The sequence below is a fragment of the Lactobacillus sp. S2-2 genome, from assembly GCF_021698855.1.
In the GTDB taxonomy this organism is placed as follows: Bacteria; Bacillota; Bacilli; order Lactobacillales; family Lactobacillaceae; genus Fructilactobacillus.
On sequence record NZ_WWFA01000009.1, the window covers coordinates 1 to 41235 of the forward strand.

The following is a 41235-nucleotide window of genomic DNA, read 5'->3' on the forward strand; positions in this document are numbered from 1 at the left end:
AAAAAAGAGCAACCGATTGGCTACTCTCGTTTATTTAATTTTTATTTGGCTAATTTAAACCAGTTATTTTTACTGTTGTTAACATTATAAATTACTTTGTTAGTAGTTTTATATTTGCCACCTTTTAGAACCCATGGGAATGAAACATCAGCCATTTTTCTCATTTTATTTGAAACATAAACTTTCGTACCTTTTTTGATTGTTCCAATTTTTACTGATTTAGATTTATATGCTGGATCAGCTAATGTATATTTATAAACTGGAGTATTTTTAGTTACTTGAACTTTACTATATTTGTTCCAATATTTTGATGATGCACTTGGTAAAGAAGTTTTTGTTGAATGAGTTACAGCTTTTGTACTAGCATTAACATTACTATTCACTAAACCTAATCCACCTGCGAATAATGCGGTGCTTAAACCTATTAACATTAAACGATTAATTTTTAAACTTTTCATAATATTATACCTCCATTAATATATAAGTAATGTTACAGTAACTTTTGTAACATTAACGTAACTTAAATATATATATTAAGATTATTATAGTCAATGATTTTATACTTTATTTAAATTATAAAATTAATCTTTGTCTAGCTTATCTTTTGCTTTATCCTTAACGTCTTTAGCCTTACTTGAAGCATTATCAATAGCTTCATCAGCTTTATCTGAATTAGTAAATGAATCTTTTGCCTTTTGTGCTGCATCCTTAGTTTTATCTGTAAAATCACTTACTGCATCTTTTGCTTTATCCATAAAACTTTTATCTTCACTCATAGTAAAACCTCCTATTATTTTATAATTACACGTTAATTTTAACTCTATAATAATTTTTAATATAGTAATTAGACTCCAAACAAAAAGAGCAGCTAGATTTTAGCTACTCTTTATTTATTAGAAATTTATAACTTTTTATTAATATAAACCATTATTAATATTGAAATTATACCAAATACTATAATAAATATTCCCGCAAGTATTATATCTGATGGTGTTATAAATTTCATAATATTTACTCCTTAATTTGTACTTTTATTTCTTTATCAATTTCTTTTATATAATGTTTATAGTAAGCTTCAAATTCATTATAATCGTTAAACTTTGATTTCATTAAAGTTAATGCGCTAGTTTTGTACCCAGTTAAATCAAATTTTAAACTTGATATTATACTAACAATAAATACTGATTGTTTTATTTCTTTATGAGTAATACCATCTAATAAAATTTCATTATCTAAATCTTTATCTTTTGAAGTTTTGAAAATATAATTTTGATATAGCGCTAACAATGCAGTTGTTTTATCAGAACCATAAATTAAAGTATCATGAATTAATTCTTTTACATCAATATTTTTGTTCTCGTCCATATGAGTAAAAGCTCTCATCCACTGATCAAAAATCTTGAATTGATTTTCCCCATTTAGTTCTCTAAAATAAGATTCTATTTGTATTTGCCTGCTATTTTTCATTTCATGATTATTTATACTTTTCTTTTGTAACATAGTAATAAATATATATAAAATGAATAATATTGCAATTACTAAAAATATAATAATTAGAGTTGATAGACCTATCGATTTATAATTTTTAGCTAAATATTCCAATGTACTTGCTGCTGTATCCAAAATAAGAAAGCTCCTTTTTTTAAATATAGATTAATTATAAAATATATTACCTTAAAGAGAAACTTTATTAAATATTTACTAAGAATAAAATTTGACTTATTTAACACTTAGTGATTGTGAAAATAAAAAGCCGTCTAACTCGTTGATATAACTAAGTTCAAACGACTTTATTATTCTACTTGACATAATACACATTAAACGAAGTTAACCCACAAACATTGATTTAACAAATGGAACAACTATTCACAATTTGTCAAACCAAAATTTCACTAAGACTTTGTGAAATATCGACTTTGTGAACGATTTAGCAAGTAGATTTTAGTAGTTAAATTATTAAAAAAATATTAAGAAAAGTCTTCCCACTCATTTTTATTTTTTCTATTAATTATTTCTCTATATAAAACAGCATCTCTTTTTCGATTAAGAAAATTGAAATACATCTTCAAAATAATGCCTAATACTATTAAAATTATGCCAGAAAAAATCATTATCCATACTTCTTCAGAATACTTTTTTTCTAATTCAGTTAAAGACTGTTCACTATATTTAAAGTGAATAGAAAGATTAGAAACAGAACTAAATAAAATTCCACCGAAACTCGTTATAACTGTAACTAATAAAAGTCCCCATCCTACAATTGAGTTAATTATATTTCCTTTACTTAAAAAATCTCTCAAAGCCTGAATATCTTCGTTTTCTTTATTTTTCAAATGATATTCTAAACAAAATTTAATTGGAATAAACCAACATATAAACCTATATAAATAATTAACTGTACTTTTAAAATCTTTACTAGAAAAATACATTATGATAATAAATACAACTATTGCAACAAAAGATATAATAACTAGCACTCCTTATAAATTATTTCATTTACTATTATACAGAGTTCTTTCTTTTGCGAACTATCGATTTTTTATTAATATATAATTTGTTTCCTTTTGTAAAAATAAAAAAGCAACTTCCCAATCAGAAAGCTACTCTCGCTTGAATTTGAAAGAAATTAACCTTTATCAGAAAATCTCTATATTAGCATAATAACACGTTTTTTAAGGGTATTTTTAAGCGATTTTTCACTTTATTTTCAACCTTTTTTCAACCTAAATTTAAATACTTTTGAGCTAGGTCTATAAATTGATTTCTTTTCTTGTAAATCGTTGTATGAGTCAAATGTAATTCACTTTCTAAGTCATAAATTGACTTGGATTTTTTATTTAGTAACAAATCATTTACGATTTTAAAAGTTAAATCATCAATATTGTTTAATAACCTATCAATTGTTTTCTTATGAAATTCTAACTTTTTAATTGCTGGGTCATTGCTAACCGAAATTGCTTGTCTAGCAACAACCTCGGTATTACCAAAATCAGACTTACCTCCACCCACATTTTCGTCTTTATCAAATTTATAAGGATACATAATTTCTAATCTTCTTTGCTCAATTAAAATATCAATATTTTTGTGTTCTTCGATAATTTTTAAAACTGCTCTACGCTTTCTATCGATATGATCCACCTCCTTAATATTTTAAAATCCGACCATACAGTGTTAATCCATCAAAATGATTAACCGCATATTGTAACTTATAATAATTTAATGCAGCTGACTTATAATCTTCAAAATGTACTCGCATTTTCAAAGATAAATCTCTATAACTCGAAGCTTTTAAAATTGTGTTACCTTCAAAATCAACTAACCGATATGCTGACTTTGTATATAATTCTGCCTTAGTTTCATAATTCATTAATTCACGGATTTCTTTTAATTCATGATCTGGTAATAAATTAATTGTTGGAACATTATATTTACGTTGTTTTTTATGAATTAATTCTAATCCTCGATAATATTCTTTCGTTGCTATATTAATCACTTCCTAACTTATTTAATCTCTTTCTTTATCAATTTCAGTTACATAAATCTCAAATCGCTCGCCTTTGCTATCTGCAAAACGTTTCTTAATTGCTATATCAGTGATTTGATTATCATCTTGCCAAAATACTCCTGTGAGTGCGTCAGAGATACTTTTGTAGTAATTGTCCGTATCTGGCTTTTTCGTTGGCAAAATACAGTTCATCTGCTTTAATTCCGTTCTCTTTTTAGATTCTGATTGCTGCACTTTACGATAGATTACTAATTCAACTTTTAATGGATTTTCAGACAATGGTTTGCCTTTATATTCAGCCATGGCTTGATATTTAACGCTGCTTTTAAAATTTCTAGAATTTACTGGATCATATGCAAAGCCGTTCTTGTTAAACCTAGGTCGACCTTGAGGTACAACTTTGCCAAAATAAGTAAATGAAATTGATTGGTTAGTCATCTGCATTAGCTCGTCTCCTTGCTAGTTGTTCTTCCAACTTACTCATATCGACTTCTTTTTTAGGCTGCTTAGGTGATCCGTAATTATCGTTATTAATCCACTCAGGAACTGATTCTCTAACGTTGCCGTTAGGCTGCATGTCTAGTTCATCTTCCCAACTTCTTTGATTAAAGTAAGTCGAGCCTTGCTTAATATACTGACTTTCAGTGTTTTTGATTTTTAGATGTTTAATATAGTTTTGAATACCGTTTTGAATCTCTTTATTAGTCACACCATCATTGATTGCTTTAGTATAAGCACGGAGTGCGATAGTCTTACCCTGCTTTTTTGGATATAACTGCCATAACTTTTCAAAATCTTCTTGTACTTGTTTATTATCTTTAATTTTATTTACTTTACTTTTATTTACTTTACTTTGTGTATTAATGTCTACATTAACTTCACTTTTTTCTTTTTTAATAGAGTTATTGTCTACATTAACTACATTAGATTGATTATCTAACCAATATTCTGTTGGTATTTCACTTTTACGTCTTTTAGTTGCATCTAAAAAGGTGTCTTGGATTCTTTGGCTCGTTAATACCTTAGCCGAATTGAACAGTTCTTCATTAAAAGTTCCATAAGCAATCAAGCGGTTAACGATTTGATTAGTTAATTCCGGATTTAATCCATCAATCCGATTAGCTAACTGCATTTGTTTTAACTTATCCCACTTTAAGAAGTATCCATTTTTGTAAACCGCAGAAAGCAGGTAAGCCATAAACAAAACACCTTTTGCTCCAAATTCGCCCATTATAGCTTCAGTTTTTTCGTTAGTTGAAAAGTCAACATCTAAAGGAAAATAATCTAAACCTAACTTAATAGGTCTGGCCATAATAATTCCTCCATTTATTTACTATCAGGCTTCTCACCCTATCTGAGTAATTAGGTTACTGTCCTTTTAGTTCATTTAAAATGGTAAGTCATCATCTTGGATATCTACTTGATCATTACTTTTTCCAAATGAATTGCTTGTATGATTATTATTGTTTGCTTGATTATTTTCGTTATTGTTGCGTGATTCTAATAAAGTAAAGTTTTCAATTACTACTTCTGTGACATAAACTTTTTGCCCTTGTTTATTATCATAATTTCTAGTTTGTAATCGACCTTCAACGCCGATTAAACTACCTTTATTAGTAAATTGATTCAAGTTTTCCGCAGCTTTACGCCAAATTACACAATTGACGAAGTCTGCTTCACGATTTCCATCTTGATTAGTAAAACGACGATTGACTGCTAATCTTAAATTGCCAACTGCAGCGCCACTCTGTGAGTACCTTAAGTCGACATTTTCGACTAATCTTCCGGTTACGACAACTGTATTAATCATTTAAAATCTCCTTTAATAAATTTGAATATCCATAATTGAAGTAATCTCTTTCAACTCTTTTGTTGAGCGACAATAATCGCATTTTTCACATCTTTTCGGTTTTTCTTCGCCATTAATGACATTGGCGATGTGATCTTGATTCATTTCTAAGCTTTCTAATTCACTGTCTAAGATTGATTGTGGAATTGAAAAAATGGCTTTATCTGGTATATCTTGTTTTGATACTGCAATAATGAATGGTTGGCAAACCTTACCAAATGTTTGTTTAATTAACTCTTGGTAAATAGCCATTTGTAGGATATATCCACCATGAACAGCAAAAGTTTCATATTGATGTTGTGATTCATTCCAATATTTGCCGTGAATATCAGCAACGGTTTTCAAATCTAAGAAAATGCCACGGTCCAAATTTAAACAGTCAATTTTGCCTTTCCAATTAATGCCTTCGATTTCTCCAGTAACGATTACTTCTTTTTCGCCTTGATAGACTTTATTAAATGAATCTTCATTTGCCAAAGAGTTAATCATACGGTCAGCTACTTTAAAGTCTGATTTAATCCCTTTTTCTTTATTTCCATATTTGTAAATTTCTTTTTGATGTTCTTCTAAGAATTGATCATGTGATTCTTCACTTTCAAAATAAGAATGAAGATAATTACCAACTAACAATGGAATTTGACTACGTTGTTCTTCAAATTCTCCGTTTAGCTTAGCAAGTGCTTTTGCCTCACACTTTTTAAAATCAAAGTAGACTGATTTAGACAAGAATTTAAAGCTAGCTTCATTTGAGTAATAATTATCATTCGTTAGGTTCAGTGCCGACTCCTTTAAAGAGTTCTTGTTGTTCTTCTTCACTGATTCCTTCATTTGAACTGACATCTTTTACCCCATATTCTTTCTTATCTGATTTAGAATCTTTTGCTTTAGGTTCTTCTTTTTTATCGCCATCATCAGAAATTAAATTGTCGATTGTTACTGGTTCTTCTATTTTTTCTTCAGCATTTACCATGCGTTTAGTATCGTTTAAATCTTTGTCATCTTCGGTATAAAGACTTCCTAGATTTTCTGGAAATGCTTCGCGCAGTGCATTTACTAAAGCAGTCTTTCTTATCATATTCATTGGCATTGATTTCCACGTGGATTGATTCTTGCCAAATTCTTCCATTGAGATTTCAACTTCAACTTTTTCGTTGCGATCATCTCTTTCAACCGTTGCCCAGCCACCTAATAAAGTATCAGTTGGCAATTTAATTGCTCCATTTAGCTTTTTAAGTTCATCACCACGTTGAACAATAATTCCAGCTTTATTCCCTTTGTAGTGTGGATTAGCATCAGCACGTTTCATAAATGCTTCTTTAGAAGTAATTATTTGAGCAGGACTATTACCAAATTTGATTAAATATGCTTCATTTAAAAACGGATTTAACTTTTGAAACTTACATAGTTGCATGAACATAACAACCTCTTGATCAGTAACATTACCGTTTCCATTTACTAAATATTTTTTTACCATTGTGGGACTTAATTTTACGTCTTCGTCTTGTACTCTATAAATTACTTCTTGTTTTTGCTCCGTCATTATTGTTTGCCTCCATTTTTTAATGTATAATTAATCTCATAAAGATAATTTATTAATAATTTGTTATTTTCTAGGTCAACGGAATGGGCTTTCTGTTGGCCTTTTTTTATGCTTTTAAACATATTTCCAAATTCCCTTTTTGATTAAAGTATTTTTCATTCTGCGATTGTTATAATCGTCTTGTTTCTTTTGTTCATCTTGTTTCAACAAAGTGTCGTAATATTCGTCATATCGGACAATTACATAATCAAATGCTTCATCAAACATTTTTCCTAATTCAGCTTTAGTTAAAAAGTGAAGCTCCTGTTTACTTAATTCTGTTGCTTTTTCTTCAATCATGTAATCGATCAAGCTATCGTCATCTTCAGCAAACACTAAATCATTAGCTGTTTTATATCCGATAGCGTAATAGAAACAATTATCTGCAATAGGTCTATCTTTATAATCTTTTCTTAATCCGTCTTCTAGGAACATAGTTGATATTTGCATAATTAAACTCCTTTTTTATTTATATTTAATATTCTTATTACTCCATCTAATCCTTTATCAGATAAGCGTTTGATATCACTTTCTTCACGATTTTTCATTTGACTTAATACATATTCTTCTTTTTCTTCTCTATTAATATTTACCAACTCCTTTTTGTTATAATTTATTCAAATCCAATTAAAGGAAGTGAATTTAAATGCGCTTAAATCATGATTGTGTTAGAGATTGTATGCTTTACATTGAAAGTAATTTAGAGATAAATGAGAGCATAAATCCATCAGAGGTTGTTTCTAAATTAGATTATTCCGAAAAAGATATATTTTATTCATTAAACCAATTAACAAAAATGAAATATATCGATAGTGGAGTGAAATTTAATTATGATGTAAAAGGAACATTAGTGAACATTAGTACATCAAACATCACAGACATTAATCCTATTGGTCATGAATTTTTAGACAATGTTCGTGATAATAGTACATGGAACAAAATAAAAACATATGCTAAGAAAAGTGCCAGTAGTGTTTCTTTAAGCACTTTATCTACTGCAGCAGGTACTGTAACAAAAAATCTACTAGGTTTATAAAATGAAAGTTGGTGAACTTATGAAAAATGAATTTGATGATTTAGCTGCAGATTTAAAGAAAAAGCAACAAGAATTAAGCGATTTTGCTGAAAATACTACAGAATTAAATCATTCTGAAATATTTCCTGAAAAGTTTATGAAAGAACACACTAATTTTTCTGATGTTTATGATTTTTTTGAAAATGGTGGCTTTTCAAAAAATGAATATTTTGCTTATGAAAACAAAGAATTAGACGATTATGTTGCAAAAAATAGTGATTTTCAAAACTATCAAGAAATGCTTGAAACTGGGACAGATATTTTTATGGAAAAGAAATTATCTGATATCGGTTTCTAATTCAAATTCAACATTGTTAATTTTATTGATAGTGCTCTTTAATTGTTCATACTGTTGATTAGCAGTATCGAGCAATTTTTTTATTTCATCTTCGTTTTTTATATTTATAACAATTTGTTTCGATACCACTATCTACACCTCCTTTAAATAAATCTTATCTGCCAATTGTTGCTTATGATTGTCTAAACAAATATATAAACTAGTTAGCAAACTTAAATCTTCAAGTGGTGTGTTAGTAATTCTTTCTTCTAAATTTTTAATTCTGTTATTTAATATTTCCATTGTTATAAACTCCTTTTAATTACTGTTTATATAGCACTTCAGTTTCACTATTTGTGAACACACCTATCAAAAAAATATCATTCATGTTCACTTTTAATGCATCAGAAATTCTTTTAGCCATTTGAGGAGTTATTGAAACTCTATTATTTATAATTCTTGATAAGTAAGTATATGAAATATTCAGTTTCATTGAAAAGCCTTTTATACTGTAGCCTTTTTTAGCAATTAATAATCTTATTTCTTCACCTTTAGGATTTGCTTTAAATTTAGATAACAAAATAATTCCTCCTTTCGACTTAATTAAGTATAACACTTGTTTAACTATTTGCAAACACTTTTTATTTAAATGTTTAACTATTTGTGTATTTATGTTTAACTTAAAGTTACAATAATATTGATATAGGAGTGTTTGCAATGGAAAATAATTTTAAAAATGAAAATTTGAATTTTGGACCTCAATTAAAGGAAATTAGAAACAAACAAGGATTTTCAGTAAGACAAGTATCTCTACAATCTGATTTATCTGCATCTTACTGGTCTCAAGTAGAGAATAAAAAAAGGGAAATTCCAACAGCAAAAACATTAGCAAAAATGGCAAAAGGTTTGAGAGTAAATGAAAATGAAATATTCGAACTAGCGGGTTTAAGAAATGAAGATGAAACACCTGAATGGGCTACATCACACGACAAACTAGAATTAGATAAATTTTTAGAATCAAATGGAGATATGTCTTACAGAGGCGTTGATTTAAATCAAGACCAAAAAGAACGTGTTGATCAAATACTTAAACAAGTCTTTTGGGAAGAATTAGAAAAAGAAAAAAAGAAGGATAACAACAATGAATGACTTAGAAAAGAAAATTTTATTTTTGGGACATAGATATAAAACTTTTAATCCATTCACTATTGCTGAAAAATTAAATATTGATGTTCAATTCCGTCCTTTTAAAGAAGAACCTAAAGGAAATACAATAAACTTCTTAGGTCGCCCTATTATATTAATTAGTGATGAAATAAAAGATTCCAACGAAAGATATTTTGTTTGTGCTCATGAATTAGGACACGCATTAGAACACGTTGAAATTCAAGCATTCTACATATATAGCAGTAAAAATAAAATGGGAATTGAATATGAAGCTAATAATTTTGCTAAAAAATTACTTCAAAATTTTTATGTAGAAGAATATGGTGATTTACCTAAGACTTATAATGAATTAGTTACAAGTTTGGGATTTCCAGAAAATAATAAATTATATTAAAAATAAAAAGCTTAGCAATTATGCTAAGTTTTATAAGGAGAATTTTTATGGATTCAAAAAATATAACAGATTTTGAAAATATAACTGAACAAGAAAAAAATGATATTTTAACAGAAATGAAGCAAAATTATATTAAAAATATAAAATATATAGGATCTGACGATAAAACAATGTTTTCTTGGAGTTCTACAAAAAAATTAAAATTTTATATTATCTTAGTTAATAATAATTTAAACTTACATCTTAATAACTTAATTATATTTGCAGAAGAAAATTATAAAGATGATTTAGTTTTACTAAATAGGCTAAAAGAAACATCAATATATGATTTTGAAAGAGTTAATGAATTTCAAGAAAAAGAAAAGATAAATCAGTTAATAGAATTTGGATTTGTTTCTAAAGATATTAAACCCATTAAAAATTCTTATTTTTCTATTCATTATGATAAAACTAATTTTACATTTGCATTAAAACGATTCATAGAAATCTTTTCAAAAAAAGAATTTGAAAATAGCAATAATAAATTACAACAAAAAAGTGATTTTAAATTTGATTATAATCCAAGCCAGTATTTTATAAATAGATTTGAAATATATAAAATAATAGATGGAGTAAACGATTTACAATTCAGTGAAGAAATGAACCAATGTTTATTTGCATATAAAAATGAATGTTACTATTTGACTGCAGCTGGATTAGGTGGAGTTGTCGAACATATTATGGATATAATAATTAGAAATTACGGCGGTGATGCTCTGGAAAAATTAAATAAAAATCCAACTGCTAGTGATTATAAAAATGCATTTAGAAGAGATCCTATTAACATAGATAAAAAACAAGAAACTAGAATTGATATTATTTTTAGAGTAAGAAATTCTATATCTCACTATAGTACAGGATACTCAAATAAGGCATTAGTCGATATAATGCTAGATGGAATTTTACATTTGTATAACGAATTTTATTTACCTAGCTTATCTTATCTAAAATCGAATCGATAGATTTTTGATTATCAATATCAACTGAATCGTATACAGTCTTTCCATTAATAACATCATAATATTGATCATTATCATCTTTTAATACATCAGGTCCATATTCATAAACATAATTTTCTATAATACTTTTTATAAATTTAGTTTCATTGTCACTTAAATTAACTATTTTCATTTAAATATACCTTCTAACTATATTTTTTAATATGATTCTATCATATAAATACAAAACTTTATAAATTCAAAAATGATATTGATAAAAGTCACCTAAATAGTGGCTTTTTATTATGTTTAAGAAAATATTAAGATATAGTATAATTTTAAGTGTTGGTTTTAAGCCAAAATACATATTTTTAGGAGAATACATATGAAAAAAATTCTACTACTATCTACAACATTATTGATTGGATTATCATTAACTGCTTGTGGTAGTGAAGATAACTCAAGCTCAAGTAAAAATTCTAGTAACAAAAATCAAGCTGCAAAGAAAAAAGATACTGGTATTATTTCTTTAGCTAAATATAAAAAAATTGAAATTGGCTCAGGTATGGATAAAAGTGGTTCAACTGCAAAAGCAATTAAGTCTATATTAGGTAAACCAAATTCTACAACAACTTCAGAAGAAAATGGTCAAAAAAATAAAACATATACCTTTAATAACTTAAAAAATTCTTTTAAGGCTAATTCGGTAACTGTTACATTAACTAATGGTCATGCAAATGCAAAAGGTTATACAAATCTATCACTAGATAAAATTAAACCTTTAAATTCATCTAAAGTTAAATCTATAAAAAAAGGTGCTAGCTATGACAGCATTGTATCTAAACTAGGTCAACCATCAGCAGAAACTGAAGCAGGCTCTGGAATGGTTGCTATGAAAATATTAATGTATGTAACAAGCAAAGATGGAGAATCTACTTCATTCACTCTTATGAGCAATCAGCTTACTACTAAAACTAAAACTAAACTAAATTAATCATATATTTTAGGAGAATTTTATGAAGAAAAGCAAAGACAAAAGATTTATTCAAATAAGAAAAGAAAAAATAAATACCTGGTCCGAAATTTTAATCATAGTAGATAAAGAAACTGGTGTTGAATATAGTTTCTCAAGTACTGGATTTTCAAACCAATTAATTCCAGTTTTAGATAGAAATGGCTTACCAAAAATAAATAAAGAATATGATCCAGAAAAAGAAAAAATCTCTACTGATTAATTTCAGTAGATTTTTTAATTTTATTTTTTAAATAATAAAAAATCCTACATTGAAACAAAAAATTTATAAATATACAGATTAGGAAAAATATTATGACAAACATTTTAGAATTTATAGAAAAAAATTGGTCTTGGACCATTCCTTCAATAATTGGTTCTATATTTATATTTATAACAAAATATAAATATGAAGCAAAAAAATTATCAAATGGAAGGATAAATTTAATAGATTACAAACAAACTTTTGGAGCTAAATTATTAATGGATATAGGATTTTTTTTAGATATAATACTATTAATAATATACGGATTCATTTTTTCACTGTTTATACAATTTATTTTAGATAAAATTATTATGAGTTATTTTCATTTTAATAGTACTCTTCTACATCCTATTGCTTTTTTCGTGTTTTCTTATAGTTTTTCATTATTTTTTATTATTATTACTATGTATTATGGATATTTAATAGATACTACTTACTACTACGTAAATAATGAAGAAAAATGGAATTTAGTATTAACATCTAAAGATAACTATTTTTTTGAAAAAGATGATTCTAAAACAAGTAAAACTTCTAAACAAGAATCTTCTAAACAAGAATCTTCTAAACAAGAATCTTCTAAATCAAATATTTTTAGCTTTTTTAAAAGAGAAGAACCTTATATTAATGATGTACAAGTCTTCACAAAAGATAATGAAACTAAGAATATTCTTTCTTACAAAAGTTCTAGTGATATTATAACTAATAAAAATCCTTTTTTAACTTCTTTAGCTATCTTAGTTATATTATCTTCCTTAATATTCAGCGTATACAATGTTATTAATTATAAAAATCAAAATAATAAATCTTTATATACAAGAATTAATAAGAAAAATTACAAGAAAACATTAACACTAGTTAATAAAGACGGAAAAGTGAAATTAAAAAGTTTTAAAATTTATAAAAATAAATATAATGAAATCGAACATATTTTAAATGAAACACCAAATAAAGATAATTATTTTAAATTTATGAAAATTAAAAATAAAAATAAAGTGGGAAAAGATAATAAAAAATATAGTTATACTGCATGGCAAATAAATGAAGACAAAATTCCATCAACAGTTAAAAAATATTATAAATCTAAAGAGAAAAATAAAAAGAAAATACTAAAAACAAATTCTAAGCATAAATACAATACTAATAATAAATTAAATAAAGATGTAGATGACTTAATTAATGCTATAAATAAAGATATTAATAAAGATATTAATAAATACATTTATTAATCTGAAATTAAAAACAAAGCTGATAAACATTTAGTTTACGTTATGGATCATACTAAAGCTCAAAAGAAGAAAAAATAAAAGACTTACTGTTAATTCAGTAAGTCTTTTTATTACTTATTTTAAAATAGCAGCTATTATTGTAGCACTAGCACTAATAGTACATGTAACTAAAGCTCCAAAAAATGGCCAAATTAACGATCTATTGTGCTTTAAAAAACTAGATAATTTTTTGACAAATTTTATAATTAATGAATTTATAGGAGTTATACAAAAGAATAAAATAATAAATGACCAACCAGATGGAATATTTACCTTTCCATCTATAGCAAAAGATTTTGTTAATATTATTAATATTGATATCTCTTTAAAATAAAATTGCAATACCATAATTAATATTAATGTCGTCCAACCAGCCTTTAAGAAAAAAGGCTTAAATTCTCTTTCTCTGATAAGTGAATCAAAAACAAATATATAAGAAGGAAAAAATAAACATATTATAACTAAAAAGATTGATTGCCCAGACATAGTATTAATAGAGTTTAAAATAGATATACTATATTTTGCGCTAAAACTACTACTAAAAAGATTAGGAAAAATACACAAAAACATAAAGTTTAATACATATAATGGTATTGACATCAACATTGCTTTGGACCATCTCAACAAAATGTTATTTTTATCATTAATATATGAACATTTTAAGAAAAAAGCATAAACCCATAATATCAATTCTTTCTTTATATTTTTTATTATGTTTTTACTTTCTAATTTTTTATCTTCTAATTCTGTTTTTTTATCCTTTAATTTTTTTCTATTTCTTGTATTTCTTTTCCTATTTTTTTTCTTTCTTTCTTTAATTCTTTTCTTTTCTTTCTTTCTAATTTTTCATCTTTTAGTTTTGCATTTTTATCCTTTAATCTTATTTCTATTTCTTTTCTTTCTTTTTCTATTTCTTGTATTTCTTTCTTTTCTTTCTTATTTCTGATTTCTGATCATTTAATTTTTTTCTATTTCTTGTATTTCTTTTTTTAGTTTTTCACTTAATTCTGATTTCTGATCATTTAACGGTTTAACACTATTATCTGATTGTTGTTGATCATCATTTTCTGGTCTTTCTTCTAAAACATCATTTATTTTATATTTCATATAAATCACCTTTTAACTATTTAAGTACTTTAATACCTAGAACTTTTAGTACCTAAGTATTATAGCATTTATTTTTTAAGTACTAATATTTAAAGTAATTATAAATCACAAAAAAGGTACCTAGCAATTTAAGTATCTAGGTACTTAAGTACTATTTTTTATCGTTCCTTTGGTCATAGGCTTTATTATATGCACTACGAATTTCTTCTTCAGTTAGATAATTTTTGAAAATTAAATCTGCAACAACATTACTTACAGTTTTATCATCTTCAAGGGCTTTGGTTTTTACCTTTTTTTGAATTTCCTCTGGTAGATAAATAGAAAATTGTTTAGTAGAACTTTCTCTATCATAATAATCCATTATATTTTCAATTTTTCTTAATCTTTGTTCTTGATTATTATCTTCGTTAGAAGTTTCTTCATTTACATTACCATTATTAGTATTTCCAAAAAGAGTATCTAAATCAGAACCAATTGAATTTACTTTTTTATCATTAATTGATGGTCTTTTATTTGCCATGATTTATTCTCCTTAAAGTTCATTTATTTTATTGGTTAATTCCATGTACGCGATTCCAGCTTTATTATTTTTTCTATATTCAAAAGTAGACATATTTGCAATAGATGCATCAGCAACATCAATCATTCTTGGAACTTCAATTAATGATGCAAATTCATCATTTTTAATTTGTTCAGAAGTTTCATTACTATGATTTGTATGTGAAGTCATTGTAATTACATAACCTAAAACTTTTAAATCAGGTTTGATTTGTCCTTGAATATCTTTAATTGTTTTCTTCAATAACTGCATACCTAATAAAGCTTGATATTCAGCTTGAACTGGAATTATCACATAATCACTTGCAGCTAATGCATTAACTGTTAAAATTCCACGACTAGGTGGACAATCAATAAGAACATAATCATAATTATCAGCAACTTTTTTTAATGACTTTGATAAAACCAATTCTCTTAAAGTTGTATTAACAAGATTTAATTCAGCATCTGATAATTGTAATGTTGTTGGAGCTAAGTCCAAATTATTTTTTACATTTACAATTACATCTTCAATTCCACAATCTCCAAGCATGACATTAGTCATATTTAATTTTCTATCTGCAATCATTTCATGCATGTCATATTTAATACTTGTCAAACTTGCTTGAGGATCTAAATCAACAAGTAAAACTTTTTTATCTAATTGTTGAGATAAATTTTCTGCAACTTCAGAGGCAGTTGTAGTTTTCCCAACACCACCTTTTTGATTAGCAAAAGCGATAATTTTTGTAGTCATAAAAAAACTTCCTTTTAAGATATTCTAATTATTTAATTTTAATATTTATTTCATTTTGAAAATACCTAAGTACCCAAATACTTAAGTACTTTTATAGTATAACAATTTATTGTTATATCAACAAATCTTTAAACCTCAAAAAATAATATATTAGGTACTTTAATATTTAAATACTTAGAATTTATAGTACTTAGACACTTGAGTACTTGGGTATCTATATAATAGATTGATTTGAAAGCATTACAAAAATTTATTTATTTACAATGAACTAAAAGTGTGTTTATAATAAATTCATAAATAAATTAAATATAGATACAAAAAAAGAACGTTGATAATTAATTACTCGCAATAATTAATTATCAGCTAACAAGTAATGCAGTACTTGCTCGCCTTTAACGTTCTAGTTTTATTATTAAATTTGTAGGTCAGCGGTAACTGACTTATAAGTATATTATATCAAGCTAGAGCTTTATTTTCAATACATATTGGAGCGGACAAGTAGATTTAAAATCTTGTTTGCTTTTTTTTCTATCTAAAAAATAGGAGATAGAGATATGACACAATTTACTAAATTATATACACAATTATTTGAACAAGGTTACAACGCGAATGAGGTGGTAGCATTCTCATTACTTCATGATCGTATGAATTCATCAATCAAGAGAAGTGATTTCTTTGATAAGAAAGAATCAGATTTCTTTGTAATTTATACATTGGTTGAATTAGCAGAAAATATTAATATAAGTGAAAGAACTGCATCTAAAATCATGAATAAATTAATTAATGATGGATTGATTACAGTTAAACGTCAATTCAACAAAGCAAGTAAAATTTTCATTCCTAATTTTCAAGCTGATAAAAGTGTTATTGAATCCAGCAAAAACAACGTACAAGAAAAATCTGCAGCTCCCTACACGCAAAATGTGCAAGTTAATCAGACTAACCTTAACCAAACTAAAAACACAAATGATACAGATGACACCAAAAACTTGAATTATCAAAAAGCTGAATTAGAAAATCTGGCTGAATCTTTAATTCAAAAGGGTGGTTTATCTGAACAACTTGTAACCACCCTATCTGCTTATTCTAACGATAGGGCGGCTTTATATAATTATGCTAGTTTAATTTATAAAGCAAAAAATAAAGTAGCTCAACAAGCAACTAAAGTTAGCAATGGATATGCTGCGACAAGATTTGAAACAAATGATTTATTAAGTGATACTTTAGCTAACAAAATTCAAAGTATTATTATTTCAGCTGAACATAAAGCTAAAAATAAAAGTGCCTATATCATGAGTAGTCTGATTAATATATTTGAAGAAAAAGCTAATGAATTTATGATGGAGATATAATATGGTTGATAATGGTGATATAGAAGCAAAAGGAATCACAATTTTAAGTGATGTACTAACAAATGTTGAAAATCCAACCTTTATTCAATATAAAATTAATTCAATGGATAAAGAACCAATAACAGATGGATATATTAATTTATATAATAAATCTAATGTAAATGATAATTCTTATAGTAAAAAAAATTTTTTATGTAGAGTAGATGTTCAAGTTAAATCTACTAAAAAATTAAAAAATAAACAAAATAATATAGCAATTTTTAATAATTTAAAAAGAGATGATTTAGAAGCTATATCTAATTTAGGAGGAGCTTTATTATTTGTAATAGATGTAATTCAAAGAACAATTTATTTTCGAATTTTAACTAAAAAATCAATCAGTGCTATATTAAATTATTATAATAAACAAAATCAAAAATCTACACCTATAGAAGTTTCTGAATTATATAAAAATCAAAATAACATATATGATCAAAATGAAATATATGAAATGATTAGAAGAGCAAATTTAAATATTAAATATACAAATTATGATTTAAAAGATACAAATAAAAAAACTAAGAATAATTCAACAAAAAAAGATGAAAGTGAAGAAAATAAAAATAATTCATTAAATAGTATAATGGCTATCCCTGCAGTTAAAGGTGAAAGTATTGATGATATTATTAAAAGAAATCAAAAAGAGGAAATCTACACTTTTAAAAATGAAAATAATAATTTAATTCCAGATAGTTTTATAATTAGAGGTGGGATTGAAAAGTCTTCCTTAATTAAAGCTAATATAAATTTCGTTGGAATTTCAAAAATTTATAATTCTGAACTAATAAAAAAAGATAATAGTCTAAAAATAAAAACAGGAGAAAATAATTTAATATATATAGAATTTGACAATTCTAAAACTGAAAATACCGATTTAACTATAACCTTGAAAGAAACTACAAATCTTTCAAAAAAATTAATGAATATTGATATTGCAATCAGTATATTAAAAAATGGTTTCTTTTATTCAAATAATAATAAAATTGATTTAAAAATTAACATAAATAAATCAAAAAAAATAAAAAATTTTTATAATAAGATGATAAAAGATAAACAACTTCTATTATTTGTTAAAGATATTGAAATAAATACAAAATTACCTTTTTCATCAGATAATATAAATAGTAATGATTTAAAAAAGCTAAATAAAATTATTGATTTGGCATTTGACTATAGTAATTATTTAAAAAATAATAATATGGAATCAAATAGTATATTGAAAACTAGAGAAGTAATAAACAATAAAATTTATTATTTAGTTTTTTATAAAGAAAAAAATGATAAATTTGCTACGGTATCGGATTTGTTGTTAAACGATAAAACAATTATAAAAAGTGCATCTACAATTTTAAACCCATATATTTATAAAGAAAAAAATGATAATTTAGAAGATATTTACAATTTTAATTTGAATAAAATAATTAAATGGTATGATAATAATAAAATTGATGAAGTACAAGCACAAAGTATAAATGCTTTTGTATTAGATTTAATAAGTGTCTTTGATAGAATTAAAGATAAAAGATATATAAATTCAGCTATATATTTAATTAATAAAATTATAAGAAATAATGATTTGAAAGATACAGCATTTATAAATTTAATGCAGAGTATAATTAGGAAAGAAAATAGATATCCTCAATTATCAGATGTTTTAAAACTAAACAAAATGACACATCAAAAAAATAATCCTACATTAAATTTTTGTGCTATTGTTTCATTGAGTTATATAGTAGATGTTAGTTTAAATAATATTGATGAATATTGGAATATTCTTAAAATGAATGAAAAAGAAGTTTTAAAAAGAATGCCTATTTATACATTATATAAAAATAAAAAAGACTGTTAATTTCTAAACGGTCTTTTTTATTTACCCATAAATTATTATTACCACTATAGTAGATATTCGTTGAACTGTTTGAAATTATAGTTAAGGTTATAATCTATATAAGCCCTTTTTTATATTTATCAATATCGTTAATTAATCTTTTTTTTAGTTTATTAATCTCAAAATCATTTTCTCTAGATCCATTATTACTACCTGAGTAGTGTGGCATATATATAGCTTTTCTATTATTTTTTTATGAGTATCTGTATTATTCTTTGTAAATTTCATATATTTTTTAACATTTTGTTCATATCCTAAGAAAATAAGCAAAGCATTATTATCAATTCCTAAATTATTTAAATGATTATCTAAATCTAAAAAATGTTTTTTTCTATTTTGACATCACTTGATTCACTATTAGTTTCACCTTTTACTAGTTCAGTTATTAAACAACCCCATAACTCTGTATTAGCAACAACTGCCCCTAATCTAGAATCTTTACTGTCATTGTCCCCATGGTGACTAAGTAAAGATTCATCTTTCCAAGCATTACCTTGATTCTTTCCAATTAATACATATTTTGTATTATTGAATGATACTTTGTTATCGAACACTTTTACATCATCCTCATAATATTTTGGAAAAACTCCTGCGTCATAATAACTTTCTGCATCTGTTTCAGTAATATTATCGCTAGATGTTAATTTTTTAAGATCATCTGGCTTAAACCAAACAGCAAAGCTATCTTCTACATTTAAATTATTAATATTATTTTTATCGTTTTTGTCATACATTCCAACAATTGGCATGTTATATCCTCCTAAAAAATTATCATTACTAAATTAGCTTAACATATTAATTAAATACACTTGATATTATACACAATGTTGTGTATAATGTAGTTATAGTCAAGAAAGGGGAATATGACATGCCAATGACGGCTCGTGAAATGCTTAAACTCCTTAAAAAGAATGGTTTTATTAGTAAGCGTCAAAATGGAACATCACATTTAATTATGTATAATCCAAAAACTAATGTAACTATTCCAGTTCCAATACATAGTAAGGAACTAAAAAAAGGAACTGAGCAAGGCATATTAAAGCAGGCAGGGTTAAAAAAATAACCCTTGTTTGTTATATCCCAAAATTGAAAGGACATTTTAAAATGGAAAACAAATTAATTTATCCAGTTATTTTACATCCAGAAGATATCGGTTATAGTGTTGAGATTCCAGATATTAACAATGGAATTTGGACCCAAGGTGATTCTATGGAAGAGGCATTAGAAATGGCAGTTGATGCAATTGGATCAATGCTAATTGAAGAAACAAATTATCCAACAGCTACTCCATTAAAGGATATTAAGTTAGAAAATGAAAATGATATAAAAAGCATTGTATCAATTGATATGGATAATTATCGAAAAAAAGTATCAAAAACAGTTAGAAAAAATGTTTCTATTCCAGAATATTTAATTCAAATTGGAAAAGACAATAACGTTAATTTTTCTGAAGTTTTAACTCAGGCTTTAGAAAAAAAGTTTTTATAAAAAGGAGTGAATGATATTTTTACAGCTTGTTGGGAAACAATAAAAAAATGCTGGAATGGGTTAAAAAAACTTTTTCCATCAAAAAATAAAAATAATGATAATGTTACTTTTATAAAAATAGATGGTGGTAAGAATAACACTATTAGTGATAATCACTTTCATTATAAATCAGAAAATAAACAAAAATAAAAAAGAGACTACCCATTAAGGTAGCCTCTTTTAATTTGTCTATTTAATTTTAGTCACAAATTTTGTGTTACTTGAAATGTAACCGCAGTTAGTTTTAATTCGAGTGATTGAGCCGTAATGAACAATATTACCAGTAATTATTGAACCTTTAGCAAACTTCTTGCCATGATATTGTTTGAATGAAATATCAGAATAAACATTTACGTATTTAGCTTTAACTTTGAATTCGTTACCAGTATTTAAGTAAGTTGCTTTCTTAGCAGTTTTCTTACCAATTCCATACTTAATATCATGAGCTAATTGTTTCTTAGAAATACCCCATTTTTCAAGATATTTAAATGGGTCGCTATGATCTCCCCAAATATTTTTAGATACCCAATAATGAGATTTAACTCCACGATTGCCAGCTTTCCCTTTATCAAATGTTAGTGGAATATTGTATATTTTTGCGTACTTTCTGATTAATTCAATGAAGTTAGCATAAGATTTATTAAATCTTACTTGGCTATCAACATGAGCTAACTCAATCTGGAATGGACTGTCGTAGTTAGCGTTTCCTGCTCCCCAAGCTACATATCCCGGCTCACCAACTTCATAAGCTGCAACATCATTTACAATCATATGTGTATATGCTGGATATTGACCATTAATATTTCGTTTCATATATGAAGCTTCATTTTTAGCTGAATCTTTACTTTTGTTAGTATCATTGGCAGTATCATGAATAATAATATAATTGTGTCTAGCCTTATCTCCACTACCTTGATTTGTACTTAATGCAAACTCTTTACTTACTTTTACCATTTTTATCGTTCTCCTTTTTATCTTTTACTTTTTCGGTTTTTTCAGTTATATCTAAAATTTTGTTTATAAAATATTCTAATTTTCCTGTAAATACGCTCATTGCTCGCAGATTTTCAACAATGCTTAATCCTTCATATACTAGTAATCCAATCGTATAAGAAGTTGATATATCAATTCCTAAATGGATATTCAAATAGTTATTAAATAAATCATCTAACATGTTTCCAACTACTATTCCGGATATGGCAAGCATTTTAACTGCTATACCTTTCAAATAAGTACGACTATGAAGTCGACCTTTGACTGCTGATTTAACGAATCCAATAATTACGTCTATGATCATTAATATAAAATACCAATTAATTAAGTGAACTCCGTTATCATCTAGCAACCATAGAAAAAAATTTCTTATAATTTCAATTTTACACACCTCATTTATTTCAAAATAAAAACGACTAACTAATTTTCATTAGTAGTCGCCTCGTTATTTAATATTTGTTTATATTCATCTTCAGTGATGATTTTATTATTAACCTTTACATGTAATTGCTCCTTGGTCATAAAACCCCAACCATACATATTTTTAATAAATTGAAAATTATTCATTAGTTACACCTCCTTGATTACTCATAAAGGTAATCATTTGTTGTAATTGAGTGATTTTATCATTGGCTTCACTTAATTTTTTAGTAGAAGCATCTAAAGCAGTTTGTAGTTCTTCATTTTTTTGTTTTGCTTCATTTGCAATTACTTTTGCAGATTTAAATTCATTCCATGTTGCAATTGTTAAATTGCTTATTGGTCTAATGATATTGTTACCATCTGCATCTTCTTCTAATTTAAAATTGGTACTTTCAGTACAAAATGCATTTTCCCAATCACTTATAACTTCGGCTTGTACAAAACCCTCTCTTTTATCATTTAAAAAATTAATAATAATTCCCTTTTCATCTGTTTCTACCCATTTCATTGACATAATTTGTCCTCCTTATTTATCTTGAATTGGAATAATTAGATTAAGTAACAAAGCAAAATCTGGTCTTGCAATGACATCTAAATTATATTGAGAGTTTGATACATCAGCTTGTAATAAATTTTGATTACCAGCATCAAATACACGTAAGTTTATTAATCCGCCAATTTGTGGACCATCTAAATTAGTAGGTGGAGTATTTTCATTAGCATAAATAATTGAACGGTTACTAAAATCGTAAGTATATTCCTTTGGTAATGTACAAAGAGTTACAGTATTGCCTTGTCCTTTATATCCAATGGGTTTTAATCTTCCAGTAATTAGAGCTAATCCGTCTCCATTATTCTTGAAATCAACATATCCGGTAAAATCACTAAACGGCATTTCTAGTCTTGACCAGCTATCACCAAATTCAATTCCATTTTGCCAAAAATTATGAATCTTATGAGCCATTTTCTTCACTCCTAACGTTTATAAAATTTATATAGTGGATTAACTTTACTATCATACTCAGGATTATCAGATGGCTTCATAGTAAGTAAATCCTCGAAATATGCTTTTTGAGAATTTAAAATATCACGATTAATAATTTCAATCCATTTATGATTTGAACGATTATTAGTAAATATTTCTCCAATTTCACTTGTAACAGTCACTGTAGCTTGGTCCTTTGTAACCATTCCCATAAAATTATGTTTCCATGGATTATTTTTTGGATTAGCTCCATTACAGAAATATTTACCATTTTGTTCTAAATTTAAGACATCATCTTCATCAGTCAATTCACGAATTACATTGTATTGAGCATATTTAACTGTTGCGATATTTTCTGGATTAATAGTAATTTGAACATTCGCATTACTACCAACAATAATTTGAATTTTAATCTTTGATTGAACGTATACTTTATTATCAAAACTTGGTAAAAAGTCCGGATAAGAAGCAACTGTAACGGAGTATAAAATTTCTTCTTTAGTTTCAGTATTAGTTGCCCATAATCCGATGGCTCTTAAATAATAGCTATTTTGACTATTTTTATTATCAAACATTACAACTGTTTCAGCTAAGTTATCACTTTCACTATTGTCTTTAGTAGTTTCTACAATTTCCCCCGAAAAATTATAATCTGGTAATTTAGTTAAACTTTTAATTTTGTCATCATTGTATTCAGTTAAATCAGTAGAAGTAGCTGATACACGATTAATTTTAAAATTACTTAATCCATGAGCTGCGCGATCAGCCCAAATTAATCCTTGATTGGTTATAATTGTGTCTTTATAAGTTGCCATTTTTGCCTCCTTTTATTTTAATTTCTGTGTAATTAAGTGATTGAGTATTAGTTCCGATATTAGTTCTTCGCATACGACTAGTATTAGTAAAACTAGTTTTAACTTTTGATTCAGAATAGCTAGTTCCACTAGTTGCAGTTCCTACATAAAAGTTAGATTGAGAATTGCTTTCAGATAGTTTATTGATTAAATAAACTAAATTGACTGGTAAATAACCATCTAATATTTTTAATAGATTTTGAGTTTTTGAATAATCTAGTTTATAAGTATTTCCATAAATATTTACTGAAAAATTATTTGGATTAACATCAATAGTCGCTTCAATATTTAACAAACTAATTAATTCTTTAAAGTAATTAATCGTGATTGGCTTAGCTGGTAACATTTTTAAAATAATATTTGATTTACGAGTTTCTAAACTATCATTTTTAGATGGCGTAATATTATACATATCTTCAAAAATTGAAACACCATTTTCATCTGTTTCAGTTACAAAGCTATTTAAAAAACTCATCTTTAGTAATCCATTCGATTTATCAAATGCATGATCATTAGATTTTATAACCTGTTCATATTCATAAATTCCATCATAATAATCTGGAGCATAAGCTTGAATATTACTCATCAAAAATCACTTCCTTTAAAATTGGTAGTTCTGATATTTCATTATTAAAAATCATGGAAATATCTTCCGATTCATCATTTAAAGTCGGTAAAGTTGAGTTAGAAACATGAGCAACTTTTACTACTCTTGCCAATAGTTGAGAACGATAAATTGTTAAAGAATATCCTCGGTCTTGATTTTGTGGAATTTTACCCCAAAAAGTACGCTGCTCATTAAAATATTCACTGATTGATTGTTTAATATCGTTTTTAATATTTTCAATCGGACTAATTCCATCAGTTGATATTTTTAAACGAACAGATATGTTTTTGGTCGATGGTGCAACTACCGTAACTGAATGACCAATTGGTGCTAATCCATAACCTTGACCGGTTGTTTCTGGTGGGTCAATTTTATTTTTAACTTGGGATAAAAGTACGCCACTTGCTCCGATTAATTCGTTATTTAAAATAACTAATTTAACCGTTCCACCTCCTTTCCAAGTTGGATATATTTGATATGCGCCAATTTCTTCTACATCATTAAGCATTTTTTTATAATCGGAAACGTTACCGCCATATGCGATTGAGTCAGAGTTGGTTAGAATTCGATTTCTTAAACTATCATCTGATTCTTCATTTTTAGCTGGTACAGCAATCTCTGTAATTTCTGCCCAATTTAAACTATCGTTAGGAGTAACTGGCAAGATTTGTCCGATATATCCATTTGGTCTAGTACCTAATTCATCAGCTTGTAAAAGTACGCCATCAGATTGTATTTTTACAACGTAATAAAAAATAGGATTGTCATCATTAATTGAGGCAAACCTATCATTTAAAGAAATATTATTTAATTGTTGTCCATTATCATCAGTTACTTTTGCTAAAACTCGAGTATAAGTTGCTTTATCACGACTTACTCCTCGTTCTTGTCCACGCCAGTCTAACGCTTCCCCACTAGCGGTTTGAGTAAATGTTTCTGTAACTGAATTAGCCATATTTTGACTTTGTAATTCCAACATTTTTGCAACTGGAGCAATTGCGTCATACATAATTGAACCTTCTCTTGTATCAATATCATCTGGTGTCTGATCTAATAATAAATCTAACCAATAATCAAAATCTTTATTATTAAATCCATCAATTAAATCTTGAATTCTAATTATCTTCCACCTCCTTTGTAGTGCTTATATTTCCATAATCAGTGATAACTGAAACATAAAAAATAAATCTTCCGTTATTTGTTATTTCTGTTTCTTCAAAATTAACTTCTTGAATGCGGTCATCAGCTAACAATGATTCTTCAATCATTCGTTGAGCTTCAACTTCGATATATGAAGAATCTAATCCGATTAATGAATTTAAATCAGTTCCATAATTTTCTGAATAGATATCATAAACATTTACATCAGTTTTTAAAATTTTATCAACGGCTTGCCTCATGGCGTCTAATCCGTCAGTGGTTTGTAAAATTCTTCCGTTTGAAATTTTATATGTTTTATTGGGAATATCTTCTTCTAATTCATCTTCGTCATCTTCCAATTCATCATCAGTTAAATCATCATCATTGATATCATCTTCATTAACAATTTCATCATCTTGAATTTCTTCATCATTCATTTATAAGCACCTCACTTTCGTTTATATTCGATAATAAAAAAACCTTGCCCGCCGTCTTGTCGGAGCATGGTTACATCATCACCTTTTTTTAATTTATTGAAATGCTTAATTTTTTTCTTTTTTTTATCAATTTCAATTTCTTCTTCATAGTCAGTACAATACTTGCTAACAATTAAAAATTCTTTAGTTAGAATTAAATCATTTGCATACTGAACTTTTAAAGGACTATCACTAACAACTTTACCGAAAACTACATCAGAATAATCAGTGTTAGAGCCACCACGTTTTGATAATTGATTTAATAACCATTCTCCTGCCATTAAACGCTCAACTCCAAATCTACTGTATATTTTGTTCCAAAAGTATGAGTAGCTTTTTTTATTAAAAATCTTTTCTTACCGACTCCAACTTTTTTTAAATCTTTGATATTAACAACAACTGAATTTCCAGCAATTAAATCAACATGACCTAAAGTAGTTAAAGATAGGCTATTGGTTTGTTTATTTTTTTGTTTTAATAATTTTTTTGCTCGTTCTTTCATTTGTGCAGCGTTAGTTTTACCAGTTGCTTTATCAACGTAAGTTAATTGACCCCAACGACTGACAGAATTTCCCTTAGCTTTTTTCATTTTGATAGAAGTTACTTTCTTTTTTGATGTTGAACTATCATCATTTACGACTTTAATGTAGTTAGCTGCATTATCAATTGAACGTTCCATTTTATAACTGATGACACTATAATTATCTCCTAAACTTAACTTTAAAGTTTTATAAGGATATTTTCTTAATTCAACTGTTCCGTAATTATCTTTTAAAAAATATCTAGTTCCAGTAGCACGATATGTTGCTTTAATCCCACTTTTTAAAATATCGAAGTAGCTTTTATTATCAAATAATTCTGATTTAAGTTTATGAGAAGATGATTTAACTACTTTAGCTTTAATTTGAGCACGTTTAGCAATCGTTTTAAAACGACTAGAAATAGAACCAACCGGCATAACAATGGAATCATTATTTTTTAAATATCTTAATTTATCGTATGCAAGGACTGTTATTTTTCCTTTTTCATCAACGTCCCATTTGAAAACATATCCATAAAAAGTTTTATTTTTGGACCAGTTAAAAATAACAATATCTCCATTTTTTACTCTGTAATTTCCAGTTGAAATAATACTAAAATCAAGTTGTCCAGCAGTGTAGTTCATATCAGTTGTTAATTTAACGTCTGATACTGCATTTTTTAAATCATATTTATTTTTACTGTTACGTGATCGCATTTCAAGTTTGGTTATCATCTTCTCACTCCTTTATTTTTTCTTTTTCTTCTTCTTCTTTTTGGATTTAATTTTCTTTGGACCACTTTTTTTATACTCTACAAATTTCAATGAATAAGCATAAGTATCAGCTTGTGCATTTTCAAATCCATATTCAAATTTTTGGAGTGTGGCTTGCATAGAAATAGAAGTATTAGAAACAACTACTCGAACTGGTTTCTTACGATTTACAATATTTTTTAAATAGTTAACGTAGCTTCTTGTTTCTCCGTAAAGCTTATTGGCATTAGGTAAATGTGATTTTTTAATCCACCACGGAAACGTACTACTAATTTCAATTGTTCTTAATTTATTATTACCAACTTTATTCACTTCGCCTAAATTGATAATTTTTACAGTTTCATCATCAGTTTCATAAGACCATTTTATTTCTGGAGGCGTTAAAGGAAGTTCGATCGTATGCTTTAGAGAATTAGTAATGTAAAAACCAATATGTTTTTTACTCGAAGCCATAACCAATTCCCCCTTGTTTCTTAGCTTTTAGAATTTTTTCAATTTCACTTAAAATTTTATTTCCATCGATTTGTTCATTTCCACTACTAATAATTTGAATAGCACCATTTGAAATGTTAATTGAATGATCAACACTCGTACTTTGTGGTTGGGAATAATTACTATTGTTAGTAGTAGCATAAGTTGCATTAGAATTACTGGTATTACTTTGAAATGGCGAACTTGTTGGAGCATCACTTGAAATATTTGGTGTAACTTGCATATTGCTTCCAACATCTGACACGTTAGTTGCTAAATCATTAATTGATTGAGTTGGAAGTTTTGCGTGCTTATCAATACCGATTGCAAGCCCCATATCCATGTATTGTCCGAATCCTTTAAATACACGCGATGGAGAATGAATTCCCATCATTTTTTTAAATCCACCGGCTACAGCACTAGCGGCTCCTTTAACTTTATCAACAACTGCTCCCACCATTGAACTAATTCCATTAGCTAATCCTTTCATTAAATTAGCTCCAGCATCTCTCATTGCACCAATAAAATTAGTAACTGTATCAACAGCACTTCTAATACCACTTGAAACAGTACTTTTTACAGTATTGAATCCACTTCTTACTGCATTTACAACTCCACTCATTGCACTTGTCATTGCTCCAATCATTCTGCTTATGGAAGCCACAACAGCACTAATACCACTGGCAACAACATGTAATCCGGCACCAACTAAAAGAAGTCCAGCTCCTAAAATAACCGCAGCTGCTCCTAATAATGTAGCTCCAGCAGCTGCTGCAACAAGTCCAACTCCTAATAAGACAAGCATTGGAGATACAACTAATAATCCAGCTGCTAAAACAATTGCAGAAACTCCGACTAATGTCATTCCAGCAGCAAGAACCATAATTCCTAATCCGGCACTCATTGCAGTTGCAGCAATAATTGGTAAGAAAGTAGCTATAATCATAATTCCTGCTGAAGCAATTAAAACTCCGGCTCCAACAACTAACATTGCAGCACCAAATAATAAAGCACCAACCGCAGCAACAGTTAATCCAACTCCTAGTACTAGTAATCCGGCTCCTAAAGCAATAACTCCAACAGCACCAACTAAAGCAGTAACACCGAAAATAGCGATAGCTGCTCCAAGTGCTATTATTGCAACGCTAGCACCTAATCCATATTGTTGAATAAGTGGTAATTGAGTAGCTAATAAAGCAAGTCCTGCAGAAGCAACGAAAACAGCTAAACTTACTACTAATAGTCCAGCTCCAAAGATTGCTAATGCAGCACCGGCTACTATCAAGGCAGGGACAAAAACGTTTGCTAAGATAGCAGTTCCAGCTACTACTGCAATTAATGCTGCTAGCATTCCAATTGCTCCCCAACCTGCACTAGCCAATCGTATTGAAGCACTAGCCATTAAATACATACCAGCTCCAATTGCTAAAATTCCGACACCTGCTAAAGCTAATCCTGCACCCATTTTTATGAAATTTGCACCGATTGTTGAAACAGGTTTGGTAACAGTTGAAGCTCCTTGAGAAGCTTTTCCAAGACCGCCTAATCCATTTTTTATTTTGTTAAATGTTCCTATCACAGATTCTATTTTTTTAATTGCAAAGAAAGCTACGGCTAAAGCCATAATTCCAGTTGCAATATACGATAAAACTTTTGGGTTAAACGCTCCTAGAATACTAAATAAAGAAACAATCGCAGTAACTACTAATCCCTTAGTACTAACTTTTAGTAACATAAATCCAATAGCTAGTGACTTTAAAAGTGAAGGTGGAAATGTAGATAATGCGTCAGCAAATCCGGCTATTGCTTTAGCAACACTGTTTATAATAACTCCTAATCCTGTTCCTAAACCTTGAAATACAGCGAATGGATTTTTACCAATTTTTGAAGTCTTTCCTAAATTGCCAAAAGCATTAGTTACTGATCCAATCATTACACCAATATTTTTAATTGCTCCGGATTGCGTTAATCCACCCCAAACATTTGATAATGCACCACCAATATATTTAGCTAAGCTTCCAACGGTTTTCATAATGGAATTAGCAATTGGAATAATTTTGTCAGTCATTTTATTGAAATCAACATTATCTAAGCTATCCGCAATTCCACTTACGGATTTAATACCAATTTTTGAAAGCTTATCAAAAGCAGGTTGTGCTTTGTTAGCGACAGTTTCTCTTAATCCGTCCATTGCTTGACCGACAGTTTTATAACTACGAGCCATTTTTGAAAATTGTTCATTAGTACCAGTTTTTGAAACAGCATTGAAGAAATCTTTTGTTTTTACAGTTCCAGCTTGTACATCTTGAATTAATTCTTGAGTTGACTTGCCCATTGTTTTAGCAACTTGCGCCATACCAGCTGGCGTTTGCTCAAGCATTAAACGAAAGTCTTGCCATTGCAGTTTAGGCTTAGCAGCGGCTTGTACAGATTGTTGAGACAAAGTTTTCATTGCTTGAGTTGGGTCAGATGAAGCAGCCGCTAATCCACCTAAACCTTTAACAAGATTACCTGTATGTTTTGTTCCAACTGCATCAAATTGAGCGTAAGCAGAAGCCATATCACTAGATGAATAAATGGTATCTTGAGCGAATTTTTGCATATCTGATTTTGCTGCATTAATTTGTCCAATTGAATGACCATTCATTTGCATATTGCCTTGAAATGTTTGCCAAGCTTTGGAAGACTCATTTAATTCACTAATCATTGAACTAATTCCAGAAGTAGCAGCACCAATACCTTTAGTAATTCCACTTCCAATAATATTTGCTCCAACTAATTTACCGAATAGTCCTTTAGTTTCATTTAATTTATTATTAAAGCCATTTACTCCGTTAGTATTTAAGCCACCAGCTAATTTATCTTTTAGCCTAGTAGCTCCATTACTTGCAGATATAAATTGACTCGCTAATCTTGATAACGGATTTGAAAAACCGTCATCAATTGTTATTTTTGAATGAATATCAGCCATTAATTTTCCTCCTTTCTAAAAATGATTAATAAAATAAATATATGTTTTAATAATCACCTCCTTTATCGTTTGAATTTATATGTATAAAAAAGAAGCTTAAACTAATGTCTTTTCGACTTTCGTTCAGCTTCTTTTTGTTGTTTTTCTTCTTCTTTAATTCTTATGTCAATTCCTGCGATAACAACAGCTTTTTCTCTTTGAGTCATATTCGACCATTGGGAAGGTGTCCAATAATAATTATTTAAAGCATAAAAATAATATTGAAAATCAAAACCGTCATCATCACTTTTAGTTATTTTTTTACTTGTTCAACCAATTCGTCAGTAGAGTTTTGGTTAATAGAATTTAAATCAGAAATTGCTTCATTTAACGCAGACATTTCACTTGCCATTAACATTTCGTTTAAAGTTCCGTATGGATCAGCAATTTTTCCATAACTTTCTTGTAATTCTTTTGTATTCAAATTAGGAGAAACAATTGATTTAACAATCATTAATTGTTCTAATTTAGTTTGATTAACATCAGAAATTGTTTGTCCTTGTGGATTTCTATGCTTGAAAGTAGCATCACTTCGGATTTCATTAATTTCATTTGATTTTAATGCTTTAATTACAAATGGAGAGTTAAATCTTTCTAATTTAACTTCTTTTTGTTTTTCTCCACTCTCAACATTTTCTTTTAGAAAATCAGATACATTTGTATTTACGATACTTTCATTTTTTTCTTCAGCCATTTTAAATTACCTCGCTTATTTTTTAATTAAATGATTCTACTAAATCTAATGATTCAAAAGTGAAATCTGATTCATATTCCATAACTCCGTCGTCTGCTTCAAAGTCTGCAACTGGAATATCATCAAGGTTTACATAACCAATATGAACAGTTTGACGACCGTTTGCAGTAGTTTTATCTTCAATTGATAAACTCATATCAAAATATAAATCTTGTCCCCCAGTTAAATATGGAAGTGCATATTTTAACCAGTTTGAGTTAACCAAGTAGCCACCAAGTGTTCCAGTTCCTTCAACTGAAGTAACCTTTTTACGTTTCCAATGACTTCCTAGAGTTTGAATATCTTCTTTGTTCTTAGAAATTTTAATAGTAACTTTTTTGCACTCAATCATTGGTTTAACTTCACCGTGCAATGTTAAGTAAACAATCGCGTCTTTGGTGGAAATGGTATCTCTACCGTTTAAATAATTTTCCATTAATTAGTCCTCCTATTCTGAAACTGTTACAGTTCCGTATAGTTTTTCGATTGAATCGATTGGTTTAACCGCAAAGTTAACAACCATTGAATCACTGTCATTACCTTTTTCAACAGTTAAATCGCCGTCTGCTAATTCATCAATTAAGCCCTTTTGAGATAACTCTTTAAAGAATGCTTGACGATTACCTTTAAATAAAGCACGACCGTCATCATCATTGTTAACACTGCCAATAAAAGTATCTTCAAATACTTGTTGTGTATTGTTTTCGATGTAATCTAAGATTCTGATTACACGATTCTTTTTCAAGCTGTCTAACTTAGTTTCATCATTAACTAAGTTATTAATATCTTGTTCAATTACAACTTGACCGTTTTTACGTTTTGAAAATACGATATAACCTTTTTGTAGAGCGTTGATAATACTTTCGTTGGTCATTTTAGGTAATGTTTCAACTGCTCCTGGATAGCTTTTATAAGTTAATGATTGATCATAATCAATATTTGAACTTAAGCCAGCAAAACCTGCTGCAGTTAAGGTATTATCTAATTCTGTACCGTCTGATAAAACAACACCGTTATATACCACTGATACGTATTCAGCGTTGTATTCTTTTCCTGTATAAGGAACAACGGCAGTAGCTTTATAACCAGTTTGATTACGAACTTCATTGATCATATTTACTAATAATTCATGAATTTGATTATCAGTTGAATATCCAGCAGTAGTAGCTACTTCATAAGTTTCTGATTGAACAGCGTCCCCTAAAAGTTCAGCCATATCAACAGTCTCAGTAGTACCACCAGTTAATGTGTAAGCATTTTCGCCACTGATTTTAGTTAAATCGGCGTCTGGTCTAGTTAAAGTAATATCTAAAACATCATTGCTTGATAATGTTTTTAAATTACTTGCCGAAACACGTTGAGAATCAACTAATTTGTTATTAAATAAGGTTGAGATCGTGTAATTTTTGTTGTCTTCACTAACTACGTTTACCACGATTGAGTTACCTTTGTTTCCTGCATATTTAGCAGTGAAATCCCATGGTAATTCAGTCTTAGAATAGCTAGCTTTGTTACCGGCATTGTTGTTAACTAAAACAACAGTTGAAGCACCTTTAAAGACTTCATTTAATACTTTCATCTTGTCATCAGAGCTGCGTAACCCAGTTAAGAATTCAAAATTGCTTGAGCTATCTAATTCAATTGCTCCAGTTTTACCCCAACCACTGTTTAATTCAGTAGCTAGTAATACTCGACCACGTGAGCTATCAGATTTAGCAACTACATTGCTTTTAGTATTGATATAAGCACCGGGTCTTACCTTGTTTTGTTGTGTCCAAGTTCCACCTGCCATTTAAAGTACCTCCTTAAATTTATCGATTGCCTTTTGAGCTTCTTCGATAGTGTATTTTTTAGTATCTTTCAATACCATTTTCAAAATGTTGCGTTCAAAGAACTTAAATTGTTTAGATTTCAGTAAGTAATCAAGACTAAAACCATTTTGTTTAGGTTCTTCTGTTTTAGCTTTCTTTTCAGCCATTTAATCCACCCTTTCATTGCTTTGTATATTCTTCATTTTCTCTTGATCATTAATTGCCTTAGCAAAAATATTTACATCAAAATTGCAGATTAAACAATTGTCTTGCTGAATAAATTCACGATTACGAATATGAGCAAAATTGTCTAAAACTTTAAAATTATTCAATAAATAATCTTCGGTTTCGTCTAATTCTGCATTAACCTTGTCTGATTTAGGAAAATAGACTAATTGGTAACTGTAACTTCTGTTTTCATTGTCAAATAATAAAGGATTAGTACGTGTTGAAATTTTAGCCACAAAAAAAGCAGGTTCAACAAACCCACTTTCCTGTTTTTTAGTATAAATTTTAATGTTTGGATAAAGTTTTCTTAGCTTTAATCCAATATTTCTTTTTACATCAATCAAATAAACAACTCCTTTAAGTAATTATCTAACAATGGTTTCCAGTTACTGCTATTCATAAATTGTTTATCTAAATCAGCTAATGTATCACGTAGCATAAATCGACCACTAACCCAGCCGTTTCCGCCACGAGTACGGTGTCCATATTCTAAGAATGAAGCGTATTCAACATTATTACTAATTGTGAATCCAACCGAACGGCCGCTCCATTGAACCTTTGATTTAGTCCAACCGCGGCGTAAAGTACCAGTATCTACTGGTGTTCTTTTCTTGGTGTTTGCGATCGTATAATTACTGATTGCATTTACTTTAGTTTCCACTTGATGAACTAATTTATTGGCTTTAGTTTCACTATTTAATTTATTGGCAAACTGTTTTAATTGTTTGTCGTCTAAATCTCCGAGTTTGCTCATGCTTTTTCATCTCTGTTCAATGCGATTTCTTGATGACTTTGATAATCAGAATAACCAACTGAGCTCTGTTTATAGATTGTCGTCTTACCTTTAAAATCAGTAATTTCAATCTTAGAACCAGCTGGTATCTCAATATCATTATCAATGATTATTTTAGCGTCGTAGCTATCGTTATTATAGAAATCTTTATCCGTCGCAGGACTTAATCCTTTAAGAATCAATTTACATGGTTTATCTTTAACCACTTCGTATTCTTCACTATCATTGAAAGGATTATCATTAGTTGACTCGGTGGTTCTTTCTGCAATAATCGTCGCTTTATCTTGCCATAGCAATTTTAATGCCGGATTAATACCTTTTAAATTAATCATAATGGCAACTTCCTAAATTTATTGAGTTGACCTCGATAATTTTCAGTAACTGGATTAGCTGTTTGAATATCAGCATAAAGTTGAGCGTTGCTTTTAAAAGTTACGCTTGTATCTCCTTCTGATACCGATTGTAAATTATCGCTTTGTTCATCAGCTCCTTTAAGATAGCCATGCGTGTTAATTAAAGTCATTGTCATTGCTATTATCGTTATATCAAGCTCTTCAGGTATTTCTGTTTGCTTAATATTACAATAATTAGCAACATCATTAATTGTTTTTTCAAGAGAAAATGAAAGAGTAGGTTTTTGATTATCTTCAACATCTAACAGTGAAAATAATCGATATTTAATGTTTTCAAATCGTGGGTGTTGTTCCATTATTTAACACCTCCAATTTAATTATTTGCTTGATGTTGTTTTGGTTTTCTTACTTGCTGCTTTATCGACAAAGATTTCAATTCCGGCAGCTTTTGGATCTAACACAATTACATCTGCGTATTCTTGTTCGTAGTAATGGAAGTTACCACTAGTTGCAGCAGAAGGAGCATCCATACCAACAAATGAGTATTTTTGTGGGGCAATTTGAGCACCGTTCCAAATAAGCATCATGTTCATTTGTAATGAATCATCAATAACTTTAGCACCTTCAGTGAAATCGTAATCTGATTGGAACAAGTCAGATGGAATAACTACGATATTTACAGAATCTAATGAGTAAACATTACGAGCAATATCGCCATTACCATTAATTACTGCTTGACGATTTTGTGCTTCAGCTGATTTAAGAATAGTGTTTGTTTTTGGAGTAACAAATAAAATACGACCAGTTGAAGGTACACGATTTTCGTCCATGCGAGCCATTGCAGCATCAAATTGAGGTAAGATGTTTGCTTCAGTTAACTCATCATTGTGAACACCGTCTGCGTTTTTCTTAGCAGTTTCTTTGTAAAGTTGGCTCATCATGTATCTATCCATTTCTGGAAGTTTTTGTTGAACATTGAATGCGTTAGTAACATTAGCAATTGAAGTTACCATATTAGTTTCGTCAACGTCTAATGGGTCCACTAAAGTTTCCCAGTATCTATCAAATGTTAATTCATAAGTATAGTAGTCATTTGAGTAGTTACCAACTGCATTAGTAATCGTATTTCTAGTTCTATCTTTACGACCACCATCAATTGTTAGTTTAGGAACTTTAACATGTTTTGCTCCGTCAAAGTTGATTTCATTATTAGATGGAGAGTTCCATAGAATTTGCGTTCTTAATTGTTGATCACTAAAACCTTTAGCGATTGCTGCTTGATATTTTTCGGCGAAGTTTAATACTGCACCATTGTGATTTACTGTCATAAATAATCCTCCTATTTGTCATTTAAGTTTGGATTAAAAATAGATGCCATTTGGTCGACTTCGTTAGTATCATTATTAACATCGCCAGTTTTAGCTTGGTAATTTGATAATTGGCCTCCGTCAAATAAATAAGCATCTGATTCTTGTAATCCTTTAATTTGTTCATCTAGTCCTTTAACAGAACCATCTTCATTCAGCTCAACACTATCCATATTTAGCATTTTCTTAACTACTTCTGGATTTCGGGCATTAGTTGAACTAAGACTTTTACTAACCGCATTATCAAGTTTTACATTGCTTAATTGCTTGCTTAATTTGTCAGTATCCGTCTTATATTTGTCTTGTAAGTCTTTTAATTGATTTGATAATTCTTCGTTATCAGAATTGTTTTTCTTCAATCCTTTAATGTCCTTATCGCGATTAGTTATCTGCTCATTAAGACTATTCTTTTCAGTTTCTAAAGTAGAAACTTGTTCCCTAAAGTTTTGAACATCAGAACCATGGGCTTTCATGACAGCTTCAATTTGTTCATCATTCAATCCTTGTTCCTTTAAAAAATCTCGTTTCATTGAGATAACCTCCTTTATTTACGTTGTTTTTACGTGCAACGACCACTAAAATTAGGTATAAAAAAGAGACCTTTTAACGACTTATCCAGGTCGAATATTTAAATGGGTTCTTTCCATTTTTCGTAACTGATATTTTTAATGATTTTATGATTTTCTTGATCATATCTTGAATCAATTGTTGGATTGCTTTCAACATATGGAATCGTGGTACATCTGCAATATGGATGCATAAGCGGATAATTTAAAGCTACAACTTTATCTTTTAAATTAAAAACCTTGCCATCTAATCCAGCACATTGATCACATGTCCGACGTTCTAAAGTGGCTACATATTCATACTTTTGTAGTCCTTCACTCTCATAAGCATGAATAGTAGCAGTTTCATCAACATGTCCCATTTCAGTAACAACTAGTCGCTTAATATGCTTGCGCTTAACGTCAGTAAAACGTTGTTTAAAGTCTTTCATCAAACGAGTATAGCTATCACCACGTAAAGATGATTTCAATAAGCTGTCAGTTAACTGACTAGGTAATTCATTACGATAGTTATGCCATATGCGTTCACTAAAATCACTACCTTGCCAACTTTTTGAAACAATGACCTTTGCCGCCTCATCATTAATTTTAGCTAGATTATGATTGATGACTTTTCTTTCCATATCAATCGTATAAGCAGTTTGATAATAACGATCTTGATATTGATTGGCTAAAACATCTTTCATTTTTTTAGCTTCATCAACGGCTTCATCAGATAATTTGCTTTCAAAGTCTTTTTGTAATGCTTTTAGACGTGTCACACGCTCTTTAAAGTATTGATTATTTAATAATCGGTCGTAACCACCTTCTAAAGCTTTTGATTTAAACTCATCTAAAGTTAAGTCGAAGTATTGAGTATCAATATCCTTTAATAGATTGCTGGCTTGTTCAAAATCAATATTGTTATTGGATGCATATTTCTTATACCAGCTCTTTAATTCATTTTCAAAAGCTCGTTCAACATAACCTAATCTTTTATATAACTGCCTTTGATACTCTTCCGTACTTTCAATTTGCTTAGCTTTTAATTTAAGGTGGCGTTTGCGCCAGTAACTTCTATTTTCCTGCTCATTGTAGGGTATTCTAGCCATTTATCAGCACCACCTTACTTGTTATTTTTTTCAATAACTTCATTCAATTTATCTTGTTCTTCTTGATTGCTAAAAGAGTCGTTAACTTCTTCATCAGCCTTTAACTCTAATTCTTCTTTCCACTTCCCTCGTTGTACAAAAGGATTATTCTTAGCTAAGTTTTCGTCGGAAGTATAAGCAGCAAGATAATTAAACATTTCAGCTTGTTCATGGTCGTTTTGAATGCTATTTCTCGTCCATGATTGATTAATAGCGTACTTGCTATCATCTTTACCAAATGACCGAATAATGGCTCTAACAAAGTTATCGATGCCTTGTCTGAAATACTGTTCTGTAATACCAGCTTTCAACTCTATTGGCATGTATAGCATTTTTAATGCTGGCTGTGATGAATTGTTTTGTACTAAAAAATCAGCCGGGTCAACTGATTGACCGAACTTAAAAATCTTTTCGTTAGCAATTTTTAAAGCTAAATCTTTTGCGTCAGTTGGAATATCAATCTTTAATGTATCAACTCCGCTGTTATCGCCCGCACCGTCAGAATCAAATTTTAAAGCTCCTTCTTTTAATGCAGCTCTAAACTCGTCCATTGAAGTACCGTTATAATTGGTCAAAATAAAAATGACCTGCTGTACATCTTGTAGGTCATTAATTAATCCATTGAAAATCATATCGTAAATATCGATATAACCTTTATATTTAAATAAATCTGGTCGTTTATAACGATTCTTATCAAACTCAATGAAAGGAATCCTACCTAAATTATGTTTTAAAGTGTTTGATTGGCCAGTTTGTTCATTAGTATTGTAATCAAAGATACTAAAGCGATTATCATATTTTTGTAGCGTTCCATAATCATTACCTTTGTTTTTATATACTGCTACTTCTTTATCAGTCCAATATTCATGGACTTGGTAATTGTGACCATCTTCTTGACTAAGTTCGGTATAAGTCCGTCTTACTGCGACTAAATTAGGAGTTAAATCACTACTATAAATTGGAGTAATCTGGTCTGGTGGAACAACGCCATACTTAAAGTTTCCTTTGTCATCAATCCAATAATGTAACCATGCTACTCCAGCGTTAGCAGAATCAATCACTAGATTACTTAAAGTTAAGGCAAAGTTTGAACCTAATACATTACCGATTTTTTTATTTAAATCATCATCTTCCGTATCAATATCAGGTGGGGTTGAAGCAAGATAACTCGCTTCCTGGTCAACTACTAATTGATGGTAGTTAGAACTGGCACGATTATCAGCTTTTCTCACTAAATCGCGATTGTCTTTGTTTTCGGTGTTTACTTTGCTTTCCCCACGATTTCGAAGAGTAATATCATTGCGATTTTGATAATACTCAATGGATTTATCGTAATCAGCATTAAATGCTAATCGACGAGAATCAGTATTCTGTAAGATTTTCTTCATTGTATCTATTTCCATGCTACAAAACCTCCTTTTTTGCTCAACGTTTCAACTGCATACCTTGTTGAATCTAATGTATGGTCGTTGCCGTCCGGATATTCAGCTTTTAAATTTCCGTTAGCATCACGTTCAAGTTCATAACTGGTTAATTCACGTGCAGCGTTTGGAGTTCTAGTTTCATCAACGACAATCTGTCTTAAATCTTGTAACCATTTAAAGCCTTGACGTCGACTATCTGGGCCTTTCTTAGCCGGTGTAATATTCAAACCCAAACTCCTAAATTCTGCGACTGTACGAGGCTCTCTATCACTAGTAATATATTCAAAATTAGGATTGAGTTTTTTAATTTTCTCAACGGCTTCTTTATTCGATAAACTAACTTGAAACAATTCATTGACGAAGTATAAAGCACGTCTAGTCTTATCAAAATAAACTTCAATATAAGCTAATGGGTCACTAGCAAATCCAAAGTCCAATCCGCGATATAATCTATCAAATGATTTAACTTCATCATCAGTAATCTTGCGTTGAGTAACATTAGAAAATACTTCTGCACCAGTACCGGTTACCTTACCTAGAAACTCATGCTCATAGGCTTTTAAGTTATCTTTCTTTAATTGTTCCGCATCAGCTATAAACTCTTTACCTAGCCATTCCTTTGGAACAGATAAATAAGTAGATTCATTAACAACGGTGTCTTTTCGGTATTTCTCGTGTTCAGTCGTTACATTTACCCAACTATTAACAGAAGCAGGCGGATTATAACTATAAAGAGTGATAATATCGTCGCCACCACGATTAAGCGATTGATTAATTGATCTAATTTCTTCATGGCTTTTGAATTCGGTCACTTCTTCATAGTGTTTGAATTTAGTATAACCGTGTCTAAATTTTTGTGATTTAATTTTCTCTGGTTTATCTGCACCTTTAAATCTAATCTCTTGTCCAGTTGGTTTATAAACTAACTTCAAAGGACTTACTGACGCCTGCCATAGTTCTGATACTTCTAATTTATCGACTGCCCATAAATATTGGTCAAATACGGATTCTCTCAAAGTACTGGCAACCTTACGAATAACCACCGCATTAGCTTCTTTGTCCATCATCAATCCCAGGATAATTTCAATGGATATAAATGATGATTTAGTTGAACCACGACCGCCTTTAAGCCAGTAATTAGAGTGTTTTTTATGCAATAAATCATCATGTAAATCGTAAAATGAAGTAGCAACAAGATTGGATAATTTAACATTAGCCATCACTACCACTTCCTTTATTTAAATCATCAATAATCTGTACTGGTGTGAAGTTAGCATTGACTTCTTTCTTTTCAGTCCACATTACTAAGCGTTTACCAATTAATTCAGCAGCTTTAGTTCTATCTTTAATGGTTGGTGGTAAATTACTTTCAATACCATTAACCGTTGGTAAAGATTCTCTTACTTCACCACGAACTACACTGGTTAAGTATTCCAAGATTTCCGTTTCAGAAGCAATTTTAGTTGATTTTAATTCTTCCATACGATCATTAATTGCAGCTTGAATGTTAGCTTTATTAAGCATTTTAGTCCCAGTCGCTCTTGAGGATCTAACAGAATAACCAGCCTGTATTGCAGCTTTTGAAGCATTACCAATTTCTAGGTAACACTCAACGAATTTTCTTTCACGTTGATTTAATTTTTGCATGTTGTGCCTCCTTTCATTAAATTTATGTATTAAAAAAGACCGAATTAACGGTCTTTTAACTATTTATTTTTAAATTTCTTATCAAAAAAATGTCCTAGAAGTCCACCTATGCAACTGATAACCACTATACTGATTACATAGACCATAAATTTTTTATCATTAAAATAATTATCAATAATAGGTTTAGAAAGCGTCCCCAATATTAATCCAATTAGCCCACAAATTAACGATGTCCAGTAGACTCTTTTTTGTTTTTTCATAAATAATTTTTCCTTTGATTACATAATTACACAGCCATTAACTAGTTGTTATATATGTTGTAGCACTAAAAAAATAATAATCAATTATTTAGTACATA

At 28.8% G+C, this 41235-nt stretch carries 62 protein-coding genes; 13 read left to right on the plus strand and 49 right to left on the minus strand.

What is annotated here, in order from left to right; genetic code table 11:
* Positions 1-41: 41 nt before the first annotated feature.
* From GSH19_RS05015 to GSH19_RS05075, 13 genes are all read right to left on the minus strand, one after another.
* Complete coding sequence (locus GSH19_RS05015) at positions 42-458, minus strand: hypothetical protein (protein WP_237027010.1); 417 nt, start codon at positions 456-458, stop codon at positions 42-44.
* Positions 459-581: 123 nt separating this feature from the next.
* Positions 582-776, minus strand: coding sequence for a hypothetical protein (locus GSH19_RS05020; RefSeq protein ID WP_237027011.1), 195 nt, complete (start codon positions 774-776; stop codon positions 582-584).
* 235 nt (positions 777-1011) lie between these two features.
* On the minus strand, positions 1012-1623 hold the full coding sequence (locus GSH19_RS05025; RefSeq protein WP_237027012.1) for a hypothetical protein: 612 nt from the start codon (positions 1621-1623) through the stop codon (positions 1012-1014).
* A gap of 344 nt (positions 1624-1967) precedes the next feature.
* Positions 1968-2429: a hypothetical protein gene (locus tag GSH19_RS05030; protein ID WP_237027013.1), complete on the minus strand. Its 462-nt coding sequence runs from the start codon at positions 2427-2429 to the stop codon at positions 1968-1970.
* A gap of 289 nt (positions 2430-2718) precedes the next feature.
* Positions 2719-3138, minus strand: coding sequence for a hypothetical protein (locus GSH19_RS05035; protein ID WP_237027014.1), 420 nt, complete (start codon positions 3136-3138; stop codon positions 2719-2721).
* A gap of 4 nt (positions 3139-3142) precedes the next feature.
* The gene (locus tag GSH19_RS05040) at positions 3143-3493 is read right to left on the minus strand and encodes a hypothetical protein (protein WP_237027015.1); all 351 of its coding nucleotides are present in this window, start codon (positions 3491-3493) and stop codon (positions 3143-3145) included.
* A 12-nt stretch (positions 3494-3505) separates the two neighbouring features.
* Positions 3506-3949, minus strand: coding sequence for a RusA family crossover junction endodeoxyribonuclease (locus GSH19_RS05045; protein ID WP_237027016.1), 444 nt, complete (start codon positions 3947-3949; stop codon positions 3506-3508).
* Complete coding sequence (locus tag GSH19_RS05050) at positions 3936-4817, minus strand: DUF4373 domain-containing protein (protein ID WP_237027017.1); 882 nt, start codon at positions 4815-4817, stop codon at positions 3936-3938. Before GSH19_RS05050 ends, GSH19_RS05045 begins: the two co-directional genes overlap by 14 nt.
* Before the next feature lie 75 nt (positions 4818-4892).
* The gene (gene ssb / locus GSH19_RS05055; protein WP_237027018.1) at positions 4893-5315 is read right to left on the minus strand and encodes a single-stranded DNA-binding protein; all 423 of its coding nucleotides are present in this window, start codon (positions 5313-5315) and stop codon (positions 4893-4895) included.
* Between the two features lie 12 nt (positions 5316-5327).
* Entirely contained in the window at positions 5328-6080 is a 753-nt protein-coding gene (locus tag GSH19_RS05060; RefSeq protein WP_237027019.1) for a PD-(D/E)XK nuclease-like domain-containing protein, read from the minus strand.
* Positions 6081-6114: 34 nt separating this feature from the next.
* The gene (gene bet / locus GSH19_RS05065) at positions 6115-6894 is read right to left on the minus strand and encodes a phage recombination protein Bet (protein ID WP_237027020.1); all 780 of its coding nucleotides are present in this window, start codon (positions 6892-6894) and stop codon (positions 6115-6117) included.
* A 114-nt stretch (positions 6895-7008) separates the two neighbouring features.
* The gene (locus GSH19_RS05070) at positions 7009-7383 is read right to left on the minus strand and encodes a hypothetical protein (protein WP_237027021.1); all 375 of its coding nucleotides are present in this window, start codon (positions 7381-7383) and stop codon (positions 7009-7011) included.
* A 2-nt stretch (positions 7384-7385) separates the two neighbouring features.
* On the minus strand, positions 7386-7529 hold the full coding sequence (locus tag GSH19_RS05075) for a hypothetical protein (protein WP_237027022.1): 144 nt from the start codon (positions 7527-7529) through the stop codon (positions 7386-7388).
* A 50-nt stretch (positions 7530-7579) separates the two neighbouring features.
* On the opposite strand from GSH19_RS05075, the gene GSH19_RS05080 reads away from it, so the two are divergent.
* Together GSH19_RS05080 and GSH19_RS05085 are read left to right on the plus strand one after the other, a co-directional pair.
* Positions 7580-7969 (plus strand): DUF2513 domain-containing protein, encoded by a 390-nt coding sequence (locus tag GSH19_RS05080; RefSeq protein WP_255700259.1) that lies wholly within the window; start codon positions 7580-7582, stop codon positions 7967-7969.
* Between the two features lies 1 nt (position 7970).
* On the plus strand, positions 7971-8306 hold the full coding sequence (locus tag GSH19_RS05085) for a hypothetical protein (protein WP_237027024.1): 336 nt from the start codon (positions 7971-7973) through the stop codon (positions 8304-8306).
* Here the strand turns inward: GSH19_RS05085 and GSH19_RS05090 are convergent.
* The 3 genes from GSH19_RS05090 to GSH19_RS05100 are packed head-to-tail and all read right to left on the minus strand — an operon-like array spanning position 8286 to position 8865.
* Positions 8286-8435 (minus strand): hypothetical protein, encoded by a 150-nt coding sequence (locus GSH19_RS05090; protein WP_237027025.1) that lies wholly within the window; start codon positions 8433-8435, stop codon positions 8286-8288. The two genes, GSH19_RS05085 and GSH19_RS05090, sit on opposite strands and share 21 nt — an antisense overlap.
* 3 nt (positions 8436-8438) lie before the next feature.
* Complete coding sequence (locus GSH19_RS05095; RefSeq protein WP_237027026.1) at positions 8439-8588, minus strand: hypothetical protein; 150 nt, start codon at positions 8586-8588, stop codon at positions 8439-8441.
* Between the two features lie 19 nt (positions 8589-8607).
* Complete coding sequence (locus tag GSH19_RS05100) at positions 8608-8865, minus strand: helix-turn-helix domain-containing protein (protein WP_237027027.1); 258 nt, start codon at positions 8863-8865, stop codon at positions 8608-8610.
* A gap of 137 nt (positions 8866-9002) precedes the next feature.
* Between GSH19_RS05100 and GSH19_RS05105 the strand changes: the two genes are divergently transcribed.
* The 3 genes from GSH19_RS05105 to GSH19_RS05115 are packed head-to-tail and all read left to right on the plus strand — an operon-like array spanning position 9003 to position 10847.
* Positions 9003-9434, plus strand: a complete 432-nt coding sequence (locus GSH19_RS05105; RefSeq protein ID WP_237027028.1) for a helix-turn-helix domain-containing protein — start codon at positions 9003-9005, stop codon at positions 9432-9434.
* Positions 9427-9846, plus strand: coding sequence for an ImmA/IrrE family metallo-endopeptidase (locus tag GSH19_RS05110; protein ID WP_237027029.1), 420 nt, complete (start codon positions 9427-9429; stop codon positions 9844-9846). Before GSH19_RS05105 ends, GSH19_RS05110 begins: the two co-directional genes overlap by 8 nt.
* 47 nt (positions 9847-9893) lie before the next feature.
* Positions 9894-10847 carry a hypothetical protein gene (locus GSH19_RS05115; protein ID WP_237027030.1) on the plus strand — a complete coding sequence of 318 codons (954 nt, stop codon included), beginning with the start codon at positions 9894-9896 and terminating at the stop codon, positions 10845-10847.
* On the opposite strand, the gene GSH19_RS05120 is transcribed toward GSH19_RS05115, so the two are convergent.
* Entirely contained in the window at positions 10816-11016 is a 201-nt protein-coding gene (locus GSH19_RS05120) for a hypothetical protein (protein ID WP_237027031.1), read from the minus strand. The two genes, GSH19_RS05115 and GSH19_RS05120, sit on opposite strands and share 32 nt — an antisense overlap.
* A gap of 192 nt (positions 11017-11208) precedes the next feature.
* Between GSH19_RS05120 and GSH19_RS05125 the strand changes: the two genes are divergently transcribed.
* The 3 genes from GSH19_RS05125 to GSH19_RS05135 all read left to right on the plus strand — a co-directional run bounded on the left by GSH19_RS05125 (position 11209) and on the right by GSH19_RS05135 (position 13326).
* On the plus strand, positions 11209-11817 hold the full coding sequence (locus GSH19_RS05125) for a DUF3862 domain-containing protein (RefSeq protein WP_237027032.1): 609 nt from the start codon (positions 11209-11211) through the stop codon (positions 11815-11817).
* Between the two features lie 22 nt (positions 11818-11839).
* Positions 11840-12058 carry a DUF6440 family protein gene (locus tag GSH19_RS05130; protein ID WP_237027033.1) on the plus strand — a complete coding sequence of 73 codons (219 nt, stop codon included), beginning with the start codon at positions 11840-11842 and terminating at the stop codon, positions 12056-12058.
* A 446-nt stretch (positions 12059-12504) separates the two neighbouring features.
* Complete coding sequence (locus GSH19_RS05135; RefSeq protein WP_237027034.1) at positions 12505-13326, plus strand: hypothetical protein; 822 nt, start codon at positions 12505-12507, stop codon at positions 13324-13326.
* 114 nt (positions 13327-13440) lie between these two features.
* Here GSH19_RS05135 and GSH19_RS05140 read toward each other — a convergent pair whose 3' ends face one another.
* The 4 genes from GSH19_RS05140 to GSH19_RS05155 all read right to left on the minus strand — a co-directional run bounded on the left by GSH19_RS05140 (position 13441) and on the right by GSH19_RS05155 (position 15766).
* Positions 13441-13851 carry a hypothetical protein gene (locus GSH19_RS05140; protein ID WP_237027035.1) on the minus strand — a complete coding sequence of 137 codons (411 nt, stop codon included), beginning with the start codon at positions 13849-13851 and terminating at the stop codon, positions 13441-13443.
* Between the two features lie 471 nt (positions 13852-14322).
* Positions 14323-14472 carry a hypothetical protein gene (locus tag GSH19_RS05145; protein WP_237027036.1) on the minus strand — a complete coding sequence of 50 codons (150 nt, stop codon included), beginning with the start codon at positions 14470-14472 and terminating at the stop codon, positions 14323-14325.
* A 151-nt stretch (positions 14473-14623) separates the two neighbouring features.
* Positions 14624-14992 carry a hypothetical protein gene (locus GSH19_RS05150; RefSeq protein WP_237027037.1) on the minus strand — a complete coding sequence of 123 codons (369 nt, stop codon included), beginning with the start codon at positions 14990-14992 and terminating at the stop codon, positions 14624-14626.
* A gap of 12 nt (positions 14993-15004) precedes the next feature.
* On the minus strand, positions 15005-15766 hold the full coding sequence (locus GSH19_RS05155) for a ParA family protein (protein ID WP_237027038.1): 762 nt from the start codon (positions 15764-15766) through the stop codon (positions 15005-15007).
* A gap of 554 nt (positions 15767-16320) precedes the next feature.
* Between GSH19_RS05155 and GSH19_RS05160 the strand changes: the two genes are divergently transcribed.
* On the plus strand, positions 16321-17118 hold the full coding sequence (locus GSH19_RS05160; protein WP_237027039.1) for a winged helix-turn-helix transcriptional regulator: 798 nt from the start codon (positions 16321-16323) through the stop codon (positions 17116-17118).
* Between the two features lies 1 nt (position 17119).
* Positions 17120-19006 (plus strand): hypothetical protein, encoded by a 1887-nt coding sequence (locus tag GSH19_RS05165; RefSeq protein ID WP_237027040.1) that lies wholly within the window; start codon positions 17120-17122, stop codon positions 19004-19006.
* A 353-nt stretch (positions 19007-19359) separates the two neighbouring features.
* Here the strand turns inward: GSH19_RS05165 and GSH19_RS05170 are convergent, their stop codons facing one another.
* Complete coding sequence (locus tag GSH19_RS05170; protein WP_237027041.1) at positions 19360-19794, minus strand: hypothetical protein; 435 nt, start codon at positions 19792-19794, stop codon at positions 19360-19362.
* A gap of 119 nt (positions 19795-19913) precedes the next feature.
* Between GSH19_RS05170 and GSH19_RS05175 the strand changes: the two genes are divergently transcribed.
* From GSH19_RS05175 to GSH19_RS05185, 3 genes are read left to right on the plus strand one after another with little or no spacing between them, the layout of a single operon-like run.
* Positions 19914-20108, plus strand: a complete 195-nt coding sequence (locus GSH19_RS05175; protein WP_237027042.1) for a type II toxin-antitoxin system HicA family toxin — start codon at positions 19914-19916, stop codon at positions 20106-20108.
* Between the two features lie 41 nt (positions 20109-20149).
* Positions 20150-20533: a type II toxin-antitoxin system HicB family antitoxin gene (locus tag GSH19_RS05180; protein ID WP_237027043.1), complete on the plus strand. Its 384-nt coding sequence runs from the start codon at positions 20150-20152 to the stop codon at positions 20531-20533.
* Positions 20534-20539: 6 nt separating this feature from the next.
* On the plus strand, positions 20540-20722 hold the full coding sequence (locus GSH19_RS05185; protein ID WP_237027044.1) for a hypothetical protein: 183 nt from the start codon (positions 20540-20542) through the stop codon (positions 20720-20722).
* A gap of 39 nt (positions 20723-20761) precedes the next feature.
* Here GSH19_RS05185 and GSH19_RS05190 read toward each other — a convergent pair whose 3' ends face one another.
* The 27 genes from GSH19_RS05190 to GSH19_RS05320 form a co-directional block, all read right to left on the minus strand.
* Complete coding sequence (locus GSH19_RS05190) at positions 20762-21526, minus strand: N-acetylmuramoyl-L-alanine amidase (protein WP_237027045.1); 765 nt, start codon at positions 21524-21526, stop codon at positions 20762-20764.
* Complete coding sequence (locus tag GSH19_RS05195; RefSeq protein ID WP_370636164.1) at positions 21510-21956, minus strand: phage holin family protein; 447 nt, start codon at positions 21954-21956, stop codon at positions 21510-21512. The genes GSH19_RS05190 and GSH19_RS05195 overlap by 17 nt, the downstream gene beginning before the upstream one ends.
* A gap of 29 nt (positions 21957-21985) precedes the next feature.
* Complete coding sequence (locus GSH19_RS05200; protein ID WP_237027047.1) at positions 21986-22132, minus strand: XkdX family protein; 147 nt, start codon at positions 22130-22132, stop codon at positions 21986-21988.
* Positions 22125-22502, minus strand: a complete 378-nt coding sequence (locus tag GSH19_RS05205; protein WP_237027048.1) for a hypothetical protein — start codon at positions 22500-22502, stop codon at positions 22125-22127. Before GSH19_RS05205 ends, GSH19_RS05200 begins: the two co-directional genes overlap by 8 nt.
* A 12-nt stretch (positions 22503-22514) precedes the next feature.
* A complete protein-coding gene (locus tag GSH19_RS05210) occupies positions 22515-22952 on the minus strand; it encodes a hypothetical protein (RefSeq protein ID WP_237027049.1) in 438 nt (145 codons plus the stop codon).
* Between the two features lie 11 nt (positions 22953-22963).
* Positions 22964-23788 (minus strand): hypothetical protein, encoded by an 825-nt coding sequence (locus GSH19_RS05215; protein ID WP_237027050.1) that lies wholly within the window; start codon positions 23786-23788, stop codon positions 22964-22966.
* On the minus strand, positions 23775-24413 hold the full coding sequence (locus tag GSH19_RS05220; protein WP_237027051.1) for a putative phage tail protein: 639 nt from the start codon (positions 24411-24413) through the stop codon (positions 23775-23777). The genes GSH19_RS05215 and GSH19_RS05220 overlap by 14 nt, the downstream gene beginning before the upstream one ends.
* A complete protein-coding gene (locus GSH19_RS05225; protein WP_237027052.1) occupies positions 24406-25443 on the minus strand; it encodes a baseplate J/gp47 family protein in 1038 nt (345 codons plus the stop codon). Before GSH19_RS05225 ends, GSH19_RS05220 begins: the two co-directional genes overlap by 8 nt.
* A gap of 106 nt (positions 25444-25549) precedes the next feature.
* On the minus strand, positions 25550-26011 hold the full coding sequence (locus GSH19_RS05230; RefSeq protein ID WP_237027053.1) for a DUF2634 domain-containing protein: 462 nt from the start codon (positions 26009-26011) through the stop codon (positions 25550-25552).
* An 11-nt stretch (positions 26012-26022) separates the two neighbouring features.
* Entirely contained in the window at positions 26023-26331 is a 309-nt protein-coding gene (locus tag GSH19_RS05235) for a DUF2577 domain-containing protein (RefSeq protein WP_237027054.1), read from the minus strand.
* Positions 26331-27305, minus strand: coding sequence for a hypothetical protein (locus GSH19_RS05240; RefSeq protein WP_237027055.1), 975 nt, complete (start codon positions 27303-27305; stop codon positions 26331-26333). The genes GSH19_RS05235 and GSH19_RS05240 overlap by 1 nt, the downstream gene beginning before the upstream one ends.
* Before the next feature lie 12 nt (positions 27306-27317).
* Positions 27318-27797 (minus strand): hypothetical protein, encoded by a 480-nt coding sequence (locus tag GSH19_RS05245; protein ID WP_237027056.1) that lies wholly within the window; start codon positions 27795-27797, stop codon positions 27318-27320.
* Positions 27784-30786, minus strand: coding sequence for a tape measure protein (locus GSH19_RS05250; RefSeq protein WP_237027057.1), 3003 nt, complete (start codon positions 30784-30786; stop codon positions 27784-27786). Before GSH19_RS05250 ends, GSH19_RS05245 begins: the two co-directional genes overlap by 14 nt.
* Positions 30787-31078: 292 nt before the next feature.
* Positions 31079-31519, minus strand: a complete 441-nt coding sequence (locus GSH19_RS05255) for a hypothetical protein (RefSeq protein WP_237027058.1) — start codon at positions 31517-31519, stop codon at positions 31079-31081.
* Positions 31520-31541: 22 nt separating this feature from the next.
* The gene (locus GSH19_RS05260) at positions 31542-31994 is read right to left on the minus strand and encodes a phage tail tube protein (protein ID WP_237027059.1); all 453 of its coding nucleotides are present in this window, start codon (positions 31992-31994) and stop codon (positions 31542-31544) included.
* Between the two features lie 12 nt (positions 31995-32006).
* Positions 32007-33350 (minus strand): phage tail sheath C-terminal domain-containing protein, encoded by a 1344-nt coding sequence (locus tag GSH19_RS05265; protein ID WP_237027060.1) that lies wholly within the window; start codon positions 33348-33350, stop codon positions 32007-32009.
* Positions 33351-33536 carry a hypothetical protein gene (locus GSH19_RS05270; RefSeq protein ID WP_237027061.1) on the minus strand — a complete coding sequence of 62 codons (186 nt, stop codon included), beginning with the start codon at positions 33534-33536 and terminating at the stop codon, positions 33351-33353.
* Positions 33537-33941 (minus strand): DUF6838 family protein, encoded by a 405-nt coding sequence (locus tag GSH19_RS05275; protein ID WP_237027062.1) that lies wholly within the window; start codon positions 33939-33941, stop codon positions 33537-33539.
* On the minus strand, positions 33938-34351 hold the full coding sequence (locus GSH19_RS05280) for an HK97 gp10 family phage protein (RefSeq protein WP_237027063.1): 414 nt from the start codon (positions 34349-34351) through the stop codon (positions 33938-33940). Before GSH19_RS05280 ends, GSH19_RS05275 begins: the two co-directional genes overlap by 4 nt.
* A complete protein-coding gene (locus GSH19_RS05285; RefSeq protein ID WP_237027064.1) occupies positions 34348-34722 on the minus strand; it encodes a hypothetical protein in 375 nt (124 codons plus the stop codon). Before GSH19_RS05285 ends, GSH19_RS05280 begins: the two co-directional genes overlap by 4 nt.
* Positions 34719-35099: a hypothetical protein gene (locus tag GSH19_RS05290; RefSeq protein WP_237027065.1), complete on the minus strand. Its 381-nt coding sequence runs from the start codon at positions 35097-35099 to the stop codon at positions 34719-34721. The genes GSH19_RS05285 and GSH19_RS05290 overlap by 4 nt, the downstream gene beginning before the upstream one ends.
* Before the next feature lie 21 nt (positions 35100-35120).
* The gene (locus GSH19_RS05295) at positions 35121-36071 is read right to left on the minus strand and encodes a capsid protein (protein WP_237027066.1); all 951 of its coding nucleotides are present in this window, start codon (positions 36069-36071) and stop codon (positions 35121-35123) included.
* Between the two features lie 11 nt (positions 36072-36082).
* Positions 36083-36640, minus strand: a complete 558-nt coding sequence (locus GSH19_RS05300) for a phage scaffolding protein (RefSeq protein WP_237027067.1) — start codon at positions 36638-36640, stop codon at positions 36083-36085.
* Positions 36641-36738: 98 nt separating this feature from the next.
* On the minus strand, positions 36739-37767 hold the full coding sequence (locus tag GSH19_RS05305; protein ID WP_237027068.1) for a minor capsid protein: 1029 nt from the start codon (positions 37765-37767) through the stop codon (positions 36739-36741).
* A 14-nt stretch (positions 37768-37781) separates the two neighbouring features.
* Positions 37782-39209 (minus strand): phage portal protein, encoded by a 1428-nt coding sequence (locus tag GSH19_RS05310; protein ID WP_237027069.1) that lies wholly within the window; start codon positions 39207-39209, stop codon positions 37782-37784.
* Positions 39200-40450 (minus strand): PBSX family phage terminase large subunit, encoded by a 1251-nt coding sequence (locus GSH19_RS05315; RefSeq protein ID WP_237027070.1) that lies wholly within the window; start codon positions 40448-40450, stop codon positions 39200-39202. Before GSH19_RS05315 ends, GSH19_RS05310 begins: the two co-directional genes overlap by 10 nt.
* Positions 40443-40877: a terminase small subunit gene (locus GSH19_RS05320; protein ID WP_237027071.1), complete on the minus strand. Its 435-nt coding sequence runs from the start codon at positions 40875-40877 to the stop codon at positions 40443-40445. The genes GSH19_RS05315 and GSH19_RS05320 overlap by 8 nt, the downstream gene beginning before the upstream one ends.
* Positions 40878-41235: the final 358 nt, after the last annotated feature.

What these genes read in the sequence shown, in the direction of transcription:
- GSH19_RS05015 (WP_237027010.1), bottom strand. Translation starts at nt 458, where the DNA reads ATGAAAAGTTTAAAAATTAATCGTTTAATGTTAATAGGTTTAAGCACC.
- GSH19_RS05020 (WP_237027011.1), bottom strand. Translation starts at nt 776, where the DNA reads ATGAGTGAAGATAAAAGTTTTATGGATAAAGCAAAAGATGCAGTAAGT.
- GSH19_RS05030 (WP_237027013.1), bottom strand. Translation starts at nt 2,429, where the DNA reads ATGTATTTTTCTAGTAAAGATTTTAAAAGTACAGTTAATTATTTATAT.
- GSH19_RS05045 (WP_237027016.1), bottom strand. Translation starts at nt 3,949, where the DNA reads ATGCAGATGACTAACCAATCAATTTCATTTACTTATTTTGGCAAAGTT.
- GSH19_RS05050 (WP_237027017.1), bottom strand. Translation starts at nt 4,817, where the DNA reads ATGGCCAGACCTATTAAGTTAGGTTTAGATTATTTTCCTTTAGATGTT.
- ssb (WP_237027018.1), bottom strand. Translation starts at nt 5,315, where the DNA reads ATGATTAATACAGTTGTCGTAACCGGAAGATTAGTCGAAAATGTCGAC.
- bet (WP_237027020.1), bottom strand. Translation starts at nt 6,894, where the DNA reads ATGACGGAGCAAAAACAAGAAGTAATTTATAGAGTACAAGACGAAGAC.
- GSH19_RS05070 (WP_237027021.1), bottom strand. Translation starts at nt 7,383, where the DNA reads ATGCAAATATCAACTATGTTCCTAGAAGACGGATTAAGAAAAGATTAT.
- GSH19_RS05080 (WP_255700259.1), top strand. Translation starts at nt 7,580, where the DNA reads ATGCGCTTAAATCATGATTGTGTTAGAGATTGTATGCTTTACATTGAA.
- GSH19_RS05085 (WP_237027024.1), top strand. Translation starts at nt 7,971, where the DNA reads ATGAAAGTTGGTGAACTTATGAAAAATGAATTTGATGATTTAGCTGCA.
- GSH19_RS05095 (WP_237027026.1), bottom strand. Translation starts at nt 8,588, where the DNA reads ATGGAAATATTAAATAACAGAATTAAAAATTTAGAAGAAAGAATTACT.
- GSH19_RS05105 (WP_237027028.1), top strand. Translation starts at nt 9,003, where the DNA reads ATGGAAAATAATTTTAAAAATGAAAATTTGAATTTTGGACCTCAATTA.
- GSH19_RS05110 (WP_237027029.1), top strand. Translation starts at nt 9,427, where the DNA reads ATGAATGACTTAGAAAAGAAAATTTTATTTTTGGGACATAGATATAAA.
- GSH19_RS05115 (WP_237027030.1), top strand. Translation starts at nt 9,894, where the DNA reads ATGGATTCAAAAAATATAACAGATTTTGAAAATATAACTGAACAAGAA.
- GSH19_RS05120 (WP_237027031.1), bottom strand. Translation starts at nt 11,016, where the DNA reads ATGAAAATAGTTAATTTAAGTGACAATGAAACTAAATTTATAAAAAGT.
- GSH19_RS05125 (WP_237027032.1), top strand. Translation starts at nt 11,209, where the DNA reads ATGAAAAAAATTCTACTACTATCTACAACATTATTGATTGGATTATCA.
- GSH19_RS05130 (WP_237027033.1), top strand. Translation starts at nt 11,840, where the DNA reads ATGAAGAAAAGCAAAGACAAAAGATTTATTCAAATAAGAAAAGAAAAA.
- GSH19_RS05135 (WP_237027034.1), top strand. Translation starts at nt 12,505, where the DNA reads ATGTATTATGGATATTTAATAGATACTACTTACTACTACGTAAATAAT.
- GSH19_RS05140 (WP_237027035.1), bottom strand. Translation starts at nt 13,851, where the DNA reads ATGTCTGGGCAATCAATCTTTTTAGTTATAATATGTTTATTTTTTCCT.
- GSH19_RS05145 (WP_237027036.1), bottom strand. Translation starts at nt 14,472, where the DNA reads ATGAAATATAAAATAAATGATGTTTTAGAAGAAAGACCAGAAAATGAT.
- GSH19_RS05150 (WP_237027037.1), bottom strand. Translation starts at nt 14,992, where the DNA reads ATGGCAAATAAAAGACCATCAATTAATGATAAAAAAGTAAATTCAATT.
- GSH19_RS05155 (WP_237027038.1), bottom strand. Translation starts at nt 15,766, where the DNA reads ATGACTACAAAAATTATCGCTTTTGCTAATCAAAAAGGTGGTGTTGGG.
- GSH19_RS05160 (WP_237027039.1), top strand. Translation starts at nt 16,321, where the DNA reads ATGACACAATTTACTAAATTATATACACAATTATTTGAACAAGGTTAC.
- GSH19_RS05165 (WP_237027040.1), top strand. Translation starts at nt 17,120, where the DNA reads ATGGTTGATAATGGTGATATAGAAGCAAAAGGAATCACAATTTTAAGT.
- GSH19_RS05170 (WP_237027041.1), bottom strand. Translation starts at nt 19,794, where the DNA reads ATGCCAATTGTTGGAATGTATGACAAAAACGATAAAAATAATATTAAT.
- GSH19_RS05175 (WP_237027042.1), top strand. Translation starts at nt 19,914, where the DNA reads ATGCCAATGACGGCTCGTGAAATGCTTAAACTCCTTAAAAAGAATGGT.
- GSH19_RS05180 (WP_237027043.1), top strand. Translation starts at nt 20,150, where the DNA reads ATGGAAAACAAATTAATTTATCCAGTTATTTTACATCCAGAAGATATC.
- GSH19_RS05190 (WP_237027045.1), bottom strand. Translation starts at nt 21,526, where the DNA reads ATGGTAAAAGTAAGTAAAGAGTTTGCATTAAGTACAAATCAAGGTAGT.
- GSH19_RS05200 (WP_237027047.1), bottom strand. Translation starts at nt 22,132, where the DNA reads ATGAATAATTTTCAATTTATTAAAAATATGTATGGTTGGGGTTTTATG.
- GSH19_RS05205 (WP_237027048.1), bottom strand. Translation starts at nt 22,502, where the DNA reads ATGTCAATGAAATGGGTAGAAACAGATGAAAAGGGAATTATTATTAAT.
- GSH19_RS05210 (WP_237027049.1), bottom strand. Translation starts at nt 22,952, where the DNA reads ATGGCTCATAAGATTCATAATTTTTGGCAAAATGGAATTGAATTTGGT.
- GSH19_RS05215 (WP_237027050.1), bottom strand. Translation starts at nt 23,788, where the DNA reads ATGGCAACTTATAAAGACACAATTATAACCAATCAAGGATTAATTTGG.
- GSH19_RS05220 (WP_237027051.1), bottom strand. Translation starts at nt 24,413, where the DNA reads ATGAGTAATATTCAAGCTTATGCTCCAGATTATTATGATGGAATTTAT.
- GSH19_RS05225 (WP_237027052.1), bottom strand. Translation starts at nt 25,443, where the DNA reads ATGTATGACGCAATTGCTCCAGTTGCAAAAATGTTGGAATTACAAAGT.
- GSH19_RS05230 (WP_237027053.1), bottom strand. Translation starts at nt 26,011, where the DNA reads ATGAATGATGAAGAAATTCAAGATGATGAAATTGTTAATGAAGATGAT.
- GSH19_RS05235 (WP_237027054.1), bottom strand. Translation starts at nt 26,331, where the DNA reads ATGGCAGGAGAATGGTTATTAAATCAATTATCAAAACGTGGTGGCTCT.
- GSH19_RS05240 (WP_237027055.1), bottom strand. Translation starts at nt 27,305, where the DNA reads ATGATAACCAAACTTGAAATGCGATCACGTAACAGTAAAAATAAATAT.
- GSH19_RS05245 (WP_237027056.1), bottom strand. Translation starts at nt 27,797, where the DNA reads ATGGCTTCGAGTAAAAAACATATTGGTTTTTACATTACTAATTCTCTA.
- GSH19_RS05250 (WP_237027057.1), bottom strand. Translation starts at nt 30,786, where the DNA reads ATGGCTGATATTCATTCAAAAATAACAATTGATGACGGTTTTTCAAAT.
- GSH19_RS05255 (WP_237027058.1), bottom strand. Translation starts at nt 31,519, where the DNA reads ATGGCTGAAGAAAAAAATGAAAGTATCGTAAATACAAATGTATCTGAT.
- GSH19_RS05260 (WP_237027059.1), bottom strand. Translation starts at nt 31,994, where the DNA reads ATGGAAAATTATTTAAACGGTAGAGATACCATTTCCACCAAAGACGCG.
- GSH19_RS05265 (WP_237027060.1), bottom strand. Translation starts at nt 33,350, where the DNA reads ATGGCAGGTGGAACTTGGACACAACAAAACAAGGTAAGACCCGGTGCT.
- GSH19_RS05270 (WP_237027061.1), bottom strand. Translation starts at nt 33,536, where the DNA reads ATGGCTGAAAAGAAAGCTAAAACAGAAGAACCTAAACAAAATGGTTTT.
- GSH19_RS05280 (WP_237027063.1), bottom strand. Translation starts at nt 34,351, where the DNA reads ATGAGCAAACTCGGAGATTTAGACGACAAACAATTAAAACAGTTTGCC.
- GSH19_RS05285 (WP_237027064.1), bottom strand. Translation starts at nt 34,722, where the DNA reads ATGATTAATTTAAAAGGTATTAATCCGGCATTAAAATTGCTATGGCAA.
- GSH19_RS05290 (WP_237027065.1), bottom strand. Translation starts at nt 35,099, where the DNA reads ATGGAACAACACCCACGATTTGAAAACATTAAATATCGATTATTTTCA.
- GSH19_RS05295 (WP_237027066.1), bottom strand. Translation starts at nt 36,071, where the DNA reads ATGACAGTAAATCACAATGGTGCAGTATTAAACTTCGCCGAAAAATAT.
- GSH19_RS05300 (WP_237027067.1), bottom strand. Translation starts at nt 36,640, where the DNA reads ATGAAACGAGATTTTTTAAAGGAACAAGGATTGAATGATGAACAAATT.
- GSH19_RS05305 (WP_237027068.1), bottom strand. Translation starts at nt 37,767, where the DNA reads ATGGCTAGAATACCCTACAATGAGCAGGAAAATAGAAGTTACTGGCGC.
- GSH19_RS05310 (WP_237027069.1), bottom strand. Translation starts at nt 39,209, where the DNA reads ATGGAAATAGATACAATGAAGAAAATCTTACAGAATACTGATTCTCGT.
- GSH19_RS05315 (WP_237027070.1), bottom strand. Translation starts at nt 40,450, where the DNA reads ATGGCTAATGTTAAATTATCCAATCTTGTTGCTACTTCATTTTACGAT.
- GSH19_RS05320 (WP_237027071.1), bottom strand. Translation starts at nt 40,877, where the DNA reads ATGCAAAAATTAAATCAACGTGAAAGAAAATTCGTTGAGTGTTACCTA.